We start from the raw sequence: 56,111 nt of genomic DNA, 5'->3' as shown, positions 1-56,111 counted from the left end.
CTTGTCTTCCAAGAGCTCCTGGCCCATGAACAGCATGGGAATGCCAGGTGCGGTGAGGCTCATTCCAGTTGCCACGCGGGCGCGGCTGCGGCCGAACCACGAGCGCGGATTCCCTGGATCGCCGAGCCGGGCGATGCGCTCGTCGCGGCCGCGATAGACGATGTCGTGGTTTTCCGGGCCCTGCACGAACTGCCAAGGCTCGTGGAAGCCTTCCGGCCAGAGACTGCGCGCCAGGCGGGTCATGTCGAGCGGGCGCTCGTCGGGTGCGCTCGCGTTGCCGATCACATGGCGAATCGCAGCGCGGAGGCCGTCGGTCAGTGACGCGTCGAACCCAGCGCCGTCGGGCGGCGGCTTCACCACGTACGGATTGACGTTCCAGTATTCGGCCTTGTCGAAGACGTGGGGGAGATGATGCCGCAGCGTCGAGGTGAGGTCCTGACAAAAACGCCAGCCGTGCGGCGCGCCGTCGTGATCGATGACACTCACCTGATCGTAGCGCAAGCCATCGATGCGGTACTCGTCCAGAAAGAACTTCGCGTTTTGAATGAGGAAGTCGCATACCTCTGGCTTCCCGAAATCGAATACCAGTCCACCAGCGTGGCCCTTGTCGGTGAAGTAGAGCGAGTTGCGCGGTCCCTCGTCGGTGGGTTGCCGGTCGAAGAAGTACAGACTCTCATCGCCGAAGTCCCCACCGGCATGGTTGTAAACGACGTCGAGGATGACCGCCAGCCCGTGGAGGTGACACAGGTCCACGAGAGCCTTGAGCTGATTCATTTCACCGTGCAAGTCCTCGATCCTATAGATTGCCAGCCCTTTTGCCTCTAGCAGTCGATTGACCGCAGCGACGTACGGAGGCAAGTCGATGTCCTCGACGGCGAAGTCCATCTCAGGAGAGAAGTAGTCGGTGCCGTTGTACCCGAGGCTGAACGTCGTCTGGAACTCTTGGATCGGCAGGAGCTGAATCGCCGTCACGCCCAGCTCGGCCAGATAGGGCACTTTGCACGCGACATCGAGGAACGTGCCCCCCTTCCTCGGCAGGTTGGGTGTAAAGAACGTGCCGACGTGGAGCTGATAGATGACGAAATCCTGAAACCTCGGTGTGACGAAGCGGCTCTCGTGCCAGGGAAAGTCGGGGCGGCGGATGACGCACTCACTGGGAAACGGCGTCTGGAGCTCGCGTGCGTACGGGTCTCGCTTCGGGCCCTCGCTGCCGTCGCCAACGACGTAGAACATGTAACGGTGACGATCTCGCGCGCCGGCGATGAATCCCCGCCAATGTCCGTGCTCGTCAGCGGTCAGCAGACTCGCGTCGTTCCGCTGGCGATCGTTGAAGTCCCCAAGCACATGAACGGTACGTGCGTGGGGCGCCCAGACACGAAACGTCGCCCCGTCGGCAATGAGGTTCGCCCCCATTGGAGTATTGTGACGAATGTGCGCGAGGGAAGCAGGCATGGCGCTCCTTGACGGCGGCAGCGGTTGCAATGCTGATACATCGAGACGCACGCCGTTTCTGTAGAGTAGCACTCGGCGCGTTCGGCGAACGCGCCCTGCCTGGCGGTGGTGCCGGCACGACCTTCGCCATGGCCAAGTCGTGAACGTGAAGGAGAGACATGAGCGCAACCAGTGACCCATCACGACAGAAAGTCCCGGCGGTGGCGTCGGCTGGTTGGTTCGCCAGTACGGGCCCGGCGCCGGCAGTATTCGATCCGTCGAGCTGGTAACAGCCGACGGCCGTCTGCTGCAGGTGAACGAGGACAGCCATCCGGATCTGCTGTGGGGGCTGCGAGGAGGCGGCGGTAACTTCGGTATCGTCACCGCGCTCGAGTGTACGTTGTACCCGGTGAAAGAGATCTTTGGCGGTCAGGTTGCCTATCCGATGGCACAAGGGCGAGAGGTGTTGAATGCGTACGTCCAATGGGCGAAGACCGTGCCCGATGCGATGATGAAGGCGTTGAAGCCGAGCCTGACTGGCGAAATGCAGATCAATGCCCTTGGTCCGGGAAGCACGGGCCCTGCTCAGACGCGGGCTGCCTACTCCCAGGCGACCTACCTAAAGCTCGTCGCGCTGAAGGATACGTACGATCCCGACAATATCTTCCGCTTCAACCACAACATTCCTCCGTCTTCGCACGGGGAGCCGAGCAGGCCTGAATGAAGTCTTGGGCACCAAGACTCAGCTGATACAGGCCACGAGCCAGCCTTTTACGCGTTGAAGGTGACCGTGTGCGTGTGCCCGGCGTCCGTGGTGGAGGACTTTGAGACGCGTTCCCCGTCGGCCGCCCGCATCACCTCCGCTGCGGTCAGCTCCACGGTGTGGGGATGGTCAGCGTCTCCTCGGATGTCGAGTGGGAACGCGTCTCCCTCAGCAAGCCGCGCAGCCTCCAGGACGGCCCGATGGCCATGGTTCGCCGAGACGGTTCCAGTGATGTCCCCACCGCCCCCAGGCGGGCTGGGAGCCGTTGGGCCATCGTCGCCATCGCAGGCGCTGACGGTAATGGTGACGCCGCTGAGCAAGGCGAGAACGGTTTTCGCGTTGAACTCGCGGCGATCGAGCAGCGAATCGACGAGCTCCTTGGGATCCTTCATCGCTTTTCATCCTGAAGCCGTGTTTGCTGGTTACGCATTGCAAGACAGCTGCCGCACGGCAAGCGCGAACAGATCTCGAGGGTTTCGTCCCAAACGATGAACGCTGTTTCGACAAGCGAAAGGCACCTTACGGAACGTGAAAGCGAGAGCAGTTCGTCCAAGTACGTAGCGCGCCCGAATAAGTATAGCCATTGACGCTATATGTAGATCGGCTATATTGGAGACATGGCAGAGCACACCGAACAACCTGAGTCCTTGCTTCCGCTGCCACCGGCGACCTTCCAGATCCTCGTGACGCTGGCGGATCAGCCGAAGCATGGCTACGCGATCATGCAGGATGCCGCGGCCCACACAGGCGGTGAGCTGAAGCTTGGGGCGGGCACGCTCTATCGCTCGCTCCAGCGGATGCAGGAGCAGGGATTGATCGTCGAAGTCAGCCAGCGGCAGCGCCCGGCGCGGGAGCTGGACGATGAGCGGCGGCGCTATTACCGGATCACGCCGTTTGGCGAGGCCGTGGCTCGCGCCGAGGCGCGGCGCCTGGCGCGGCTGCTCAAGCTGGCGCGGGCGAGCGGCCTGGCCACCGGGAGGGCGTGATGCGCTTCTACCGAATTCTGTTGCGCCTCTATCCGGCATCGTTTCGCGCCGAGTACGGCGAGCAGCTGTGCGTGGTCCTCGAGGAGCGACTGCGCGTTGCAGGCGGTGTGTGGGCGCGGGTCTGGTGTTGGATCGACACATTGCTGGAGCTTCCGGCAGGCGCAGCCCAGGTGCATTGGGACATCCTGGGGCAGGACGTGCGCTATACGGCGCGCACACTGGCGCGCAGCCCAGGCTTCACGCTCACGGCAATCCTGGTCACAGCACTAGGGATCGGCGCGACGACTGCCACGTTCTCCATCACCGACCACGTCTTGCTCCGCCCGCTTCCGTTTGCCAATTCGGATCAACTGGTGCGGTTGTGGGAGAGCCCACCAGGCTACACGCAGATGGAGCTGTCTCCTCCGAACTACCGCGACTGGAAGCAGATGAGCAGCTCCTTCGAATCCATGGGGGCATACACGGGGAGAGCGGCCAATCTGATTGGTCATCGGGAGCCGCAGCGCGTGGAGCTTACGCTTGTCACGTCGGAAGTGTTCGGCATCCTGGGAGCCCGGCCGATTACGGGGCGACGTTTCACGCCAGAAGACGACCGAGACGGAGCTCCCGGAACCGTCGTCTTGAGCTACGACTTCTGGCAGAGCTATTTCGGAGGCGGTCGTGTGCTCGGCAAGAAGATTCTCTTGGATGGCTCGCCGCATACCGTCATTGGCGTGATGCCCCAGAGCTTTCACTTTCCCAACCGCGACGCTCTGCTCTGGAGGCCGATGCAACTCGGTCCGGCGGACATGGAAGATAGGAACAACAACGAGCTCTATGCAGTGGCCCGGCTGAAGGCGGACGTCTCGCTGAATCAGGCGCGGAGCGACATGAGCCGCATCGCCGCTCGACTCGAGCGTGCGTATCCGGTGGAGAACGCGCAGACTGGGGCCACCGTGAATCTGGTGCGAGATGAGATTTCGAGCCAATCGCGGCTTTTGCTCGTGGTTCTGCTAGGGGCTTCCCTGTGCCTGCTCCTGATTGCCTGCACGAACGTTGCGAACCTGTTCCTTGCGAGGGCACTGGCGCGGCGGCGAGAGTTGGCGGTCCGGACGGCGTTGGGCGCTGGAAGGGAACGGCTCACCCGGCAACTGCTCACGGAGAGCCTGTGCATTGCCGTCCTCGGCGGGTTGCTGGGCGCTCTCGTTGCGCTTCTTGGGCTGTCGTTGTTGACTCGCCTGGTGCCGAGCAATCTGCCCATCGCTCAGACGCCCTCCCTGGACCTCCGCGTGATGGGCTTTGCGGCGATGCTGACGGCCCTCACAGGTATTGGCTTCGGCATTATGCCTGCGTTCAAGGTGTGCCGGGACACCGGCGCCGAAGGCCTGCGTGAAGGCGCGCGCGCAGGAGGCGGCTTCAAAGAACGGCTGCGTTCGATGCTGGTGATTGCCGAGGTCAGCGCGTCCGTAGTTCTGCTCGTCTGTGCAGGGCTGTTGCTGCGGGCGCTGTGGCAGGTGCAGGCCGTGGATCCCGGGTTCCATCGCGAGAACGTGCTTACCATGCGCACGGCGCTGCCGCTTCCAAAGTATGCGACGGTAACTGCGCGTCATCAGTTCTACTCGAACGTGCTGACTGAGGTGCGGGCCTTGCCAGGAGTCAGCCATGCGGCCTACATCAGTTATCTCCCGATGGTGATGCGCGGGGGAATCTGGCCGGTCTCGCTCGACGGCATGCCCACCGATCGAGCGGGAACGACCACGGCGAGCTTGCGCTACGTCACTCCCGGATTCTTGTCTGCGTTAGGGATTCCCGTAAAGATGGGCCGCGATGTGAGCGAGTCGGACACCCAGCAGTCGCCCTACGTTGCCGTCGTCAGCGAGTCGTTCGCGCAGCGCTTCTGGCCCGGTCAGGATCCCATGGCGCGGCGCTTCGAGTTTGCGCTTGCTGAAAGGGCCGTCGTTGGAGTCGTCGGCAACATTCGCGTTCGCGGTCTCGAGCGGAACAGTGAGCCGCAAGTCTATCTACCGTATCAGCAGGTTCCCGACGGCGCGATTCTCGGTTATACCCCGAAGGATCTCCTCATTCGCACGGCTGGCAGCCCCGAGAGGCTGATGCCCGAGGTTCACCGGATCGTGCGCAGCGCGGACCCTGAACAGCCGATCTCCGACGTACGCCTGCTGGCCGAGATCGTGGATCAGGAGACGGCGTCCCGCCAGTCGCAATCGCGCGTAATCGTCGCGTTTGCAGCAGCGGCCGTCTTGCTGGCCGGCATCGGGATTCACGGCTTGCTGGCGTATACCGTGTCGCAGCGCACACAGGAGATCGGTGTGCGAATCGCGCTGGGCGCCCAGCGGCATGACATCATGGGGCTCGTCATGTGGCACGGGGCAATGCTTGCCTGCGCAGGTGTCTTGCTCGGCGCTGGGCTGGCGTATGTGGCGGGACGCTCGATGGAGGCTCTTCTGGCCGGAATCAGACCGGCGGACGCAATCACCTTCAGCGCAGCAGTGGGCTTGTCGCTGCTGATGACACTCGCGGGAAGCCTGTTGCCAGCGCTGCGTGCCGTTCGTCTGGATCCGACAACAGCCATTCGCGCGGAATAGTGACTGGCCGCGGGCTGGCACAAGCTTGGCGCCGGACTCGCCCCGGTTACCTCTGAGACATGTCTTAAACGTACATCATCATGTACGTCTACGCAACGGGTCCGACGAGGTGGCGCGCTCCTTTCGATGGAAACGGCCGCAGGTCGCCGATCTATTCATGAAAATGCTGTAATAAGTCATGGCTAGTGAGCTGTCGGAGCTGACCGTTGACGACGCCGTTGGTTGGCGCAGGTGGCTGCGAAAACACCACGCGACTTCGGCGGGGCGATGGCTGGTGATCGCCAAGAAGGGCGTGACCGATCCCACGAGCCTCACCTACGATCAGGCACTCGATGAAGCGCTGTGCCATGGGTGGATCGATGGCCAGGGGCGGCGCAGGGACGAGACCACCTACTACCAGCGCTTCACCCCGCGCCGGGCACGGAGTCCCTGGTCAAAGCGCAATGTTGGTCTTGTCCAACGCCTGGAGCGCGAAGGCCGGATGCACCCGGCCGGCCTGACCGAAGTTGAGCGCGCGAAGGCGGACGGACGCTGGGACGCCGCGTACGCTGGTCAGGCCGGCATCGAGGTGCCGGCTGATCTGGCTGCCGCAATGGTCGCAGAGCCCAGGGCTCAGGCGATGTTTGACATCCTCACGAAGCAGAACAGGTTCGCAATCTTGTACCGAATCGCAACCGCCAAGCGCCCCGACACTCGAGTCCGTCGCATCGAGCAGTTCGTCGCCATGCTCGCCGGCGGCAAGACGATCTACCCGCAGAAGCGCAAGCTCGCCGATTGACTCGCTCGAGCGAAGTCTGTGGTGGCGGAGGAGTGCGACGGCGGTTCTGCAGCGTCGGCCGGTCCGCCATGCCCTGAATCCCAGCGTATTGAGAGTACGTCTCTGGTGCGAGACGCGTGTAAGATCGTGCGGACGGCCGGCGGGAGCCGTCAGACTGGAGCACGACTGTGATTCGACCGGCGATTGCCTACGCCGCCCGGGCCGTTCACCTGGCAGCCCTCCTGATCATCGTCTTGGTGCTCGGCTCGACCGTCGCCGCGCAGCTCGCGTCGCGACCTGTGAGCGAGTGGGAGAAGGTGCTCGACGCCCCAGAGCGCCTGACGGGCCTGAGGGCCGACGCGGTGGTGGACGCGCTGAAGCTGGAGCCGGAGGATGTCGTGGCCGACCTCGGCGCAGGCACCGGGCCGTTCGTGGTGCCGTTGGGGAAGGCCGTGTCCGCGGGAACGGTCTACGCCGTCGAGATCGACGAGGAGTTCTTCCCGCGCATCCGGCAGCGGGCCGACGCCGCGGGGCTGGCGAACGTGCGCACCGTGGTTGGCGGGTTCACCGATCCGCGGCTGCCCGCGCGGGACGTGGACGTGGCGTTCATGCACGACGTGCTGCACCACATCGAGGACCGGGCGGCGTACGTCCGCGCGCTCGCGACCTACCTGAAGCCGGCCGCGCGGATCGCCATCATCGACTACGATCCCGCCCGGAGCCCACATCGCGACGAGCCGGCCATGCTAGTGTCCCTGAAGCAGGCGCAGGCGCTGCTGCGGGAGGTCGGCTTCACGTCCGTCGAGGAGGTCGCGCTGTTCGACGACAAGTGGTTCGCGATCTTCCGCCGCAGCGGCCACTAGGATACGCGCCCCCGTCCCTGATACCGCGCGACCTTTGCGCACCTGGCAGCCGTTTCATATTGAAAACCTCATCATCGGCGGCGAATAGGAGACGGAATGAGAATGAAGCCGATCACGCCACATCTCTGGTTCGACAAGGAAGCGAAGGAAGCGGCGGAGTTCTACTGCTCGATCTTCCCGAACTCCAAAGTCACCAATGTCACGACACTCCGTGATACGCCCTCCGGGGACTGCGATGTTGTGTCGTTCGAGCTGGCAGGCCAGCCCTTCATGGCGATCAGCGCCGGTCCGCTGTTCACGTTCAACGAGGCGATTTCCTTCAGGGTGTCTTGCGACACCCAGGAGGAGATCGATCGTTATTGGGAGAAGCTGTCGGCAGAGCCGGCGGCCGAGCAGTGCGGCTGGCTCAAAGACAAGTACGGGTTGTCGTGGCAGATCGTCCCGGCGACGTTGGACGAGATGATGCGTGCCGGCTCCAGCGAGCAGATCGCACGCGTGACACAGGCGTTCTTGCAGATGAAGAAATTCGACCTCGACGCGCTCCGGCGGGCCTACGATGGTTGACGGATGACGAGGCTTCGGGGGCGGAGTGACGGCTACGGTGGCACCCTCGGCGTCGCTGCCCGGGTGCTACAGCGGTAGATAGCGGACCTGTCCTTCCCACTCGCCTTCGAGGCTGCACTCTACGATCAAGAGCAGGTCCTCAATCGCGCGACCGACAGCGACACTAGGCTCCACTTCGAAGACCCCAGGCATCGGCTGCGCGGACCGGACGCGATCGTAGGCATGCTTGGTAATGGTCGCCACGTCGTGTGTCACCAGCACGCGCCCTTCGTTGGCGGCCCATTCGAGCACGGCGGCATCATCCGCGCCAGAGAGTCCGGCATCCTGGACCCGACGGATGTCGAGATCTGGCTTTTGGCGCATCAAGCCGCGGACGATATCGTTGTTGAAGTTTTCGTCTGCCGCCAGTCGCAGCACGAGGGACTCGCGGGCTATCGGCGCCGGGCCAGGAGACGGTCGCGTATGCCAGACGCGTCGAAGCGCCGCTCGTTCCCCTCGCGGACCTGCGCGGCCTGTTGCTGGCGTACGGTGATGTACGCTCGGATCTCAGCCTGATGTCGCAGATAGTAGGCAATCACCGAGTAGGCATCGGCCAAGGTGACGGACGGATACTGCTGAACGATTTCCTCCGGGGTCGCACCTGCGTGGAAGGCGGCGACGAGCGTGTCCAACGTCACGCGCGTACCGCCGACACGGATAACCCCATGTGGGTCGGTATGGATGGGAACCGGCTGGATCGTCTCAGTCGCGCTCACGTCAAATACTCCAATGCTGATTATACGCGCGGCATCTCGCGAGAGCGAAAGGGAAGGCGGCGAGCTGTCCTGTCAGCTGAGCTGTGGTCCCTTCCGAAGCGAATGGTGGCTCACCGTTCTGAGGGCCGCCATTGGTGCGCACCGTTGACACCTGTCCTTGATACGCCACCCGTCATCGGGACGGCCATTGCTGAACCTCTCCTCGGGCGCACGCTCTGAGGGGCTCGGGCATTTGACGTGACGTCACGCCGAGTATCGACAGATACTATGGCAGCACGGCTCCCATGTCGCTCATGTTCGCCGCGAGACGGCGTTCTGAGCCGGCAGCGTGAGTCGCGCGCGCGTGCCGCCCATCGGCGATTCGTGGAGCGAAACCGATCCGCCATACAGCTCGGCGAGATCGCGCACGATCGCCAGACCGAGGCCGGAGCCCTGCGCTGCTTCGTCGGCGCGAACGCCGCGCCGCATGACCGCCTCTCGCAACGACGGCGCGATTCCAGGGCCGTCGTCATCAACCGCAATCACGATCTCCTCGCCTTCCCTCGCGCAGGTAAGCCTGACCTCGGTGCGAGCCCACTTGTAGGCATTGTCGAGTAGGTTGCCGAGCATCTCGTCGAGATCTTCTCGCTGTCCCCGAAAGGCGTGCGACGCACGCGCCTGGATCTCCATGCGGAGGCCTCGGTCGGCATGCAGACGCTGAAGCGCGCGGACCAGCCCTTCGGCAGATTCGGTGATCGACGCGCGCGCCGCAGCCGACACGGAGGAAGCGGCGGATCGCGCGTGCGCCAGGTGATAGTCGATCTGCCGCCCCATGCGATCAATCTGTTGATCGATCGCTGTGGCAAGCTGCTCATGTCCTGCCGCTCGCGCCTGCTGCGCCTCCTGCCCCAGCACCGCCAGCGGCGTCTTCAGGCCATGCGCGAGGTTGCCGGCCTTGGCGATGGCGCGCGCGACACGCCGCTCGCGCTCGTCGAGTAGCGCGTTCAGGTCGTCGACCAGGGGTTGCACCTCTGCCGGATAGCTGCCGCCGACGCGCGCGTCCACGCCTCTGTGTACCGCCGCGAGGCGGGTGCGCAGCTGCGTGATCGGCGACATGCCGCGCCGGACCTGCAGCAATCCGACGAGCATGCAGAGCACGCCGACCAGTGCCGTCGCAGGCGTGTGCCGGAATGTCGAGTGAAACACAACCGGCGCGGACGGGTGCTGAATGACGGAGGTGAGAAGGCCGTGCGCGATCATGAACAGGCCGATGGTCCAGAGGATGCCGCCCAGCAGGAGGCGCGCTTTGAGCGAGAGATGACTCATGCGATTCGGTAGCCCAGGCCGCGCACGGTTTCAATGAACGACGCGCCCAGCTTGCGGCGCAGGCGCGCGATGAACACCTCGACCGTGTTCGAGTCGCGATCGAAGCCCTGCGCGTAAATGTGCTCCGTGAGCTCCGCCTGAGACACGGCGCGTCCCCGATGGTGCATCAGGTACGAGAGCACGCGGAACTCGTGACTCGTGAGCTTCACCGGCGCGCCGTCTCGCGTGACGCGTGACACCCGCGGATCCAGCATGACGCGGCCCGCGCGAAGCTCCGGCGTGACGTGGCCGCTGGCGCGGCGCATCAGCGCGCGCAGGCGCGCGAGCACTTCCTCGATGCGAAACGGCTTCGACACGTAGTCGTCCGCGCCACCGTCGATCCCCCGTACCTTCTCGTGCCAGCTGCCGCGAGCCGTGAGCACCAGCACGGGTGTCGCGAGGCCTCGGTCGCGCCACGTCCGCAACAGCGTCAGGCCGTCCATCTTTGGCAGCCCCAGATCGAGAACCACCGCGTCGTACGGCTCCGTGTGCGCCAGAAAGTCCGCGCGCTCGCCATCGGCGGCGTGGTCGACGGCATACCCGGCCTCCGCGATGGACGCGGTGAGCTGCTTCGCGAGCGACGCCTCGTCCTCAACGACAAGAATTCGCATCCGACCTCAGCCCTTTATAGCGCAGTCGGAGCTGAACGGCAGCTGAACGGCGCGTTCAGGTGCCATTCAACCGCGCCTGGCTACGCTGTTTTCCAGCGGCAGCGTCGACCAATGGGAGAACAACCGCGACACAACGGAGGCGCACATGACTAACCGGTCGCTCTACCCCGACACCGGCCACGACACCGGTGCGGGGTCCGATCGCGAATCGACCAGCGGTCTACCACGCTGGGTGTGGGTGTCGGGGATCATCGTGGCCGTCGTGGTCCTGGCGGTTGTCGCCATCATGCTCATCGGCGGCGGCCACGGACCCAGGCTTCACGGATGATCCCGTACGGGCCGCGCAAGTAGGGAAGCAGCGTGCCAAACACGAGGGGCACCAGCCGTCCGGCGTCATGCATCCAGCCAAACCCAAGCACCGCGGTAGGACGACTCACCATGGGATTTGCGATACAAGTCAGCGACGTCGTCAAGACATATCCGCTGGCCGCCGGCAATCTCGTCGCCGTTGATCACCTCAGCCTCGACATCTCGCAGGGCGAGTTCGTCGCGATCGTCGGGCGGTCGGGCAGTGGTAAGACGACGTTGATGAATCTGCTCGCCGGTATCGATCGGCCCACGTCGGGAGTGGTTCATGCAGCGGGCGCCGATCTTGGTTCATTGTCGGAGTCCGGACTGGCCGCCTGGAGGGGCCGCAACGTCGGGCTGGTGTTCCAGTTCTTCCAGCTGCTGCCGACACTGACCGCGGCGGAGAACGTGATGCTGCCGATGGACTTCGCCGTGAAGATCCCCGTTGGTGAACGCCGCGATCGTGCGCTGCAGCTACTGGAACGCGTTGGCATCGGTGACCAGGCCGACAAACTGCCCGCCACGCTATCGGGCGGCCAGCAGCAACGCGCGGCGATCGCGCGGGCGCTGGCCAATGATCCACCGCTGCTACTGGCCGACGAGCCGACTGGCAACCTCGACTCCCACACGGCCGACGCCGTCTTGAAGCTGTTCGCCGATCTGCACACCGAAGGACGGACCATCGTGGTGGTCACTCATGAACGCGATATCAGGTCGCTCGTCGGAAGAGAGGTCACCCTGATGGACGGCCGAATCGTCGCCGACGAGCGGACGGGGGTGTTGGTGTGAGCAGCTTACTGATAGTCAAGTTGCGCAGGGACCTCCGGGCGACCTGGGGCCGGATCGCACTGATGGTCGTCGCGATCGCGGTCAGTCTGACGATGTTCAGCGCGGTGCTCTATGCCTGGAGCGTCATCGACAGGGAGACGGAACAGGCGTACCTGAGCACCGAGCCGGCATCGGCAACGATCCGATTCGGCCCCGCCATCGACGCCGAGGAGATGGCGGCGATCGCAGCGGAGGCACGTACGCAGCCGGGCGTCATCGAGGCGACCGGGCGCACCGTGTTCACCAGTGAGATCGAGGTGAACGGCCATGTGCGGGAGATCCCGCTGCAGGTGTTCGCCGCAGCGCCCGACGATCCGATGCGGATGGCGAACGTCGGGGTGCGGCAGGGCAGCTGGCCCCCTGCCCCTGGGGACGTCTTCATCAGACGCGACTCTTTCAGCCTGCTGGACGTGGCGGTTGGCGACACCATCACCGTCGAGACACCTGACGGCGAACCTGCGCAGCTCCGGGTAGCGGATACCGTGTACGACCCCAGCCTCGCGCCCGCGCCCCAGCAGCAGACAGGGCAGGGCTATCTGTCTACGGCGTCGCTGGCCGCGCTCGGGGAGCCGGACGTCTTTGACCAGTTGAAGATCCAGGTCGCCGACCCGGGGCAGGCGACGCCGAGCCGAGACCGCGATGCCATCGTGGCCGTTGCCGGCGACGTCGCCACGTGGCTACAGCAAGAACACGGGCTGGCGATCCGGGAGATCCAAGTTCCCGAGCCCTATGCGCACCCCCACCAAGGGCAGGCCGAGGCCCTCCTGAGCACGCTGCTCATCGGCGCGGGGTCTGCCCTGTTGCTCAGCACGATCCTGGTCGCCAACATGCTCAATGGCCTGTTCACCCAGCAGATACCGCAGATCGGCATCATGAAGGCGATCGGTGCGCGATCCGGCCGTATTGGGCGCCTGTACCTGGCGATGACGCTGACGGTGGCTGGGGCGGCCACCCTGCTCGCGCTAGTCCCAGGCATCCTGATCGGCCGCGTCTTTGTCCCCAATGTCTTCGCGTTTCTGGGCATCGAGGCTGCCAGCCTCGCGGCTGCCTGGTGGACGTACCTGGTGGTCCTCGCCGCCGGCCTCGTCCTCCCAGTGTTGATGGCCGCGGTACCGCTGGTCAAAACCAGCCGCACCACCGTACGGGCGGCGATCGACCATCGTGGCCTTGGCTCGAACCCGCGCGTGTCGACCGGCTTCCTCGCCCGGCTTGGTCGTCTTCCCCGCGTCGACCGTGGTCTGCTCCTGGCGCTGCGCAACACCATCCGGCGTCCTGCCCGGTTCCTGCTGTCCGTTGGGCTGCTGGCCAGCGCGGGCATGGTATTCGTCGCCGGAATGTCCGCACGCGAAGGTACCGCGGCAGTCGCCGAGGAAGCCACCGACAAGCTCAAATGGGATGTCGTGGTGCAGCTCACCGGCTCGATCTCGGTGGACGCGCTCGCCCCGATGCTCGAGCAGGTGCCAGACGTCAGGCGGATCGAAGGCTGGACCGGCGCAGCGGCCGGCGTCTACGGGCCAGGACAGTTCCCGCTCTCGCGCACCTATCCCGACCAGGGGCACGGCCGCGTCTCGGTGACCGCGGTTCCCGCGGACGCCACCATGTTCACACCTCCGAAGCTGCTGGAGGGCCGCTGGCTGAGGCCTGGTGAAACCGGGGCGATCGTGCTCAGCCAGGTCATCCTCGTTACCACCGACTTCGACGTCCGAGCCGGTGACACCGTTGAACTGTCCATCGCTGGCGAGTCCACCAACTGGCGCGTCGTAGGCATCGCGGAAGAAAGGGGCCACGTCGGCGGCGCGTACGTGACGGCCGAAGGCCTCGCCAAAGCCATGGAGCAGCCGCTTTGGTCGAACACGCTGCGCATCGCCACGGATGGCCACGACGAGCAGACCCGCGAAGCCGTCTCCAAGGCTGTTGGCAAGCGCCTTACCGGCGCGGGGATCGACGTGCGATCCGCGGAATCGGTAGGCCGGTCGGAAGCCTCTACCGGAGGGCACCTGGAACCCATCCTGGTAATTCTCCTGGCGACCGCCCTTCCGATGGGGATCATCGGCTGCATCGGTCTGGCCTCGACGATGGGCACCAACGTCCTCGAGCGGATCCGCGAGTTCGGCGTCATGCACGCCATCGGGGCACGCCCTAAGACCGTGCGCCGCATCGTCGTCGCCGAAGGCGTCTTCATCGCCCTCGCGAGTTGCCTGCTGGCGGTCATCCCAGCTCTGGGGCTCACCCTGGCCATGAACGCCGTGCTCGGCAACCTCTTCGTGAACGCGCCGCTACCCTTTCGGTTCTCCATCCTTGCTGCCGCCGTCTGGACTGTGCTGATCATCCTCGGCGCGATACTTGCCACCGACGCAGCAGCAACCCGCGCCTCCCGCATCACCGTCCGCGAAGCCCTCGCCTACCTCTGACATGACAACGACACCGAGGCGATCAGGTCGGCGCGACTTAGCGAACCCTTGATAACGACGCGCGATAGAGAGGAACCGGAACATGGCCGACTGGTCCTGCCGAGCACCGATGAAGCAACTGTTCAGGATGCTGCCCCTGGCGGTCGCGACGGCGATGGTCGCCACTGCGTGCAGCCGCGATAGCGGTGCCGCCGACCCCGCCCCCGCTGTCCCCGATGACCAGGCAGCCACCGACCGCGAGCCGGACGACACCCTCACTGTCTACGCGCGCGACCGGGAGATCGCCGAGCCTTTGTTCGACCAGTTCGAGCGGCAGACCAGGATAAAGGTCCGGGCCCGCTGGGGGAACCCGATCGACCTGGCCGACCAGATCCTCGAGGACGGCGCCAACTCGCCCGCCGACGTGTTCTATGGACCGCTTAGCGACGCCCTCGGGTCGCTGAGTGCCGCCGGGCGGCTCGCCACGCTCTCCGACCAGCAGCTCGATCGGATACCCGCGGCGTACCGGTCCCCTGACGGCACCTGGGTGGGGACCTCCGGCCGGGCGCACGTCGTGTTCTACAACACCGACAAGCTAAGGAAAGACGACGTCCCCGACTCAATCCTGGGGTTCACCGATCCCGCCTGGCGTGGTCGCATCGGTTGGGATCCCACCAGCCGCTCCCTGCAGGATGTCATCACTGCGCTGCGCCAGATCGAGGGCGAGGAGGAGGCGCGGGCGTGGCTCGAGGGCATCCAGGCAAACGCGCCCGCGGTGTTCCAAGGCGCCACGCCGATCGTCGCTGCCGTGGCCGCAGGCGAGATCATCGACGTCGGCTTCGGGAGTCACTCTTATCTCGACGACCAGCAGGCCGAGGACGACGCCATGAACGTCGCGGCCAAGTTCTACGGCGGTGATCCCGGAGGTCTCCTCAACGTGGCCGGCGTCGGCATCATCGAGGGCACCGACAAAGAGGCTGCGGCCAGCGCCTTCGTCGACTTCATGCTGTCGCAGATCGTCGGGCAGTACTACGCCGAGGACACTACCGAGATCCCGGTGCTCGAGGGCGTCGAGCCGCGCAAGGGCAGTCCGACGGCCGACGATCTGACCGTGCCGGGCCTCGACGTGCGGCAGTTCGAGGAACTGGATGGCGCTCGCCGGCTGCTCAGCGAGGTCGGGATCATCATGTGACGCGGCCGCGACGCTCTTCCCGCTGAACGGCACCTGAACGGCGCGTTCAGGTCGCATTCAACCGCGCCGGATTACGCTGTCCGCCAACGCCAGCGTCATGACAGGAGCACATCCATGATCCAGACCAGAATCACTCGCGCGCTGTTGGCCTGCGTGGCGGCCGTCATCACCGCCTGGGCCGCAGCCGGCGTTTCCGTGGCCGCCCAGGCCGCTACCCCAGGCCGGCCGGATCTGACCGGGCAGTGGCAGTTGAACAAGGACCTCAGTGACGACGCCCAAGAGAAACTCCAAAGCAGGGGAGGCGCTGGCGAGCATGCCGGTCGCGGCGGTGGCGGTCATGGACCAGGCCGCCATGGCGGCGGGCGTGCAGAGGAAGAGATGGGCCCAGAGATGAAGGAGGCGCACGACCTGATCCTGAACGCGCCAATCCACTTCGTCCTGACGCAAGACGGGCAGAAAGTCGTGCTGACGGAGCCCGACGGACACGTGCGGGCGTTGCCCACGAATAATCGCCCGGTGAAGGTTGATGGGCGAGACGTCCGGACGCGGTGGGAGAGCAACCGACTCGTGTCAGAGACCACCGTCGGGAATGCCAAAGTCATCGAGACGTACGAGCGATCGCCGAGCCCGCCTCAACTGCTTGTGACGGTGAAGATCGAGATGCCGCGACGGGACGTGAGCCTTCGCCGCGTGTACGACGCGGTCACGGAGCAACCATCCATCCCGAGGGAAAACGCGCAGAAGGAGACAGAGGCTGAAAGGGGAAGCATGTCCTGGGCGCTCCCCGCCGGCGGGGCGGTTCTCGGAGGTGGTGTGGGATTCGCTTTGGGTGGCCCGATCGGAGCGTTGATCGGCGTCAAAGCCGGCGCCGTCAAAGGATGGTTGATAGGGAAGCACTTCTGACGCCCCTCGGGCAGTTCGTCGATCGCATCCCTGACGCTGACGTGCTGCGAGATCAGAATGACGCCAGGGCTCGTGCGCTGTTGGATGAACGCTGTAAAGTGCCGTGGCATGGTGCGGCGATCGTGAGTCACGAGGATCCGCCCTTCGTCCGCGGCACGACGAAGGACCTCTTCGTCGGTGAGACCCGCCAGGTGGGCTTCACGTGCGGTCTGAAAATCGATGGCTGACTCTCGACGAAGCAGTCCCGATACGATGTCTTCGTTGAGATCCGCATCGGCCTGGAAGCGGACCTTCATCGACGTGACGTCTTGCGGTCCTGCTTCATCTGCGAGAGCCGTTCGAACAGCGGCGGATTCGCGTCACGGGCGTTGGACCTGATCTCAGCGGCCTGTCTGGCGAATGCGTGCTCAGAAGCATCAAGATACCGATCGATGTCCTCCTCATGCGCAAGATAGTATGTGATGGCGCCGTACACGTGCTCGAGCGTCAGGAGAGGAAAAGAGTGCTTGATGGACTCGGGCGACGCGCCGCGCTTGAAGGCCCAGACCACCGAGTCCAACGATACGCGGGTCCCGGCCACCCAATACCCGCCATCTCGTTCTTCAATGTATGGCTTCTCCACGCCGCTCATCACTCCTTTTCAGCCCAAAGCGACATCTGCGCCCAGCAGAGTCCATTGTGCCAGTGCTCGAAGGACGCGATGGCTCCGCCAAAGAAACAAAGACCCAGGCTGTCAGATTCCGATGGCGCTCTGCGGCTGGATTGAGGGGATTCGAACCCCGCAAAGAAAGGATACACCTCGAGATCCGGTTCAGAGCGACAGAGTCGGTCAGAGGTCCTTCGAGAATTCGAACTCGCTAAGCACTAGAGAGAGCTGGGCTTACAAGTCTTCTGAGAAGCGACGAGGTGAATGGGGTGAGTGAGGGGATTCGAACCCCCAACATCCGGAGCCACAGTCCGGCGCTCTGCCCTTGAGCTACACTCACCACGCTGGCGGCGGGGCGTCCGGCCGGGCGACGCGAGCCGCATGGCACGCGATATCGCTCACGCCCGAACGCGAAAGTTTACCATTCCAGTGGACTAGGCGGCAACCACCAACGGCCCGCACGGGAGGCTGAACCAACCTCTTTACCTCGAACCTCTCACCTCGAATCTCTTACCTGTCTTTGCTCAATCTTGGCCCACGTGTCCCGGAGCGTCACCGTCCGATTGAAGACGAGGCGGCCACGCACGGAGTCTGCATCCACAACGAAATATCCGAGACGCTCGAACTGGTAGCGGCTGCCGGCGGGGGCGTCGGCCAGCGACGGCTCGACCCAGCTGTCGGTGAGCGCCTCGAGCGACGTCGGGCTGACGTCCTCGACGAGCGGTCGGTCGCGTCCCGGCTGCTCGACGCTGAAGAGCCGATCGTAGCGCCGCACCTCGGCAGGCAGAGCGTGGCCAGCCGAGACCCAGTGGATGGTGCCCTTCACCCGTCGCTTCGCCTGCGGTCCGGATCCGCTCTTGGTCTCGGGGTCGTAGGTGCAGTGCAACGCCGTAATCTCACCATGCTCGTCCTTGACCACGTCGACGCATTTGATGATGTAGGCGTAGCGCAGGCGCACCTCGGCGCCGGGCGAGAGGCGATGATACTTGGGGGGCGGCACCTCGCGGAAGTCGTCACGATCGATGTAGAGCTCACGCGAGAAGGGCACCTTGCGTGTTCCAGCCGAGTCGTCTTCTGGATTGTTGATGGCGTCGAGCTCTTCGACCTCGCCCTCGGGATAGTTGAGGAGCACGACCTTGATGGGACGCAGCACGCCCATCACGCGCAGGGCGCGCGCATTCAAGTGTTCGCGGAGGCAGTGCTCCAGCAACGCGAGATCCACGACGCCCTCGCTCTTGTCGACACCAATGCGCCCGCAGAAATCGCGTATCGCCTCCGGCGTGTAGCCGCGACGCCGCAAACCGGCCAGCGTTGGCAGGCGCGGATCGTCCCACCCGGTGACGTGCCCTTCGGTCACGAGCTGGGCGAGCTTGCGCTTGCTCGTAATCGTGTACGAGAGATTGAGACGGGCGAACTCGATCTGCTGCGGCGGGTCCACGAAGTCCAGCTGCGCAATGACCCAATCGTACAGCGGCCGATGATCCTCGAACTCGAGGGTGCACAGCGAGTGCGTGATCTGCTCGAAGGCGTCAGACAGCGGGTGCGCGTAATCGTACGTCGGATAAATGCACCACGCATCCCCCGTTCGATGGTGCGTCGCGTGCCGGATCCGATACAGCGTCGGATCCCGCATGTTGATGTTCGGCGAGGCCATGTCGATCTTGGCACGCAGCACGTGCATACCATCAGGGAACTCACCCTGACGCATGCGGTCGAGCAGATCGAGGTTCTCTTCGACACTGCGGTTGCGATACGGACTCTCTCGCCCCGGGTCGGTGAGCGTGCCGCGATAGTCTCGAATCTCCTCCGCCGTCAGGCTGTCGACGTACGCCTTGCCCTGGCGCACGAGCGCCACCGCGCACTGATAGAGCCGCTCGAAGTAGTCGGACGCGTAGAATTCGCGATCGCCCCAGTCGAACCGCAGCCAGTGAATGTCTTCCCGGATGGCGTCGACGTACTCGACGTTCTCTTTGGCAGGGTTGGTGTCGTCGAACCGGAGGTTGCAGAGGCCGGCAAACTCCTCGGCGACACCGAAGTCCAGGCAGATGGCCTTGGCGTGCCCAATATGCAGATACCCGTTGGGCTCCGGCGGAAATCGGGTATGAACGCGCCCCTGGCGCCGCCCGCGTCGCACGTCGTCGGTAACGATCTGACGAACGAAATCCACCGGGGCGCCGGACGCTGCCCTTGGCTCCGGTGGGCCAGTGCGCTTCGTTTCCACGGGGGCTTCCGACTCGGGGGCGCTCATCACCCCAGTGTACTGGAAGCATCGGCCGGCCGGGAAGAGCCCAGCGCGTGGCGCGCGCCACGCTAATACTGGCGAACCAGCGAGGGGGCTCTGCCGTCGATTTATCCGCGCGAGCGGCGGGGACATCGACAGCAGAGACCCTTGGCTGGTTACGCGTGCGGCATCCGAAAGACCTGTCCTGGATGGATGAAGTCGGGATCCTTGATCTTGTCCTTGTTGGCCTCGTAAATCTTGGCCCACTTCCTCCCGTCACCCAATTGGCGCGTGGCGATTTTCCAGAGAGTGTCTCCCGCGACGACGGTGTAGGTCAGCGCCCTTCCGAGAGGACGAGCGTTGGATGTCACCGGCGAGGCGCCCAACTGTAGGTGAGAGACGTCAATGTGTGTCTTGGGGCTTTCTCCGCGACGTCCCATCGAGCTGGCGCTGCTACGCTTGAAGATGAGTGCCTCCTCGTACTCGTTATCAGCTGAGCGAAAAATGCTCATGCCCTCCCCTCCTTTGATACTCCTTCTTGGTGCCAGCTGTCGGGCGATGCTAGCGCTAGAGTGGACCGGTCGTCAAACTCAGCCATGCAGCGGGGAGGCGGGAGACAGATCTGTGCCCACGCTCTCTTGTCTGGAACAGTTTTGTTGCCATTACCTCGGCACTATGCGCTCCAGGTCGTCTCATTCCTGTGCTGCGACGTATTTGTGGGATTGTGGGACGAAAATTGATTCTCGATGTGCGCGAGACCGACTGCGCTGACCTTGGGCGCATGACCGAGCTTGGCTCTCATCGTTGGAGCGGCGGCAGGACAACCGCGTAAATTCTTGGTTTTGCCTCGTTGGCGGCCGGAATGCGCCTCTCGCGGGCGTAACATGGCGACAGTTTTGTTGTAGCGCGAAGGTCAATCTACCTTTGTGTCAATCGCCACACCCTCCAGCCGTGTGACCGGACAACAAGATTCCCCGGTTTTTCGGGTGTTACCGCCAATTCACTGCAATAACGTGGCAGAAGGGCATTCGGGCCCACGTCTTGCTCCTATGAGCCTCGTCCTAAGGCTCGAGTCAGGCGTAGAAGTCATTCTCGGGTCGCTTCCTGTCTTCGTCTATGAAGCCCTTACGGCGGAGGCTCGTTCAACTTTTCGCTGGTGACACGTCTATGAAGACTGCTTTACCCATGGTGCGACGTTTGTTCCACGTAGGTCTTGTTGCGGCTGTCGGAGTGCTGTGGCTCGGAGGATCCGCAGGCGCTCAGACCGAGACGGCGGAGCCCGCGGAGCCCGCGGGCAACGAGGGCAAGATTTCTCTGGGAGCTGGGATCGATATCGGTTCTGCGTACTTCTTCCGCGGCATTGTCCAGGAGACCGACGGGTTCATTGGGCAGCCATTTCTCGAGGGCGGCCTCACGCTGTACGAAGGCGACGGCGGCCTGACCAGCGCCTCGGTCACAGGGGGAGTCTGGAACAGCATGCACTCCGGGCCGACCGGTCTCGACGGGGACAATGGCGATCCGGAGCTGTGGTACGAAGCAGACTTCTACGCGTCACTTGCCCTGGGGCTCCAGGGCGATATGGAAACGTCGCTGACCTATACGGCGTACATGAGCCCAAACAGCGTCTTCGGCACCGTCAAGGAGGTTGCCGTTGGGTTCGCTCACGGGGGGCTCATGCTGAGCCCTTCCGCGACGATTGCGTTTGAAACCGACGGGCAAGCGGACGGCGGATCGAACGAGGGCGTCTACCTGGAGCTCGGTGCCGAGGCGCCCATTCCGCTCGGCGTCGATTCACCGGTCAGCCTGTCGGTGCCGGTGACCTTGGGTCTCAGCTTGAGCGATTACTACGAGCATCCGGTGACGGGAGAGGACAGCGGGTTTGGCTTCTTCGACTTCGGGGTGATCGCTTCGCTGCCGCTCAACGTGCCGGCCGCCTACGGATCGTGGAGCGTCACCGGCGGCGTCAAGTTCCTGGTCCTCGGCGACACGCTCGAGGCGTTCAATGGCGACGACGACTTTCAGCCGATTGTCATCGCCGGTGTTTCGCTGAGCTATTGAGGCAGCGCACTGGCGTTGAACTTCCTCACTACCTGCCATACCTTGTCGCCCGTCACCGGGTTGACCGCGAACAGCTTTGCCTCCTGAGATAACGGCCGCCTCGGCGAGGCGGCCCTACCGCGATGGTAGGGCCGCCTTGCCGAACGCGCCGGGATCGTCGCCGTTCGACAGGCTCACCGCGCCCTGACCCTTCGACGAGCTCAGGGTCACCCCGAGCGGAGTCGAGGGGTAAGCTTGTCGAAGGGCGAGGCGCCCGCAAGAATGGCGAGTGCGAGAGGAAAGGTGATGGGTGATTTTCAGACGCGATGCTGCGGGACGCCCGACAGCGCTCAGCGTCGTGCAAGACCGCGTCTGGGATCTGCCCTTCACGCGCCAGTAGGCGTAGAATGACCAATGTCCCTGACACAAGCCAAAGGAGTCGTCATGTCGTTGTCTCCGTCCTCTCGCCGGCAATTCCTCGCGACCACCGGCATCGCGCTCACCGGTCCCGCGCTCGTCGGCCGGATCGCGTTCGGCTCATCTGCGCCGCCTCGGCCCGCGGAGTCGAAAGGGCTCAAGATCGGCGTGGCCTCCTACTCGCTTCGAGAGTTCCCGCTGGATGCCGCGCTGGAGATGTGCCAGGACATGGACGTTAAGTACATCACGCTCAAGGATATGCATCTGCCGCGCACCGACCCACCCGAGGTGATTCGCGCCAACGGCAAGAAGATCGAAGCGGCCGGTCTGACCATCATGGGGGGCGGCGTGATCACCTGGAAGGCCAACGACGAGGCGGAGATCCGCAAGGATTTCGACTATGCCAAGGCTGGCGGCTTTCCGACGATCGTCTGCTCACCCGCGCCGGAGACGCTCGACATCGTCGAGAAGCTGGTGAAGGAGTACGACATCAAGATTGCGATTCACAATCACGGCCCGGAAGACGAGTGGTATCCGGCGCCTGCAGACGCGCTGGCCGCGCTGAAGGGCCGCGATGCGCGCATGGGCATCTGCATGGACATCGGCCATTCCGTGCGCGCTGGGGCGGACATCGTGGAGTCTGTCACCCTGGCCGGCCCTCGCCTGCTCGATCTGCACATCAAGGATCTCGCGGACAAGAGCGACAAAGACAGCCAGGTGGAGGTCGGTAAAGGAGCACTCGATATTCCCGGCCTGTTCCGCGCGCTGCTCAAGGCCAACTTCGAGGGACACCTGGCGCTGGAGTACGAGATCAACGCCGACGATCCGCTCGCTGGCATGAAGGAATCACTCGCGTACGAGCGGGGTGTGCACGCAGCGCTGTTGGGCGAAGCGACGAGCTGAAGGAGGGATCAAGGGATCAAGGGATCAAGGGATCAAGGGATCAAGGGAAGGGGGGCACTCCAGCGTCCGGGGCGCCAGCGGCCCGACGCTTCCCGATCGAATGGTTGCTAGGGCAACCCAGGAGGCGTCTGTAGAACCCTCCCTAGATCCCTAGATCCCTAGATCCCTAGATCCCTAGATCCCTAGATCCCTAGACCCCTAGACCCCTTCGTAGTTCACGGCGCAGGCGCCGGCAGCAGGCCGTCCACCAGGAACGTCTCACGCACGAAGCTGAACGCGGACTGTTCGAAGTAATCGCGCTTCACGATCTCGACCCATTCGCGTGTCGCGGTGCAGCGCCATGTTTCCATGCTGCGCGGCTTTGTCGCGCTGAACGCGGCGGGTGAGAAGATGCCCACATTGACACCGCCCTCTGCGTCGCGCGCTGACGGGTAGCGGAATAGCTCGACGTGGGCCGTGCGCATCGCCTGGCCCAGCGCTTGCGTCTCGCCGTAGGCGCTGGGCGAAGCGATAGGGGTGCGGTGCGCATCGAAGGGGGGCGCCACAAGATCGATCCCTCGCTCCGAGCTCACACGCACGGTGAAGGCCGTGAGCTCAGTCGTAACGACACCGAGATCCGCCTGCGTGCCGTCGAGAAAAACGAGTCGGTAGTACGCCACTTCAGCGAATGCTGCCCGCCGCCCTTCCGATCCGTACCAGATTCCCCGTTCGTATCGGCTGGCGAAGCGAGAGCCGTGAGCAAGCGGCGGATAACGGAACGGCGTGGACAGCAGATAGTGGAGGTGGCCGTCGGTCAGGTTCGGCGGCTTGGCAGCTTCGATCAGCTCTTCGAGGAGCGCCTGCTCATCGAGTGTGTCGACGAGCTTGCGCGTCGAGACCTGGTGCTGCGCTTCGACGACGCGCCACGCAACGAGTCGGAGCAGGCGGAACCTAGAGGCGCCCTCGCATCGCGTCCAGATACTGGAGGACATGCATCAGCCCCTCGATGTGGCGGATGCGCGTTGCAGGCACCCCGCCGACGTGAGAGTTCGCCGCGTGCAGCCACGCGCGTGCTTGAGCGTCGTCGCCGCCCATGATCGCATCGAGGCTACGGTACATCCGCAGGAACAACAGCGCGACCTCTCCCTCCTTGCTGGTGGGATCGATGCCCCGACCGCGTTGCAGCCTGGAAACGGAGGCTTCGCTGGTGCCGAGGATCATCGCGAGAGGGCGGTTGCGCAGGCCAAGCCGTGCCGCGGCGGAGAGCACGGCCTTCGCGAGCACGGCGGCCGGCTCGGGTTTAGACCTGGCTGTCGATTGCGGCGTGAGCGCCATCACGTGAAAGTTTACAGAGAATGTCGTTCATCTGCAAGAGGCATGGGCGCTGTCGATTCAGCGGGGCGCCAGGCGCGCCTCAGCGGTTGCGACGATGGCGAACGCGTGGATCGAGGGCAAACCGGCCGGCGCCGGCTGCGATGAGCAGGAGAGCGACCATTCCGAAGAGGAACGCCTTCTCCTTCACCGAGAACGGGTCATCGGCATGTGCGAAGAGGACCGCCACGCTCATCGTGCTGAAGACGAACAGGGCGGCCGGGCGGGTCAGCAGCCCAACCGCGATCAGGCAACCGCCGACGAGCTCGGAGAGGCCGGCTCCCCAGGAAAAGACCATCGGGAGGGGAAATCCGTAACCGTCAACCCTCTCGATGAAGCCTGCCGACGGTGGAATCTTGTTGATGCCATGGGCGAATGCCAGGGCCAGGCCAGTAAAGGCGCGCAAGACGAGTAGTCCCAAATCCCCTACCACGCTTGCTGTCCCGGCTCCCCCGAATAGCAGTCCGTTCATCGATTCGTCTCCGTGTAGTGGCCGTGCCGCCACGGCGCTCTGCCGCTCCCGAGCCTGTGATATTTACGGCGACACCCTCCACAACGCTACATTTGGGCCCGCGTTGCCACCAACGCCGCCTGGACGCGCTCGCCGGAGCGCGGGGTCGTCTGGAGGGTCGTGCGCGCTGGAGGTTGCTCCGGGAACGTCTCGCGAAAGACACGGTTCATACCGTCCATGTCCGCGATGTCGGCCAGATACACCTCAACATGTGCGACGTCGCGCCATCGCAGGCTGGCGTTGGTGAGCGTGCTTTCCAGCTTTCGCAGAACGCCTCGAAACTGCTGTTCGAAGTCCGGGCCGGCCTCGGGTGCAGACTCCGTGCGCGTGTAGAGTGTGCCTCGCACGCGCATGCCGCGCGTCGGGTCGTCGGCGTCATCGGCGGCTGCAATGATCTGACGCTCGTCTGTCCGCCGAGCCGCCACGACGGTGATCTCCGTCTTGATCTCACCAGGCAGCCGTGGCAGCAACACCAAACCTCGCGGTGGCGCCGGCATCGAGGCAAACGATGGCGCATAGGCGCCGGCCAGCGTTCCCACCTCGTCTGGCGTCGTGACGTAGACGTTGCTGTCGACCAGGTGCGAGAAACCGAGCCCCGCGGTCTCCAAAGTGGTTCCGATATTGACGAGGGTCTGGGTTGTCTGCTCGGTCAAGGCTTCCGGTAGCCGCCGGTCTTCGGGAAATTGTCCGCCCATTCCGGACAAGTAGAGCGTGTCTCCGGCCCAGACTGCGGGGGAGTAAGGTCCCAGTGGCGCGGGAAGTGAGCCCTTCGGCACAGAGACTACCGAGATCCGCGAAGAATCACGGTAGGCGACACAACTGATCTCGATGCTCGCATCTGCAGGCAATCCATCTGCCTCGACGGTGGTTCGTGCTGGCACTCGCTCTGAGAAGAACTTGCCGTAGACTGCGTTCATCCCGGTATAGTCGTCCATGTCGTTCAGGTAGACGTGGCACTTGACCAGGTTTGTGAAGTCCATTCCGGCCGCCTTCAGGACGTGCCCCACGTTTTCCATTGCCTGGCGGGTCTGGTCGCCAATTCCGTTCGCTTGCTGTCCGGTCACCGGGTCCTGGCCGACTTGACCAGCGAGGTAAAGTGTGTCGCCGGTGAGAACGCCGAACGAGTACGGCCGATCCGCGGGGAAATGATCCGGCCGGACGACCCGGCGGCTGACGGCGGGCTGCTCGGCCGGCTGCTCGATGGGCGGGTCTTCGGCGGCACACCCGAAATGCAGCACTGATGAAGGGAGCACCGCAATCAATAGCAGTCTCATGATTGGAATCTTCATGCTGATCAAATCCTCGTGCGCCGCAGTGCGCTGGCGCCGACATGGTGGTCCCGCCTGGATCTCCAGAGGCCTCGTAGTGGCGTGCGTGATTGTGCTCGGCGGGCTGACGCCTGGCTGTGCCGACCGGAGAGAAGAATACCCGAGTCGTCCGGTGATCTTGATCTGCCCGTGGACGGCGGGAGGTGGCACCGACAGGGTGGCGCGGCAGTTGGCGGTTGGGCTCGAAGGAGAGCTGGGTGTCCCGGTGAACGTGGTCAATGCCACGGGCGCAGCCGGCGTGACCGGGCATACACGAGGGGCGCTGGCGCGTCCAGACGGCTACACGATCACGTTGATGACGGTGGAGCTCAGCATGCTTCACTGGCGCGGCCTGACGCCGATCAGCTACGCCGATTACCGCCCCGCGGCCTTGATGAACCGCGATCCGGCAGCGCTCTTCGTTCGCAAGGATGCTCCGTGGCAGACGCTCAAAGAGCTCAACGCGCATGTTCGAGCGCATCCGCGGCAGCTTCGCGCGTCGGGCACTGCGATGGGAGGCATCTGGCATGTCGCGCTGGCCGGCTGGCTGACCGAGATTGGCGCTCGATCAGACGCTGTTCGATGGATATCCATGGAAGGGGCGTCGCCATCTCTCCAGGAATTGATGGCGGGAGGCCTCGACATCGTGAGCTGCAGCCTCCCGGAGGCCAGATCCCTGCTCGACGCGGGCGAGATCCGTGCCCTCGGCGTGATGGCCGACGAGCGGCTCGCCGAATTTCCCAACATCCCCACGTTGAAGGAGCAGGGTGTCGAGCTCGTCCTCGAAGGTTGGCGTGGCATCGGGATGCCGGCCGAGACGCCGGACGAAGTCAGTCGCGTGTTGGCGGCGGCGTTGGAGCGGGTGGTGAAGGGCGACGAGTTTCGTCGGTTCATGGCGCGAGCTGGCTTCAATTGGGCATTCGAAGGCCCCGCGGAGTTCAGCCGCAGCTTGGCGCGGATGGATCGGTCCTTTGGCACGTTGCTGACGGGCGACGCGTTCAAGAACATGGGCGAGGGCACGATCGGCCCCATGGTGTTTCCTGCGATTCTCCTTGGCCTCGGCTTCATCTCGCTGGTGATGCTCGTGACCACTGGAGGGATGAGCAGGACCGAGTCTTCGGACAGCTTCTCGTGGCGCGGCGCTTGGCGGGTCGCGGAAGTCCTGGGGGGAATTCTTCTCTATCTTCTCGTCGCGGAGGCGTTGGGCTTCTTAGTGACGGGGTTTGCCATCATGGCGTTCTTGATGTGGCGTCTCGGTGTCCGATGGCCGGTTGCGCTGCTGGTAAGTCTGATTCTGGTCGCCTTGGTCTATCAAGTATTTGCCGTTTATCTTCGTGTGCCGCTGCCGCAGGGCATCTTCGGCTGGTGATCACAAATGGAAGGAGCATTCATCCAGGCCGTCCAACAGGTGTTCTTCAGCCCCTATGTGTGGTTCGTCGTCATTGCGGCGGCCATCTATGGGGTCTTCATGGGCGCCGTTCCAGGCCTGACTGCGACCATGGCAGTGGCGCTGCTCATTCCGGTCGTCTACTTCATGGATCCGGTGCCGGCGCTTGCGGCTTTGGTGACGCTCACCGCCTGCGCGATCTTTGCCGGCGACATCCCGAACGCGCTGCTGAGGATTCCTGGCACTCCAGCAAGCGCCGCGTACACCGAGGATGCCTACAGGCTCACGCTGCTTGGCAAGGGCGATCGGGTGCTTGCTGTCTGTCTGATCTCCAGCGTGGCAGGCGGTCTGTTCGGGGCGGTCATCCTCATCTTGTTTGCGCCGTCACTGGCGCAGCTTGCGGCTCGCACCTTCAGCGTGGCCGAGTATTTCTGGCTGTATCTGCTGGGTCTGAGCTGCGCGGTCATTGTCTCGCGAGGATCCATGCTGCGCGGCCTGTTCGCCCTCATCATTGGGCTGCTGCTCAGCCTCGTGGGACTGAGCGCCGTGCACGCCGAAGCTCGCCTGACGCTCGGGCGTCCGGAGCTCTATCAGGGCATCAATTTCATCCCCGCAATGATTGGGCTGTTCGGGGTCTCGGAGATCCTGCGCAACATGTTCGCGCCACGGTTGGGTGAACAAACGGCGGATGCATCCGAGTTGCGAGAGCCGGCGGAGCGCAGGCGCTGGTTCGCACGCCCCACCGATCTCCTGGGGATCAGCGCGATGCGGGAGGCGTCGGCGTCGCTCTGGACGCGCAAGTTGCACGCCCTGCGGTCCAGCACGATTGGTGCTGTTATCGGCATGCTGCCTGGCGCCGGGGCCGACATTGGCTCCTGGGTATCGGTGGCCGCCTCGAAGCGCTTTTCGAGCAAGCCGAACGAATATGGGCGAGGCTCGATGGAGGGTGTTAGCGACGGCGCCGCTGCGAAGAACGCGGCGCTAGCAGGGGCATGGGTGCCGGCGCTCGTATTTGCCATTCCGGGAGACTCCGTAACCGCGATCGTCATCGGCGTGCTCCTGATGAAGGATGTGACGCCGGGCCCTGATATCTTCACGGCGCAGGCCGACATCGTTTACAGCATCTACTTGCTGTTCATCTTGGCGAACCTGGTCTTGATCGTCGCTGGCACAGCGGCCATCAGGGCTGGCGGCTTGATCCGGCGAACGCCCAAGCGGGTCTTGCTTCCGATTATTCTTCTCTTCTGTATCACCGGCGCCTACGCCATCAACGGAAGCTACTTCGACGTGCTCGTGATGGGCATCATGGGCTTCGTCGGGTTCTTGCTGGATCGCCGGGACATCTCCGCGGGTCCGGTGGTCCTCGGAATCATCCTGGGAAGCCCACTGGAGGAGCGCTTCATCCAGGCGCTGACGGCGGCCGACGGAAGCTTTCTCGCATTCTTTTCCCGGCCGGTCGCCGCTTTGCTAGGAGTCACCGCGCTCGTCTTGTGGCTGACGCCAGCAATTGCGTGGGCGATGAAACGAACGCGGAGCGGCCAAGAAGATCGCTCGCTGACGTCCTGAAGCCTTACAATTCTCGGGAGGGCCGCCTCGCCGAGGCGGCCGTGATGGTGCGCTCACGCCTTCGCGCTCCGCGCTACGGCGGACGAGTCGGCGAGCGCCCCTACCATGCAGAGCGTGCCCCTACCATGAAGCTGCCACTCTATCAGGTTGATGCGTTTACCAATCGGCTCTTCGGGGGTAACCCGGCCGCCGTCGTCCCGCTCGACGATTGGCTTCCGGACGAGCTGCTCGCGGCAATTGCTGCGGAGAACAATCTGGCCGAGACCGCGTTTGTGATTCCTCGTCCGGACGTGATTCCCTTGCGGTGGTTCACCCCCACCGTGGAGGTCGACCTGTGCGGCCATGCGACGCTCGCCACGGCGCACGTTCTCTTTCACCACCGCTTTCCGGCGCTGGAGCGCCTCACGTTCAGCACTCGCAGTGGCAACCTGATCGTCACGCGCGACGGCGATCTCCTCAGCATGGACTTCCCGGCGAGACCTGGCACGCCCATCGAGGTCACCGACGAATTGACGTCGGCACTCGGCGTTCGGCCACGTGAGGCGCACCTTGCCAGCGATCTGCTCGTCGTTCTCCATTCCGAAGCGGAAGTCCGGGCGCTACGGCCTGATATGCGGGCCGTCGAGGCGCTCGATGCATTTGCCGTCATCGTCTCGGCGCCTGGAGATGCCACCGATTTCGTCTCGCGGTTCTTCGCGCCGCGCGCCGGCATTCCGGAGGATCCGGTGACCGGCTCTGCGCACTGCACGCTCGTACCCTACTGGGCGTCGCGCCTCGCCAAGTCCAGCTTGACGGCCAGACAGGTCTCTGCTCGCGGCGGTGAGCTCGAGTGCGAGCTTCGTGGCGACCGTGTCGTCATCGGGGGGCGGGCGGTCGAGTACCTCCACGGAGAAATCAGCGTCGGGGACTAGTCATCATGACCACGATCATAGAGTCGATCCGTGGCGAGTACCTTCGCTACAAGGCGCTCGCCGAGGCTGCAATGAGCCAACTCACCGAGGCGGAGCTGTCGGCCGAAGGTCCCAACGGCTCCAACTCGATTGCCGTGATTTGCTGGCACGTGTCGGGGAACCTGCGCTCGCGCTTCACGGACTTCCTGACCGGCGACGGCGAGAAGCCGTGGCGTCGCCGCGAAGAAGAGTTTCAGGCTCGGAGCGTCAGCCGCGATGAGCTGATCTCGAAGTGGGAACAAGGATGGGAGGTACTCCTGCAAACGCTGGGGGCGCTGCGAGACGACCAGCTCGGCGAGACGGTGACGATTCGAGGCCAGCCGCTGACGGTGCACGAAGCGCTGCAGCGGTCGCTCGCGCACGCGAGCTATCATGCTGGCCAGATCGTCTATCTCGCGAAGTCCATCCGTGGGGAAGCTTGGAAGTTCCTGAGTATCCCGCCGGGCGGCTCGACGGCATACAACCAGGATGCAACGAAGGACCGTCCCGCAAGTCACGCGGCCGCGCTGAGCAAAGCGCCCGCCCGCCCGAGCGAAGGCGGGAGCAGCTAATCCTAACCCCGTTGCTTACCCGAGGTGTTGCATGAAGGCGGCCTTCGACGCGGTGGACCGCCGCCTTGCCACGTCCATGCAACGCGTGGGCATTCGCGCGCTGCGGGTGTCCCTGGCCGTGATCTTCGTGTGGTTTGGCATTCTCAAGCCATTTGGTTTGTCGCCGGCGGCTCCGCTCGTCGAGGCCACGGTTGCCTGGCTGCCGCTGCTATTGCCGCATACGTGGGTGGCGATGATCGGCTGGTGGGAGGTCGTCATCGGAGTGACATTCTTGTTCCGACGCACGATCCGAGTGGCCATCGCGTTGCTGGCGGCGCAGATGGCCGGCACCTTCTTACCGCTGATCATGTTGCCCGACGTGACGTTTCAACCCGGTGGCATCCCGTTCGCGCCCACGATGGAGGGGCAATACATCATCAAGAATCTCTTGATTATTTCTGCAGCGCTTGTTGTTGGCGGTACTGTCCGGGAGCGGCCCAAAACGTCGCTTGCGTCAACGTAGGAACGAAACAACGCTACTAGGTTTCGCGCCGATCGTGGTTGGGAGGCTGAAGAGCCAATGCCCGAGCTCTCGCGATTTCTCGGCATCGTCATCGGCATGTTCTACAAGGAACATGGCGTCGCCCACTTCCACGCTGTGTACGGAGAACACGAGATCTCGGTAGAAGTAGAGACGAACACTGTGCACGGTAGCTTCCCACCAAGAGCTCTTCGGCACGTACTTGAGTGGGCGGGCCTTCACAAGCAAGAATTATTGGACAATTGGGAGCTCGCCCGTCAGGGGCAGCCCCTCAAACAAATCGCTCCCTTGGAGTGACGTCATGAACTACCACGTTCTCGAAGCACGGTATGTCGGCGGGTACAGCATCTGGCTCAGGTTTCGAGATGGGACGAGCGGTGAGATCGATCTGGCCGCGGCGCTGCACGGCTCAGTGTTCGAGCCACTCCGTGATCCAGCGTTCTTCAAGTCGTTCATCATTCATCCGGAGTTCCGCACCCTAGTTTGGCCAAACGGCGCCGACTTCGCTCCGGAGTTCCTGCATGACAACGTCAGAGTCACCGCTTGAGGAGCGAGGTTAGGGCTCCGGCTTCTTGCGCCGAAGCAGCCGGTCCAATACAGACTTCGTGCGCCGCTCCAGCTCGTTGCGGATGGCGCGCTTGGCAGCCGCTCCTTCATCGATCATCACGCGCGGCGCAGCGACCGTTCCGGTAATCGTCGCCGGCAGGACCACCCGGTTGCCTTCTCGTGTGTATCGCACCAGGTCTCGGCCCGCCTGGGCTGACAGCTCTTCCGACAGCATGAGGTTCGCCCGAACATCGAGCGTGCCGCCGGCAGTCGCGAGGCTGCCGTTACCGGCCATGTCGACATCGCGAGATTCAAAGGCCAGGTCGTCCGTCTGAATCAGACCTTGATCAATCGCGAGCGTGGCGGAGATGCGCTCGAACGCCTCGCCGCTTCCTTCTGGAGGCGCACCCTTGGGATGACCAAAGAACAACACCACCGGACGCACGAGGTTGAGACCGGGCATGCGGCCCTTCGCGATCGCGACGTCGGCAGTGCCTCGTGCGGCCTGCAGCGCCGAGGCCGGGTCGAGTCCGCGGCCGCTCACCTTCATGCGGCCGTTCAGCGTGCCCGTGATGGCGCTCGGTTGGCCGGCGAAGGCAGAGAGCTTCTGAACATCGACATCGCTGAAAGTACCGGCGACGCGCAGCTCCGGCGGCGAGCCGAGATCGATGGCGACCTCGCCCTTGACGCCGCCGTCGAAGAGCCGCAGTGCCAGTGGCGATAGCGTGACGCGTTCCGGGGTGACCGCGATCATCATCTTCAGGTCGGTGAACGTCATCCCCGCGAAGCGACCGTTCCCTGCGTGCACCTTGGCGCGGAGGTCGATTGCCATGGGACCGCCGCTCGTCGGGCGACTGCCGCCATCCGCCGGCCGACCGGAGAACGCCGCCGCCAGCTCCAGGAGCCCATCGAGATCCAGCGGATCGGCGACGATGTCGAGGCGAGCCACTCGGCGCGCAAGGCTTTCCACACTGCCTGTCGCTTCGAGCTCGGATCCCTCGGCGCGGGCGGACAGGTGAGCGATGTCGAGGCGATCGCCCGAGAGGGACGATTCGACCGAGACGATGGCCCGACGCTTGCCGACCATGAGCTCCACGTTGCGCAGTCCTATCGTTCGCACGCTGGCGATGGTGAACGCTGGTGAGGAGGAGCCCTCGGCTTGCGGTGACGCTTGGGCGTCACCGAGTGCGTCCAATGTGGCGAGCACCTGGATCAAGTCGACACGGCTATCTTCGACAATGACCTCTGCATCCTCTACGCGACGTGACAGAAGCGGCCAGAGGCCGGTCGAGAGCAGCGCCCGCCGCAGGGTGACCTGGGTTGGCTCGCCGACCCGAACGTCTTCGAGCGTCAACCCCGCACGCGGCCACAGCTGGACGCTCACCGCACTGGCCTTGACCGGCATGCCGAGCGCAGCGCTTGCTTGCGCCTCGATGGCTGAGCGCACGCTGTCCGGGTTGAGCAGCAGGCGCACGGCAATGAACAGCCCGACGCCGGCCAGGACGAGAAGCACGATCGCGATGAGAGCAATCTTCTTCATCGGACAACGCCTACGATGTTACGCTCATCCTTCATAGCATGGGTAGCGACCGGAGTTACGAGGAGACGACAGTTTTGCAAAGTGCTTACGGCCTCGAGATTCCTCGCAATCTAGACGAGGTGTGTGACCCACGCCGCCTCGCGCTCATTGTTTATGACATGCAGGTGGGCATCCTGCGGCAGCTCGAGCATGGTGCCGAAGTCACCGCCAAGGTTGCCGAGGTGCTGCAGGCAGCTCGACAAGCTGGCGTTCGCGTCTTCTTCATGCGGCACCTGTCGTTGCCGAAGGAGCTGATGGGCATCTTCCAGTTTCGCATGGCCATGGCCTGGCAGCGAGTCAGTGACCCGAATGACGTGCGCCCGTGGTTCCTGCGCGACACACCAGGCTTCCAGCTCACGCCCGAGCTGTGCCCCCTTCCGTCGGAAGCGATCTTCGACAAGATCACGATGTCGGCCTTCGAGGGCACGCCACTCGATATTGCCCTGCGCGACTGCGGTGTGAACGCCTTCATCATCGTCGGGGTGGCCACCGAGATCGGCATCGAGCCAACGGTCCGACATGGCGCGGATCTAGGTTATATCCCTATCGTGGTGACCGATGCCTGCGGCGCCGGACATCAAGACGCCGGGGACCGCGCATTGGCAAGCCTGCGCTATATCGGTGACGCCATCCTGACCGACGTTGCGGGCATCGGCGAGGCGCTGCGCCGACATAGCCTAAGCCCAGGGCTCCGTTGAATGACCGACCGCCGTAGCGCAGGCCTTTAGGCCTGCCCATTGCGGCGTAGGCAGGCCTAAAGGCCTGCGCTACCAGGGAATTTCTTCAAAGGCCTGCGCTATGCTTACGGACGACGGCGAGCCAGTGGCCTTGGCTCGGGGCGGCAAGCGCAAGCCGACCGTCCTTGGCGGCTTCTCTGGTCTGTACCGGGAGGCTGCCGACGCCAATCCAGTTGACGTCGTAGCTGCCATCCGGCATGGCGACCTCCACGCGGCCACCCTTGGGAAAATAGAGGACGAGCGCGTCGCCCGCATCGGCGAGGTAGACATCGCTTCCCGACCCGTTGGTGAGGACCTCCTCCCGCGGCTGCAAGGTCCAGGGTGGCACGATCGACTCCAACTGCCGCGCCGCGCGGATAGCGGTCCGGGCGGTCGTGCTCAGGCCGAGCCCAGAGTCCGGCCGGTGGAAGCGTGCAGCCGCAAAGCCGGCAAGGATGTGCCGAAAGAATCGCTCGAGCCCATCCTGATCGCTGTGGCCGAACTTGTTGCCATCGGCGCCATAGGTCTTCACCGTGTTGATCGGCCTGGGTGCTGCAGCGAGATAGCCGCGTGCCCAGAGCGCGTTCTGCCAGTGCTCCGCGCCGGAGTTATGGTTGTTCTGTGAGAGATCGACGAAGTCGTACAGCTCCGGGTGATCGAGCGTGCGGCGGTGTTGGTCGGCTTGGATGTCCCAGGGATCCCACATCTCCGTGACGTAAACGGCTCGCCCGCGCTCGCGCGCCCGCTGCTTGATGTGTTCCGCCCAGTAGCGGCTCCATGCCTCCTCACCGCTCGTTTCGTTGTCGATGCAATAGAGGATATGACCAAAGCGCAGCGTGTAGGACAGCATGCGATCGACGAATCGCTGCTGGTGCTTCAGGAGCACGGCATTGTTGCGCTGCGGCGGTGTGGTGAAGAAGAAGGGCTGGAGGTTCTTTCCCGGATGCTCGGGGTACTCTTCGGCAAGCCCCGAGTCTTCCGCGGTGAAGCTGACGTTGTTCTTCGGATTGTATGGATGGCTCGTCCAAGGCTCGAGGCTGTAATCGAATCGGTCCCACACCTCTATCTGGACGATGATGTCCCGTTCGTTGGTCCAGCGGAGGAACTGCTCGAAGCGCTTCCAGTACTCCGGGTTCCACACCTCGAGGTCGTATTTGCCGTTGTCCAGCTGCTCGAAAGGATACAGCTCGAAGCCACGGTCCTTTCGATCCGACATCGTGTTGCGGACGTAGTTGCCCCCGGCCGACCGCAATAGATCCAGCTGCCGGCGTAGCTGCTCGCCCGGCCAGTGAAACACGTTGTCGTCGTCGCTGCCGCCGAGGAGGAGGATTGGCTGGCCCTTGTACTGCCAGTACGAGCGGTTCTCGGGCCACGGCGCTATCACGTCGCCGTCGTTGGCGCGCGGTGACGCTGGAAACATGACGAGAAGCGCCAGTGCCGCTGCGCCAACAGCCGGAAAAGGGGACAGGCCCCTTTTCCGGCGGCCTCGATCCCGAAAAAGGGGCCTGTCCCCTTGTTGCACGCTACACGTTCTCCGGCACCTCGAAACCCTTGCGGTACTCACGCGTCAGAAGCGTGTTCGCCTCCTGGTCGTCCACGCAGCGCTCGGTCTCCCCATCGAACTTCAGCCCGCGGCCGACGCGGTACGAGACATTCGCCAAGTGCGGTAGTGCGGACGAGAGGTGCCCCTCCAGGACGTCGCACGTGAGCAGCTTGGGATCGTCGGCACGGATCGCATCGACGAAGTTCTGATAGTGCGGGTACTCGATACTCGTGAGGACGTTCGGATCGCTGCCGCCACCATCGCCATTGGTCTTGTCGGCTGACTGGCTCGAGCCCGGACCCTTCTCGTCTTTGCGTCCCCGATACGACTGCCAGTCCCGCCCATTGCCGTCGATCCACAGCCAGCCTTCGCTCCCGTAGAAGAGGTTGCCGATCTTCTGCGTCCCCTCGTCGTTGGTGTATTCCCCGCGCGTGCCGAACTCGAGGATCGTGCCGTCGGCGTACTCGAAGAGCACGGTCTGCGTATCGGGCGTGTTCTGGGAGGATTCCGGCCCGAAATACCCGCCCATCGAGCAGATCTTCATCGGGTGCTCTTGCTTACCGAGGCCCCAGCGCGCGACGTCGAACTGGTGCGGGCCTTGATTGCCGGTGTCGCCATTGCCGTAGTCCCAGTGCCAGTGCCAGTTGTAGTGGAAGTGGTTCCGGTTGAACGGCGTCTCCGGCGCCGGGCCGAGCCACAGGTCGTAGTCCACTTCGGAAAGGTAGGCGGCGTCCCACGTCGGCTCGGGATCATCGCTCTCGACGTTCAGCGTGTAGCGCTCGCCGGGCTGCAACGGGCCATCCGGGAACTTGCCGATCGACGGCCGTGTCTTGAAGCAGAGACCACGCGCCATGTACACCTTGCCGATCCCACCATTGTGTATGAGCTCGATGGCTTCGCGCACCGCCGGCCGGCTACGGTTCATCGTCCCGACCTGCACGATCTTCTTGTACTTCTCGGTGGCCTCCACCATCTTGCGTCCTTCCCACACCGTGTGTGAGGACGGCTTTTCCACGTACACGTGCTTGCCCGCCTGGAGCGCCCAGATCGTGGCCAGCGCATGCCAGTGGTTCGGCGTCGCGATGATCACGCCGTCGATGTCCTTGTCGTCCAGCACCTTGCGAAGGTCTTGGACGAAGTTCGGCTTGAATGTCGGGACGTCGGCCAGACGCTCGTCGTTGATCCGTTCGTCCGCGAGGTTGGCGTCGATATCGCACAGCGTCTTGATCTCGACGTTCTTCAGGCTCGCGAAGCCGCGCTTCAGCGCGTTGCCCTGTCCTCGGATGCCGATGCTCGCCATTACGACCCGGTCGTTGGCACCTGGTACCCGGCTGTTCATCAGCGGGGCCGCGTCGAGCTTGCCTCGACCCAGCGCTTCACTCGCCGTCACGACGCCTGCCGCAGCCAAGCCCAGCCGCGATCCGAAGTCGCGCCGGGACATCTTCTTTTGCTCTTTGTTGTCAGTGGTCACGGTGCCCTCCGTCAGATCGTTGTCCTCCGCCATCTCTCCCCGTTTCGCCAGCCGTCCGCCGTGGCGGGCACGCCCAGAAGGGCTCGGAGTCCACAGGCGCGTCGGCTGCGCGGGGTTACGCGGTCAAGTCTACTCGACTTCTACTCCTCGCGCATGGCGACGGTGGGGTCGACACCTAGCGCCCGGCGGGCGGGCAGATAGCTGGCTGCGAGAGCCGCGCTTCCGAGCAGCAGAGATGCGGCGAGGAACGTCCATGCCTCGGTCGGCGCCGTGTCATAGAGAAGGCCCCCGAGGAACCGCGTTGCACCCCAGGCTCCGACGGCGCCGAGCGCGATGCCGCAGGCGGCCAGCGCAGCGCCGCGTCCCAGAACCAAGTTGCGAATGTTCCTCGGCGTTGCACCGAGCGCCACGCGAATGCCGATCTCGCGCGTTCGCCGGGCGACGGCAAACGCCATGACCGCATAGATGCCAACGGCGGCAAGCATCAACGCGGCGGCCGCAAAGACTCCCAAGAGCAGTGTGTTGAAGCGCGGGCCCGCCATGGCCGCGGCGCGATTCTGCCCGATCGACTGCACTTCCGGAACGGGCAGTGTTCCATCCACATCCCAAATCGTCTCACGCACCGACGCGGCGATGGCTCCCGGCCGTCCAGCCGTCCTGACGACCAACGTCATTCCGGGAACGGGAACCTGATCATAGGGAAGGAACATCACCGGGGGCGGATCGGCGTCGAGCTGAACATCCCTGATGTCCCCGACCACGCCCACGACGAGCCGGGGAGACCCCGAGACGCCTCCCCAGAAGAGACGCTTGCCGACCGCATCCGCCTTCGGCCACATGCTCTGCGCCAGCGTCTCGGAAATCACGACGACCGGCATGCCGCCCGCTCGGTCGTCTGCCGTGAAGACGCGTCCTCGGCGCAGCGGTATCCCCATGGCGTCGAAGAACCCCGGCGTGACGCTGCGCCACCCAGCCTGCATGAAGCCGCTCGGCGGCACGCTGGCGGCGCGCTCCTCGGGCGTAACATCGTTGCTGAAGCCCCACTGGCGCAGAGGGTTGGTCGTGGTCGCGCCGGCGGCGCGCACACCGGGAAGACGCTCGAGGCGGCTCGTGATCTCTCGAAGGAACGTCGCGTGCTGCTCGCCGTCCTGAAGGGTCAGCGGGACGGCCAGGACATGCTCCGCGTCGAAGCCGAGGTCGACGGAGCGCAGGCGAAGGAAGCTGCTGAGCAACAGTCCGGCGGAGATGAGAAGCATCAGGGCGAGTGCCACTTGAGCGACCGTCAACGTCTCTCGCAGTCGACCGCCACCCGAGGAGCCACGGCTCGCTCGTCGCAGCGTACGCTGCACGTCCGCGCGCCAGATCTTCGCCACTGGAGCGAGCCCGAACAGCAGGCTCGTCAAGAGCCCAGCGCCGAACGCGAACGCCAGCACCTTCATGTCAATCGTCGCTTCGGCGAGTCGCGGGATACCGGGGTCGACGACCGCGAACATCTCGAGAGCGCCAAGTGCGACGGCCAATCCGAGCGCCGCACCCAGCAGGCCGATGAGTGTGCTCTCGGCGAGGAGCTGGCGAGTCAGGCGTCGGTGGCCAGCGCCCAAGGCCGCACGAACGGCAAACTCGACGTCTCGCGTGGTGGCACGCGCCAGCAACAGGTTGGCGACGTTGGCGCAGGCCATGAGTAAGAGCAGGCTGACCGCACCGAACAGGATAGCGATGCTCTGGCGGAATTGTGGACCGATCATCCACTCCGAGAACGGCGCCAGTCGCACGCCCCAGCCGCGATTGGAGACTGGGTGCTCTGTCCCAAGCTGGCGCGCAACGAGGTCGAGATCGGCGCGGGCCTGCTCGATCGTCGCGCCGGTCCTCAGCCGACCAATCATGGCCAACTCTCGATCGTCGCGCGCGCAAGGGGTGTCAGTGCAAGGAGCAGGGCCTAGCGGCACCCACACGTCGACCTCGGGAGTCGAGAACCCCGGAGGCATGACGCCCACGATCTCATGGGCCTCGCCGTCGAGGGGGAGCGTGCGGCCGACGACATTCTCGTCTGCGGCGAACCGACGAGCCCGGAAGGCATGGCTGACGACCACTACGCGACGACCGCCTTGTCGATCCTCGGCAGGCAGAAACGTACGACCGCTGATAGCGTCAACACCCAGCACGCGAAAGAACGAAGACGTGACAGCCGCGCTGTCGAGTCGCTCGGGTACACGGGGCCCGGTCAAGGTGAGGTTGTTTCTCACCTCGCTGAGCGCGGCCATCTCCGCAAATGTCGGACTCCGCGCGCGGAAGTCGAGATAGTTGGCCTCCGCGGCCGAAAAGTCTCCGACGTTGGGACTGGTCTCCCATATGCGCACGAGGCGGTCCGGTTCAGGAAACGGCAGCGGCCGCAGCAAGGAGGCGTTGGCGACACTGAAGATAGCCGTCGTCGCACCAATGCCGAGCGCCAGCGTCACAATGGCGGCTGCGGCCACCCCAGGGCGCCGCCGGAGTTGGCGCAAACTATGGCGGAAATCGGGAAATAAGTCGTTCATGTTGTGTTAGAAAAGGAGGGGAAAAAGGTGCCCGTCATCTTCTTCCACGTGAATGGTAAGGAAAAGGATGACAGGCATCTTCTTCGATTTTTATTGTGCCACGTCGCCTTGGAGAAACCTACGGTGATTCCATACACGCAGATCGACACCATCTTTCTCGACTCCGGCAATACATTGATTTCGATCGACTTCGATTGGGTCGCGTCAGAGCTCGCATCCCGCCGGCTTGTCTGCCTGCCGGACGCGCTGCGACGCGCTGAAGCCGCGGCGCGGCCCCAATTCTCGCAACGGCTATTCGTCGATGGCATCAGCGAGGGTGTCGACCTCTTTGGGGCCTATCTGTTCGCGATGTTTAGCAAGCTCGACGCCACGACAGCCTTGCCTGCTTCCGACCTCGAGTCGCTGGTCGCAGAGCTCGGGACAGTACTCCGCCCCGACGGCCGCGCCAGCGACCTGTGGCGGTCGGTCATGCCCCGTGTACCGGACGCGTTGGCAAAGCTCCGCGATCTGGGGGTGACGCTCGCGGTCGTGAGCAACTCCGACGGCACGGCTGAACGAAGCTTGGAGGCCGCCGGGCTCAGGTCGTATCTCTCGGTGGTGATCGACTCGACAATCGCCGGCTATGAAAAACCGGACCCGCGTATCTTTCATCGAGCGATCGAGGCATGCGGCGCGCAGCCGGATCGCACCCTGCACGTCGGCGACCTCTATCATGCCGATGTTGCGGGTGCGCGTGGTGCTGGCCTGCACGCTCTGCTGCTCGACCCGTTCCATGATTGGCCGTCCCTCGACTGCGAGCGGGCGCCCGATCTGTGGGCCGTGGCGGATCTCGTCGCTCGGTCGCGCGAACATCCCGCGGTCTGATCGCGATGTCATTGCCGCCGCCACGGCGCGTTCGGCGAACGCGCCCTACCATCATGGTTCGGCGAACGCGCCCTACCACGGCGGTGGTAGGGCCGCCTCGCCGAGGCGGCCGTTATCTCACCGAGGCGTCCGCGATACTTCGCTGCGCCTTGCCGCGAGGGGTCGTCACGCCCCTCGTCGGCTTGTCAAGAGCACCGAACCCGCGGAGCACCTATGCAGATTGGACGCCCAGAGGATCGCCTGCAGGCCAGCCTCGGCGAGGTGACGCGCCTGCTGGAGACGCATCGGGTTCTCGACACGCTGATCCACCGGCAGGAGGGATCGCGTCGCGACCTGTTGGAGAACCTCCAGCATCGGCAGAACCTGGCGGAGCTCCACGGTCGACTCCGCACGCTGCATCCGGCGGATCTCGCCTTCATTCTGGAGACCCTCCCGCGCGACGATCGGCACCTGGTCTGGAGCCAAACGCCGACCGAGCTGAAGGGACAAGTGCTGGTCGAGGTGTCCGAAGGCGTGCGAAGGTCGCTCGTGGAGGAGTTGCCTCATGCTACGCTCGTGGCCGCGCTTCGCGTGCTCGATGCCGACGACTTGGCGTATCTGAAGGACGCGGTCCCGGACGAGGTCTGGCATGAGGCGTCACGATCCCTCGACGCGGGGGACCAGAGCTTTCTGCGGGCGACGGTCGCCTATCCAGAGGACAGCATCGGTCACCTGATGAGCGGCGAGGTCGCGGACGTGCGGGAGTCGGGAACGCTGCAGGAAGCGATGGGCGACTTGCGGCAGCGCGGCCCGTTGCCCGACCACACCGACCGCCTCTACGTCGTCGACGTGCGCAACGTCCTGCGCGGCGCCGTGTCACTGGCGGATTTTCTCCGTCACGATCCGCAGGCGCCGATTGCAGGCGTGATGACGACGGATATCGTGACGTTCAAGCCGGACGAGCCGATCGACTCTGCCGTAAAGGCGTTCGAGCGATACGATTTGATCTCCGCTCCGGTCATCGACGACCGCGGGAAGCTGGTGGGGCGGCTCAGCGTGGACGTGGTGATGGATTGGGTGCGTGCTGAATCCGATCGACGCACGCTCAAGCGCGCGGGGCTGAGCGGCGACGAGGATCTGTTCGCATCGGTCATGGACTCGGCGCGCAACCGCTGGCCGTGGCTGATGGTCAACTTGCTCACGGCTTTCGTGGCTTCCCGCGTGATTGGCCTGTTCGAGCACACCATCGAGCAGCTCGTCGCGCTGGCGACGCTCATGCCCATCGTCGCGAGCGTGGGCGGGAACACGGGCAACCAGACCGTCGCCTTGGTCGTGCGCGGTCTGGCGCTCGATCAGATCCAGTTGGGCAATGCCCGATATCTCGTTCGCAAGGAGGTGCTGGTCTCGCTGCTGAACGGCGTGTTGTGGGGCCTCCTGGTGGGCTTCTTCGCGCTCGCCATCTATCGGAGCGCGTCGCTCGGTCTCGTCATGGCGTCCGCCGTGTTCCTCAATCTCTTGGTCGCCGCGCTGGTCGGCATCGCCGTGCCCTTGGCCTTGCAACGTACTGGTCGCGATCCCGTGCAGGGCGCCAGTGTCCTTCTGACCTTCATCACGGACAGCATGGGCTTCCTGCTCTTTCTGGGCCTGGCGCAGATGTTCCTGCTGTGAGCGACCTGGCTGCCTACACCGTGTGCGCAGCAGCGGGCCTGGTCGCGGGCACGCTCAACGTCTTCGCGGGCGGCGGCTCGTTCCTGACGCTGCCAATCCTTCTGTTCTTGGGCCTGCCCGCTGGTGTGGCCAACGGCACGAACCGTGTGGGGGTCCTCGCGCAAAGCGTGAGCGCCGTCTTGAGCTTCCACGCGTATCGCGTGATGGACTGGCGGTGGGCTCTTGCTGCCAGCATGCCCATCCTCGCTGGTGCCGCGGTGGGCACGTGCGCCGCCCTGGTCGTGCCAGACCTCGCCTTCCGGCGCATCCTCGCCTCGTCTATGCTCGCGCTGACGGTCTGGACGCTCTGGCGCGATGCGCTGGGCGCGGCCGTCCGGAGCGAGCCGCGTCCTCCCGGGCACTGGGCGAGCGTGGTCGGCTTCTTCGGCGCGGGCATCTATGGCGGATTCCTCCAGGCCGGCGTCGGATTCCTCCTCCTCGCGCTCACGACCACCGCAGGCCTGGATCTCGTGCGCGGGAACGCCGTCAAAGTGCTCGCAATCCTGCTCCAAACGCTCCTGTCGCTCGGCATCTTCGCCGGCACCGGCAATGTCCACTGGCCGCTCGGCCTCGCGCTCGCTGCCGGCTACACGGCAGGCGGTGTCCTGGGCGCGCGCATGACCGTGCTCAAGGGGCATCGTTGGCTCCAGCGCGCCGTGACGGTGACGATTGTCTTCTTTGCGATCCTCCTGTGGTTGACCGACTGAGAGTGATTGATCCGCGAGAGATCGCGACGATGGTGGCGTATCTCGCGAGCCCGCTGTCATCGGCTACCAACGGCGCCGCGCTTCGCGCTGAGGGAGGACTGCTTCGCTCAATTGCGTAGGACCATGAGCGAACAGTCTTCACCGGGTTCGTGCGGGACAAGCCCGCCTTGCCGCTGGGTAGCGGAGGGCGGCAACTGCGTTGACAGCATACTGGAACAGGGTATAGTAATTGCCTATCAGGAGGTCGTTCATGACCAGACCCGAGCTCCGCAGGCTCACCGCGAAGATGGTCGTTCTCGGCATGTTGTTGATGGCCGTCGTCCTGTTGGCGACACCGGCGCACGCAGCGGTCGCGGCGGCCGGCCCGGAAGCCTGCTGGAATCCCTGCACCTTGCTGCAGATTATCTTCCCTAAACTGATGTGCGTTCAGGCTTGCTTCTAGACATCTCCAACGCTACTACGGTGAAGCCGAAGAGTTGATCGGAGCACACGGGCTCTTGTAGGGTTGTGCGGGAGCTGCACTCTGGACGTCCATCTCATCGATGGCACATACGAGCTATTCCGGCACTACTACGCCCTGCCGTCCGCGCGGGATCAAGACGGGCGGGAGATCGCTGCCGTGCGCGGGGTTGTCACATCGGTGCTGAACATGGTCAGCGGTGGCGCCACCCACGTCGGTGCGGCGACCGATCATGTCATCGAATCGTTTCGCAACGAGCTCTGGCCGGGTTATAAGACGGGCGAAGGCGTAGAGCCGGAGCTGCTCGCCCAGTTTCCGCTCCTCGAAGAAACGCTCTCAGCCGCAGGCATCATCGTCTGGCCGATGGTGGAGCTCGAGGCGGACGATGCGCTTGCGGCGGCGGCCGTGGCGGCCGCGAGGGATACGCGGGTCGAGCGCGTGATCATCTGCACGCCGGACAAGGACCTCGCCCAATGCGTGCGTGGCACTCGGATCGTGCAGCTGAATCGCCGGACCGGCGTTCTCTGCGACGAGGCAGGCGTGGTCCAGAAGTTTGGTGTCTCACCGGAGTCGATTCCGGACTACCTGGCGCTGGTCGGCGACGCGTCCGATGGTTATCCTGGTCTACGCGGCTGGGGCCCGAAGTCTTCCGCAGCGGTGCTCGCCAAGTTTGGCCATCTCGAAGCGATCCCGCCCGATTGGCGCGAGTGGCGCGTGAACGTCGCCAACGCCGGCGGCCTGGCCCTCACGCTCTCCCGCGAGCGCGATCACGCCCTCCTGTTTCGAACCCTCGCCACCCTCAAAACCAACGTGAAGCTCTTTGACGACGTGGAGCAGCTGCGATGGGACGGTCACACGCCTGCATTCGAGACCATCGCGGCACGATTCGACGCGGCGGTTACCGAGGCAACGCGCGGCAGCGCGCGCCGGACCGCAGAGCGGGGCAAAGCTCGGGGCCAGATTCGATGATGTCCGCGCTCGCTGGACGTTGGTACTCGTAGCGCAGGCCTTCAGGCCTGCCCATCGCGGTGTAGGCAGGCCTAAAGGCCTGCGCTACGGCTGACTATCAAGAGAGCTGCAGTCTTAGATCTGCCCAATTGCTACATCGCAGCCGTCGCCAACCATTGAGGTCATTCGCTGCGCAGTGCGTCCAGCGGATTGACCGATGCGGCTTTTCGGGCGGGGACGATGCTCGCGCCGAGAGAGACGAGGGCGAGAAGCGCGGCGGCCGCGATGACCGTTGGCGCATCCATCGCGTCGACGCCGAACAACTGGCTCTGGACGAGGCGGCCCAGCGCGAACGACGCCGGCAGCGCGATCGCGAGGCCGGCAGCGGCCAGCACGGTTGCTTCGCGGAGGATCATCCCGCCGGCAGACCAGCGTGACGCGCCAAGCGCGACGCGTATCCCAATCTCCTTGGTGCGGCGCGCGGCTGAGAAGGAGAGGACCCCGTAGAGACCGATCGTCGCCAGCAACGTCGCCACGAAGGCGAAGGCCCCGGCGAGCGTGGCCAAGAGGCGCTCGTTGATGAGCATCCGATTGAATTGATCGTCGAGCGTGCGCAGCGCGAGAACCGTCAACGTCGGGTCGATGCGGTTCACGAGCGTGCGAATCGACTGGACCACGGTCTCAGGGGAGCTGCGCGTTCGGACGTAGAAGGTTGCCCGGTCCGTGGTGCGCTCCCACAATGGCACGAAGACCTCGGCTTCCGCTTCGCGCTGGTTGAGGTTGTAGTACGTGCTGATCACGCCGACGATCTCGATATCCGCGACCGTGGTGGGCAGGTTGCCGAGGCCCAATCGTACTCCGATGGGGTCGACATCGGGTATGAACCGTCTCACGAACTCCTCATTGACGATCGCCGACCGCAGCGCCCATTCCGTCTCGGCATCGTCTTGCGCATCGGTCTCGTTGAAATGGCGTCCTCCGATCACCGGCACGCCCAACGCGTCGAAGAATTCTGGAGTAACGGCGTTCCTGGTAATGTCGTCCGCGACGATGCGCTCGTTGGCTTCGATGGTCAAGCCTCCATTCCACGAGCCGTCTCTCACGATCGCATCGCGCGCGGCCCCAACGCGCTCGACATCCGGCAACGCGCGGAGCTCCGCCAGCAATCGCCAAAGAAGCGGCTTCACCTGCGTCTCGCGATATCCATCCTGCACAGGCTTTACGCTGAACATCAGCAGGTTGGTTGTCGGGAAACCTGGCCCTCGGGCCTGGAGACTGCCAAGTGTTCGGGCAAAGAGGCCTGCGCCAATCAACAGGATGAGCGCGAGCGCAAACTGCGCAGCGACGAGCACCTTGCGCGCGCTGAGACCAGCCGTGACGGCAGACGACTGCTCTTTGAGCGCGCTCACGGCCGGCACGGACGCCGCGTAGAGCGCTGGCAGACCGCCAAAGAGCGGCAGTGCCCGCAGGAGCGCCTGATCCGCTAGGGAAAAGATTGCGGTATTGGCACCGATGCCCAGGGCAAGCGACAGAATGATCGTTGCTGCGGAGACAGGCGAGCTTCTGATCTGACGCAGCGCGTACTGGATATCTCTCGTCAGATGATCGAGCCACATCCAGCGGCTCGACTCATAGAAGCGTTCGCGGCTGCTGGTGGCATTTCCAAAGGCACGGTGCGCGGCCGCCATCGCCGCCTTTCGGTCCATGCCCTGCGCCATCAGCCGGTCAGCCTCGATTTGGAGATGAGCCTGGACCTCGTCGCCGAAATCGTGGTCGCTGCGATTCTGTTTGCGGAACACAACTTAGCCCCCAGCCGCTACCACCCCGCCCCGAGCCCACCGCCGCGGACCTCGGGTTGACATCCGACCCAACAATGCAAGATCTTGGGTCGCATGTCAACCCAAGTCGCGACCCAAGTCACGACGATGGTGTCGCGCTCGCCCTCAACGGTACGCCGCAGCCTGGATGCCGTAGAGCTCCGAGTACTGCCCGCCCCGCGCGATGAGCTCCTCGTGTGTGCCCACCTCCACGACCCGTGCGCCGTCCAAGACGACGATGACATCGGCCATGCGCACCGTGGAGAACCGGTGCGAGACGAGAATCGTGATCCGGCCGGCATCTCTCTCGCCGTGCGCCGCACTGGCGTAGTGTTCGAACAGTGCATGCTCGGTCTCCGCATCGAGCGCGGCCGTGGGCTCATCGAGCACGAGGAGCAGGGGGCGGTCGCGCATGAAGCCGCGTGCGAGCGCCAGCTTTTGCCACTGACCAAATGACACCTCGACGCCGCCTGGCCATGTCGGACCGAGCTGCGTGTCGAGCCCAGACTTCAGACGTGAGACGACGTCGGTGGCGCCCGCCCGCCCGACCGCCCTGACGATCGCCGGCTCGTCCTCGAGGCGCGGCACATCGCCCACGCCTACCGTCTGACGCGCGCGGAGCTCGAAGCGGAAGAAGTCTTGGAACGCGCCGGCCAGTCGCGCCCGCCAGTGATCGGCGTTGATTCGAGCCAACGGCGTATCGTCCACGAGAATCGCGCCCGATCTGGGCTCGTACATCTTTGCAAGCAGCTTGACCAGTGTGGTCTTGCCGGCGCCGTTCTCGCCAACGACGGCCACCACCGCACCCGCAGGCAGCGACAGCGATACATCGTTGAGGACCAGGCGTGATGTGCCTGGATACGCAAACGACACGTGATCGAAGCGAATGCCGTTGCGGAGAGCGGCGGGCACCGGCAGATCGGCCGACGCTGTCAGCGATGCGGCGTAGTCTTCGAGCCACGCAAGGCGTCTCGAGCCGTCCATCCAGAAGCCCCGCAGGAAGCCAATCTCGCCAACCGTCGCACCGATGTATGCCGACAGGCGCGATCCCGCTGCGAGCACCAGCAGCACGTCGCCGGCCGGCGCGCCGAGACCAGACGATACGAAGACGACAGCGCCGACGTAGGCGGCGCCGAAGAGCGCCCAGGCCAGCGTGTGCCACATGGCGGAGCCCCACCGCACTGCCGACACCGGCGCGTACGCCCGCTCCCATGCCGCCCGGCGCTGCGCCACCAGTCGATTGCCGATGCCCGTGACGCGCACCTCCTTCCCTGGTGGTGCCGTCGTCGCCGTCGTGAACAGGTGCCGAGCCAGCCGGTTGGCCTGCGCAGCACGCTCTTGAGCCTCGCGTTCGACGACGGGACGCCACGTCGACGTCAGCACTGTGGGCAGCGCGAAGAGCGCGAGCAGCACGAGCGCAACATGAATCGAGGCGAGCAGAGCCACGGTCACACCAAGCCGCAGGATCCAGCCACACGTCGAGAACAGCGACATGTACATGTGATCGAGCACGAATACCTGATCGCGCAGCATCGCGAGCCGATCGAGGTAATCGGGACGCTCGTGGTGCGCGATGGTCGCAATCGAGGCCTGGAGCCGCGCGACGTGCGACTCGAGCGCAATCGTCACCTTGTCGCGGAAGCGGCGCTGCACCCGGGTGCTGACCGTGCGGAGAAACCAGGTGGCCGTGGCCGACAACGCGAGGCCGATGGCCGCCGCGAGCACGAGCCCCGGTCTGCTCTCGAGCACGCCCTCGCCGAGCAGCATCAGCCAGAGCGCGATCAGGGCGTCGGGCAGCGCCGCGAGCTGCGACAACACGAAGGCCGCCAGCATCAGCCGCGGCTCGTGGCGGTAGCCCAGCTTGCACAGCCGCCACATCGACGACAGCGCTGGTGGCAACTGGTCGAGCGTCGTCGGCTCGGTGTCGACAGTGCGCTCAGCCGAGGACGTCATACGTGGTTTCCTCCTCGTCTTCCGTCGCGCTGAAGCGCTGCGCCTGCAGGTTGAACATCGTGCGATAGCGACCACCCTTGGCCATCAGCTCGTCGTGTGTCCCGAGCTCGATGACCCGGCCATGCTCGAGCACGCAGATGCGGTCGGCCTGGCGCACCGTGGAAAAGCGATGCGAGATGAGGATCGTCGTGCAGCGGCGCGTGGCCGATAGGATCCGGTTGAAGATCTCGGCCTCACCGCGCACGTCGAGCTGCGCGGTGGGCTCGTCCAGCAAGACGAGCCCTACACCGAGCTCGACGGCCGAGAGAGCGCGCGCCAGCGCGACGCGTTGCCACTGGCCGCCCGAGAGATCGGTTCCACCTTCATAGCCGCGGGCCAGGACGGTATCGAGGCTGGCCATATCGGCTGCGCCCGCGGAGACGAGCGCGCGGCGTACGACGTCGTCGGGGGCGCCTGCGGGAGCAACGTTGTCGCGGAGCGACAGCTCGAAGCGGGTGAAGTCCTGGAACACGGCGGTCACACGCTCGCGCCAAGACTCCACCGAGAGATCGCGGAGATCGACGCCGTCGACCTCGATGGCGCCCGACTGCGGGTCGTACAAGCGGCACAGGAGCTTAGCGAGCGTCGTCTTGCCGGCGCCGTTCTGTCCGACGATCGCGAGAGACGATCCGGCGGGAATGCTGAGATCGAAGTGGTCGAGCACCGGTGAGGCACCGCGCGGATAGGCAAACGTGACGTCGCGGAAGCGGATCTCGCGCGCCGGCATCTTGCTGGCTGCACGGCTGCCGCGACGAAGCGCGCCGGCGGCGGCCATCGCCGGCTCGAGCCGCAGCACGGCGGCCACCGGTGCGGCAGCGCCGTCGAGCGCCCAGTTGAGGCCGCCGAACGCAATCATCGAGGCGCCGACCGCGCTCTGGGCGAACACGACGAGCTGCGCCAGGCTCAGGGTCCCGTTGTCGGCGGCGTTGGCGAACGACCAGAACAGCGCAACGTTTGCACCAGCGACGAGCAGCAAGCTCCACAGCACCGGCTTCTCACGCAGCCGTGTGGCTTCGTATTGCAGCGCATGCAGGCGTGCGCGACGGGTGACGAAGCGATCGATGGTCCACGCGGCAAGGCCAAAGAGACGCAGCTCCTTGGCTGGAGCCGGATCGACCGCCAGTCGGTAGGTGTACTCGGCGTCGCGCTGCGCGGCGCGGACGACGTCGGTATTGCGGTCGTGCCAGACCGCGCTCTCGCGGAGCAGCCAGTGCGTGGCGAGCCATGCGCTGCCCAGGACGAGTGGCGCCCACCACGCATAGCCGAAGAGCACCATGACGCAAGCAAGGCCGCCAATCAACTCGACCAATCCGCTTGCAATGAACTCCATCGAGATGCTGAGCGGCGGACCGGTGATACCGAGATCGAAATCGCGGGCGACCGTCAGGTCGCTGGTGAGCTTCGGGTCTTCGAGGTGTCCCATCCCGGGAGGGCGGACGCATGCCTCGGTCAGGCGGTCGTAGAGCCAGGCAGCGGTTCGATCGCCGAGGTTTGCGCTCAGTGCCTGGTGGAGAGGTGTAAGCACCTGGAGGAGGACAAACAGAGTGCCGACAAAGGTAAGCGGGCCCGCGAGGCTATGTCCCTGCTGCACCGCGCCCACCAGTACGCCCATGGCAATGGCGAACAGGGCAGGCAGCGCGCCACGAAGGAAGAGCACGAGCCACCAGGCCACCGCGAGGGGAGTATCGGCCCTCGGCAGCACGCTGAAGAACTTCCATTCGTTGCGTTCCCTGAGACGGCGCAACACGATCGGTCCCTCCAGTCACGAGCGCGCCCTGGAGCGCGCGACCCGCCGAGTGCATGCTACTACCTGCCGAGACGCGGTGCCTTGTAAGAAATTGACCAGCCTGACCGTACTCGACGCGTTCGATCCGCGAGCGCCGAGCGTTTACGGATACGGACGAATCGGCAGGCGAACGGAGAGTTGTTGTGGAAGTTATGAGCGCAGGGCTTGGCGTTGCACGAGAGGCGGCAGTCGTCGGGACGCTTGCGGTGCGGAAACCGCGCGGCGAGCACCTGTTCTTCAGCAGTATGGCCGCCGCGGCCGCGCTGACCGTCTTCGCCGGCTTCGCGCCTACGTACTATCTCAAGGGGACGTTCGACGCGCCGGCGCTCACGCCGCTGTTGCATCTGCACGGCGCTCTCTTTACCTCCTGGATCCTCCTCTTCATCCTGCAGACGTCACTCGTCGCGGCGAAGCGGACAGACATCCATCGGCGGCTCGGTGTGATCGGCGGGCTGCTGGCGGTCGCGATGGTCGTGGCGGGCGGGGCGGCGGCGCTCTGGTCCGTCAGGCGCGGATTCACACCGCCGGGTGGCCCGCCTCCGCTGGTGTTCTTCGCGATCCCGGTTGGCGACCTGGTAGTCTTCCCGACGCTGGTCGGGTGCGCCCTTCTGTACAGACGCCGGCCCGACACACACAAGCGGCTGATGCTGCTCGCGACGATCGGCCTGCTGACCGCGGCCATTGCCCGCCTGCCCGTGGTCGCGGGAACAGGCCCGCTGGTCTTCTTCGGTCTCACGGATCTCTTCGTGGTCGTCTGCCTGCTCCACGACCGCCTGATGCGTGGACGCATCCATCCCGCCTTTCTCTGGGGCGGGCTGTTTCTCATCGTCTCGCAGCCGCTGCGTCTGGCAATCGCGGGCACGGGCGCCTGGCTCGCGTTTGCCGCGTGGGTTGCTGGTTGAGGCAAATGGCGCGTTCGCGCCTTCGCGCTCCGCGCTACGGCGGACGGGTCGGCGAACGCGCCCTACCAAGGAAGGTAGGGACGCCTCGCCGAGGCGTCCTTCGCTTCGCCGAGGCGCCCTACACAAACTGCTGATCGTCCGCCGATGGGCCGTAGATCGCCGGAACGGGTCGATCATTGAGCCGCAGATACACGGTCAGTTGCCCCCGATGATGGGCGAGATGGTTTAGTGTGTCCCGAAGGACGACGTGCCTTGGCAGTTCCATGACGACCTTTCCACTGACGAGGTGAATGGCAAATGGTGGATCACTTCAGAATGCTCGCTCGATACAATCGCGTGGCGAACGAGCGGTTGTACGACGCCTGTGCGGCTTTGAGTGATGGGGAGTACCGCAGGGAGCGGCCCGGCTCGTTCGGCAGCATCCATCGTCTTCTCAATCACCTGTTGCTTGGTGACCGCATTTGGATGGATCGATTCCACGGCCAGGGCGCGGAGACGCCACCGTTGGGCGCCATTCTCTTTGACGAGCTGGTCGATTTACGTTCCGCTCGCGTCCGGGAAGATGATCGAATCATCCGCTTCTTCGACGCTCTCGATGAAGGCTTCCTGGCCCGCTCTCTGGACTATGTGAACTATCTTGGGCGCCACTACGTGGACGAGGTTCCGGTTGCGGTGGCACACTTCTTCAACCACCAGGCCCATCACCGCGGCCAAGTGCACGTGATGCTCAGTCAGGCGTCGATTGCGCCACCAAATCTCGACCTCCATCGAATCATCAACCCCTGATCGCCGGTCAGCTCGTCAAGCCGTAGCCCCGTCGCCCCACACTGGCAGCCGATGCATCGTGGTTGATCACTAGCGCTGTTAGTGTTAGTATGCGTGCCGATACGATATGTCGACGCACGCGCTCCAGAACTTCGAGCTGCATGTGCTCGTGGCCATGCTCCGCGAGAGAGGCGAGACCTACAGCGTGCCGCTCGTGCTCGAGCTCGAGAAGCGCATCGGTCGGCCGGTCTCCCAAGCGGCGGTCTTCATCGCCCTGAAGCGGCTCGAGCAGAAGGGACTCGTGACGTCGCGCCTCGACGAGCCGGCGAGTGGCCGGGTCCGCCGCTACTTCAAGGTCACGAAACAGGGCCTCGCCGCAGTGGAAGCCCAACGCGTCGAGCACGTCCGCCTCTGGCGGGGCCTCGAGCGCGTGCTGAGAGTACACAAGGCCTGACAATGCGCTGGCTCCTTCGCTTCCTTGTGAGCGACGCCGACCGACGCGAGATCGAGAGCGACCTGGCGGAGCTTTACGAAGTTCGGCGGCGTCGGGAGGGAACTCGCGCCGCCACCCGCTGGTTGCGTCGACAGCGCGTGCTCTATCCCTGGCACCTTCTCGTCGACCGCGTGCGCGCCGCCCTTCCTGGAGCCACCACGATGCAGCATCTCTGGCGGGACTTCCGCTATAGCCTCCGCAGCCTGGCGCGGGTGCCGGTGCTGTCGGCCACGATTGTGCTCACCGTTGGCGTTGGGCTGGGCGCGACTACGGCGATGATCAGCCTCGTTCGGGCAATTCTCGTCAATCCGCTGCCGTACGCCAATCCGGGTTCGCTCGTCTGGATCTATACGGACAACTCACCATATCGCTTTTCTCTGTCGGTCGTGGACTACAGGGCGCTCGAGGCGGACCATTCGACTTTCAGCGCGATCGCAGCGTATCAGACCGGGGACGTTACGGTCACCGAAGGCGCGCTCGCCGAGCGCGTTTCCGCGAAGGCGGTGACAGGGTCGTATTTCCCACTCGTCGGCCAGAACGCGCACGTCGGCCGTCTCTTCGACGTTGCCGATGACGAGCGCGGCGATCGGTCCGTCGTCTTGACCCATGCCTATTGGGCGCGACGTTTCGGAGGCGACGCGTCCGTGCTGGGGCGGACGCTGACGGTTGACGGTGCGGGCTACACGATCCTCGGCGTCCTGGAGAGAACAGCGGGTCCGCTCGAGCACGACGTTGTCCTGTTCACCGTCGCCGACTGGGCGACGCCCACGCGAAAGGGTCCATTCTTCACGACCGTGCTGGCGCGTCTGCGGCCTGGCGTGTCGCGCGCGGCGGCGCTCGACGCGCTACACGCCACCAATCGCCGGCTCTTTCCGATCTGGCGATCGTCGTACCAGGACGAGAAGGCGACCTGGGGCATGCTGGATCTCAAGGAGCGCGTGGTTGGCGAGATCGGTTCGATATTGTTCGTCGTGCTCGCCGCGGTCGGGTGCTTGTTGCTCATCGCCTGCGCGAACGCCGTCAATCTACTGATTGCGCGCGGGTTGCAGCGGAGCCGCGAGCTGGCGATTCGCGGAGCGCTTGGGGCGTCGCGCGCGCGCATTCTGCAGCACGTGCTGGTCGAGGCCGCGGCGCTCATTGTCGGTGCCGCGCTGGTGGGGCTGGCGGTTGCTGCTGTCTCTCTGCAGCTCGTGACCGCGCGCGGCACGGCGTACATCCCGCGCATCGACGAGGTCCGGCTCTCTGGTGCCGCTCTCGTTTGGCTGGCTGGCCTGTCGCTGGCGACGAGCATCGTCATGGGGCTCGTCCCGGCATGGCACAGCTCACGGCTACGGGTGGACGAGGCGCTGAGGGCGAGCGGGCGATCGACGACCGATGGACGTGCGGCGCGCCGCGTACGGCGAGCGCTAGTGGCGGCGGAGTTCGCGCTCGCGACTCCACTCCTCGTGGCCGGCGCCCTCGTGCTTGCGAGCCTCGACCAACTGATCCGTGTCCCTGTCGGGATCGACACGGCGCGCATTCTCACCGCGGCAGTGTCGCTTCCCAGTGGACGCTACCCGCAAGACGTGGATCGAGAGACGTTTTGGAAGCGTGCGCTGCAGCGCGTGGCGGCGCTTCCGGGTGTCGAGGCCGCCGCGCTCGCCGACAGCCGGCCGCCCGACGACATCGGTATCCGGAACAACTTCGATCTCGAAGATCGCCCTACGCCACCCGGTCAAAACCAGCCAATCTCTCCCTGGGTGGCGGCGTCCCCCGAGCTCTTCGGAACCGTCGGCCTTCGTCTCGAACAAGGCCGGCTCCTCGACGATCGCTCCCTTCAAGAGGATGTCGTCGTCGTCGACCGCGCGTGGGCCGACCGATTCTTTCCGGGCGAGGAGGTCTTGGGCCGCCGCTTCCGTAGCGGTGGGTGCACGAGCTGTCCGTGGACCACCGTTGTCGGTGTGGTGGGTAACGTGAAATGGACCGGCCTCGACGCCCCGGAGGACGGCACGGTCTATTTCCCGTTCGTGGATCTCTCGAATGCCTTCCTCGTGCTCCGGACAACCGGCGACCCCGGGACCTTGTCGCAGTCCCTACGCCGGGTGATGAAGGAGCTGGACCCGGGCCTCGCGCTCTCGAGCGTGGCCACGGGCGACGAGCTGGTCGCTGAGGCGCTCGCGAGGCCCCGCTATCTCAGCGTGCTCATCGGCATGTTTGCGCTCACGGCGCTCGTGTTGTCCGTCATCGGCATCTACGGGGTCATGGCCTACTTCGTCCAGCAGCACACACGCGACATCGGGATCCGGCTCGCGCTCGGGGGCGATCCCGCCCGCGTCCGCCGCATGATCGTCCTGCACGGGCTGCGGTTGGTCGTGGTAGGCGTGACGGTTGGCATTGGAGCCGCGCTCGTCGCCAGTCGCTTGATGGCGACCGTCCTCTTTGACGTGAGCGCCACAGATCCACTGACGATCGTTGGCGTGGCAGCGACGCTCGTGGCCGTCGCGCTCATAGCGTGCCTCGTGCCGGCGCACCGTGCGGCCGGCGTCGATCCGGCGGAGGTTCTGAGGGAGGGTTAGTCGACTGCTCGAGCGGCTTCCTGCCATCAGAGCAGCTACCATCGATCCGTGCATCGTTCTCCGGCACGAGTAGTTGTTCCCCTGCACACTGATGCCGTACCATCGTTGTTGGTTAGCCTTCTTCCGAAGGTCATGAATGAACGTTGCCTCGGACCCAGTCATCTCTGCGCTGGACAACATCGTCCGCAACGGCTCCGCGACGGAACAGGTCATGGACGCCCTCCGGCGTGTGCTCCAGCAGCTCGAGTCGTTGTCTGAGCAGATGGCGTGGGGCGTGGCTACGAAGTGGCGATGCGGGCGAGCGTGGGCAGGGTCAGGTTGCCGCCGCTCATCACGCACACGACGCGCTGTCCGCGCAGCGCGTCGCGCTGCTTCCAGGCCGCCATGAGCGCGGCGGCGCCGGCGCCCTCGGCCAGATTGTGTGTCGTCCGCAGCGCGAGGCGTACGCCGTCCGCCAGCTCCTCCTCGGTCAGCGTCACCACATCTGCGAGGCCCTTGGCAAGAATGCCGAACGTGAGGTCGAACGTGACGCGCGTGGCCATGCCTTCGGCAAACGTATTGGCGTGCGTGCTGGTGACCCGCTCGCCCGTCCGCCACGACCGGGCGAACGCGTCGGCACCGGCCGCCTGCACACCGATGATGCGCGCACGGCTGCCGAGGACGTCGCGAACCGTCACGAGCCCTGACGCGCCGCTTCCACCGCCAATAGGCACGTAGATGACGTCGACATCCGGCAGCTCTTCGAAGATCTCCAGGGCATAGATTGCGACGCCGGCGATGAGCAGCGGCTCGTTGGCCGAGTGCACGTAGCGCATGGTTCCGGTGGCAGCGCGCCGCTCCAGCTCCTCGCGCGCTTCGTCGAAGTCGCGACCGTATGCGACCACCTCGGCGCCGAGGGCACGCATCGCCGCGTTTTTTTCGGGATTGTTTCCGCGCGGCACCAGGATGGTGCAGGGCACGCCGTATTGCCGGCAGGCGAGCGCCATCGACTGCCCATGATTGCCCGTGCTCGCCGTGATGACGGGCATGCCTGGATCCGTCTCCACCAACGTCGACACGAGATTCAGCCCGCCCCGCACCTTGAATGCGCCGGTCGGGAGATGGTTTTCGTGCTTGATACGTATGTCGCAGCCCAGCTCCTCGACGAGGGTGGGGTGCGACAGCAGCGGCGTGCGGGGCAGCCGTCCGTTGAGTCTCGCACGAGCTCGAAACACGTCGGCGAGCGTCGGAGGGTGCAGCGTCGGCCTCATGCCTGCCTCGCGTCAATCAGTCGGGCGCGTCGAGCAATCAGGCGCGAGCAGCCGTCCCGCTCTGCGCCGCCGCTGAATCGCCGTTCCGACGCTGACGCCGTCGTGTGACTCTGGTCGCGCGCCGCTGGCTTGCCTGGCTCTCATGCCTGATCGCTTCGAGTAATTCCGGTTTCTCTGCTGCGATATGCAGCAGAACCAAAGCCGGCCCTTCGGGTACACGCCGGTCCGCTTCCCACGCTTGTACAAGCTTCGTACTTACGTTGAGATATCGCGCGAAGACCGCCTGCGAGGCATGGAGGGCAGTGCGAACGCGCTTCACCGCGCGGCCGTTCAGCGGTGCCGGTGGAAGCGGCAGCGTCGCCGTTCGCAGGTTTCGCTTGCCCTCGGCATGCTCAAGCGCCTCTTTCATCGATCCGAGAAGCTCCCCAAAGGTCTCTTTCTTCATGGAACTCACCTCACGCCTGGTCTCTGATCTGCGTGGCAATCTGTCGCAACTGACGCTTCTGTTCCGCCGTTAGCTTCGCGGATTCGTTCTTCCCGTACACGAAAATCAAATAGATGCGGTCTTTATGTTTGAGCCACAAGTAATGAACGCGCGCGCCGCCACGCTTACCCTTCGCCCGCCCTGGATCACGCATCCGAACCTTGCGCAGCCCGCCGGTCCCCGGTTCCACATCGCCCGCTTCCGGATTGGCAAGCAGCTCGTGCTGCAACATCTGTAGGGAATCCTCGAGGTGGAGCGCAGTTACGCGCTTCGTGAACACCGTCGTCTCGACGAACGTCAGAAGGCCCGGAGTCGTTGCCATGCCCTACA

The 56,111-nt window shown here is 64.6% G+C and carries 55 protein-coding genes, 1 tRNA gene and 1 pseudogene (1 of these 57 running past the window's edge); 32 read left to right on the top strand and 25 right to left on the bottom strand.

All coding sequences use genetic code 11. The features are described from left to right. A protein-coding gene (locus GEV06_11385; protein ID MPZ18500.1) for a 1,4-alpha-glucan branching protein crosses the window boundary here: on the bottom strand, nt 1-1,452 show its 5' portion. Its footprint begins 459 nt before the window's first position; only the first 1,452 of its 1,911 coding nucleotides appear in the window; the start codon lies at nt 1,450-1,452; the stop codon falls past the left edge of the window. Nucleotides 1,453-1,666: 214 nt separating this feature from the next. Here GEV06_11385 and GEV06_11380 point away from each other — a divergent pair, with 214 nt between their 5' ends. Then, nucleotides 1,667-2,155 (top strand): hypothetical protein, encoded by a 489-nt coding sequence (locus GEV06_11380; protein ID MPZ18499.1) that lies wholly within the window; start codon nt 1,667-1,669, stop codon nt 2,153-2,155. Between the two features lie 47 nt (nt 2,156-2,202). On the opposite strand, the gene GEV06_11375 is transcribed toward GEV06_11380, so the two are convergent. Beyond that, a complete protein-coding gene (locus GEV06_11375; GenBank protein MPZ18498.1) occupies nt 2,203-2,586 on the bottom strand; it encodes a hypothetical protein in 384 nt (127 codons plus the stop codon). 225 nt (nt 2,587-2,811) lie between these two features. On the opposite strand from GEV06_11375, the gene GEV06_11370 reads away from it, so the two are divergent. From GEV06_11370 to GEV06_11350, 5 genes are all read left to right on the top strand, one after another. After that, entirely contained in the window at nt 2,812-3,180 is a 369-nt protein-coding gene (locus GEV06_11370; GenBank protein ID MPZ18497.1) for a PadR family transcriptional regulator, read from the top strand. Then, nucleotides 3,180-5,762, top strand: a complete 2,583-nt coding sequence (locus tag GEV06_11365) for an FtsX-like permease family protein (GenBank protein ID MPZ18496.1) — start codon at nt 3,180-3,182, stop codon at nt 5,760-5,762. Before GEV06_11370 ends, GEV06_11365 begins: the two co-directional genes overlap by 1 nt. Nucleotides 5,763-5,940: 178 nt before the next feature. Beyond that, nucleotides 5,941-6,540: a hypothetical protein gene (locus GEV06_11360; GenBank protein ID MPZ18495.1), complete on the top strand. Its 600-nt coding sequence runs from the start codon at nt 5,941-5,943 to the stop codon at nt 6,538-6,540. Nucleotides 6,541-6,707: 167 nt separating this feature from the next. Further along, nucleotides 6,708-7,382, top strand: a complete 675-nt coding sequence (locus GEV06_11355) for a methyltransferase domain-containing protein (protein MPZ18494.1) — start codon at nt 6,708-6,710, stop codon at nt 7,380-7,382. A gap of 102 nt (nt 7,383-7,484) precedes the next feature. Further along, nucleotides 7,485-7,946, top strand: a complete 462-nt coding sequence (locus tag GEV06_11350) for a VOC family protein (GenBank protein ID MPZ18493.1) — start codon at nt 7,485-7,487, stop codon at nt 7,944-7,946. A gap of 66 nt (nt 7,947-8,012) precedes the next feature. Here the strand turns inward: GEV06_11350 and GEV06_11345 are convergent, their stop codons facing one another. The 4 genes from GEV06_11345 to GEV06_11330 form a co-directional block, all read right to left on the bottom strand. Beyond that, entirely contained in the window at nt 8,013-8,363 is a 351-nt protein-coding gene (locus tag GEV06_11345) for a hypothetical protein (GenBank protein ID MPZ18492.1), read from the bottom strand. A 14-nt stretch (nt 8,364-8,377) separates the two neighbouring features. Next, nucleotides 8,378-8,701 (bottom strand): DUF433 domain-containing protein, encoded by a 324-nt coding sequence (locus tag GEV06_11340; GenBank protein MPZ18491.1) that lies wholly within the window; start codon nt 8,699-8,701, stop codon nt 8,378-8,380. Nucleotides 8,702-8,992: 291 nt separating this feature from the next. Next, entirely contained in the window at nt 8,993-10,006 is a 1,014-nt protein-coding gene (locus GEV06_11335; protein MPZ18490.1) for a GHKL domain-containing protein, read from the bottom strand. Continuing rightward, nucleotides 10,003-10,656 carry a response regulator gene (locus GEV06_11330; GenBank protein ID MPZ18489.1) on the bottom strand — a complete coding sequence of 218 codons (654 nt, stop codon included), beginning with the start codon at nt 10,654-10,656 and terminating at the stop codon, nt 10,003-10,005. The genes GEV06_11335 and GEV06_11330 overlap by 4 nt, the downstream gene beginning before the upstream one ends. A 145-nt stretch (nt 10,657-10,801) precedes the next feature. Here GEV06_11330 and GEV06_11325 point away from each other — a divergent pair, with 145 nt between their 5' ends. The 6 genes from GEV06_11325 (at nt 10,802) to GEV06_11300 (ending at nt 16,544) form a co-directional block, all read left to right on the top strand. Further along, the gene (locus tag GEV06_11325; protein ID MPZ18488.1) at nt 10,802-10,984 is read left to right on the top strand and encodes a hypothetical protein; all 183 of its coding nucleotides are present in this window, start codon (nt 10,802-10,804) and stop codon (nt 10,982-10,984) included. A gap of 110 nt (nt 10,985-11,094) precedes the next feature. After that, complete coding sequence (locus tag GEV06_11320) at nt 11,095-11,793, top strand: ATP-binding cassette domain-containing protein (GenBank protein ID MPZ18487.1); 699 nt, start codon at nt 11,095-11,097, stop codon at nt 11,791-11,793. Nucleotides 11,794-11,855: 62 nt separating this feature from the next. Continuing rightward, nucleotides 11,856-14,243 (top strand): FtsX-like permease family protein, encoded by a 2,388-nt coding sequence (locus tag GEV06_11315; protein ID MPZ18486.1) that lies wholly within the window; start codon nt 11,856-11,858, stop codon nt 14,241-14,243. Between the two features lie 82 nt (nt 14,244-14,325). After that, nucleotides 14,326-15,414 carry an extracellular solute-binding protein gene (locus GEV06_11310; GenBank protein MPZ18485.1) on the top strand — a complete coding sequence of 363 codons (1,089 nt, stop codon included), beginning with the start codon at nt 14,326-14,328 and terminating at the stop codon, nt 15,412-15,414. A 114-nt stretch (nt 15,415-15,528) separates the two neighbouring features. Further along, nucleotides 15,529-16,317 (top strand): hypothetical protein, encoded by a 789-nt coding sequence (locus GEV06_11305; protein ID MPZ18484.1) that lies wholly within the window; start codon nt 15,529-15,531, stop codon nt 16,315-16,317. Then, nucleotides 16,293-16,544 carry a hypothetical protein gene (locus tag GEV06_11300; protein ID MPZ18483.1) on the top strand — a complete coding sequence of 84 codons (252 nt, stop codon included), beginning with the start codon at nt 16,293-16,295 and terminating at the stop codon, nt 16,542-16,544. The genes GEV06_11305 and GEV06_11300 overlap by 25 nt, the downstream gene beginning before the upstream one ends. Before the next feature lie 65 nt (nt 16,545-16,609). On the opposite strand, the gene GEV06_11295 is transcribed toward GEV06_11300, so the two are convergent. From GEV06_11295 to GEV06_11280, 4 genes are all read right to left on the bottom strand, one after another. Beyond that, the gene (locus tag GEV06_11295) at nt 16,610-16,948 is read right to left on the bottom strand and encodes a DUF433 domain-containing protein (GenBank protein ID MPZ18482.1); all 339 of its coding nucleotides are present in this window, start codon (nt 16,946-16,948) and stop codon (nt 16,610-16,612) included. Between the two features lie 280 nt (nt 16,949-17,228). Next, nucleotides 17,229-17,303 (bottom strand) — tRNA-His (locus GEV06_11290). Nucleotides 17,304-17,459: 156 nt separating this feature from the next. Beyond that, a complete protein-coding gene (locus GEV06_11285; protein MPZ18481.1) occupies nt 17,460-19,211 on the bottom strand; it encodes a glutamine--tRNA ligase/YqeY domain fusion protein in 1,752 nt (583 codons plus the stop codon). 149 nt (nt 19,212-19,360) lie between these two features. Next, the gene (locus GEV06_11280) at nt 19,361-19,696 is read right to left on the bottom strand and encodes a LysM peptidoglycan-binding domain-containing protein (GenBank protein ID MPZ18480.1); all 336 of its coding nucleotides are present in this window, start codon (nt 19,694-19,696) and stop codon (nt 19,361-19,363) included. 673 nt (nt 19,697-20,369) lie between these two features. Here GEV06_11280 and GEV06_11275 point away from each other — a divergent pair. Next, nucleotides 20,370-21,242 carry a hypothetical protein gene (locus tag GEV06_11275; protein MPZ18479.1) on the top strand — a complete coding sequence of 291 codons (873 nt, stop codon included), beginning with the start codon at nt 20,370-20,372 and terminating at the stop codon, nt 21,240-21,242. 393 nt (nt 21,243-21,635) lie between these two features. After that, nucleotides 21,636-22,541 carry a TIM barrel protein gene (locus tag GEV06_11270; GenBank protein MPZ18478.1) on the top strand — a complete coding sequence of 302 codons (906 nt, stop codon included), beginning with the start codon at nt 21,636-21,638 and terminating at the stop codon, nt 22,539-22,541. A 215-nt stretch (nt 22,542-22,756) separates the two neighbouring features. Here the strand turns inward: GEV06_11270 and GEV06_11265 are convergent, their stop codons facing one another. From GEV06_11265 to GEV06_11250, 4 genes are all read right to left on the bottom strand, one after another. Then, the gene (locus tag GEV06_11265; protein MPZ18477.1) at nt 22,757-23,512 is read right to left on the bottom strand and encodes an RES domain-containing protein; all 756 of its coding nucleotides are present in this window, start codon (nt 23,510-23,512) and stop codon (nt 22,757-22,759) included. After that, the gene (locus tag GEV06_11260) at nt 23,472-23,855 is read right to left on the bottom strand and encodes a DUF2384 domain-containing protein (protein MPZ18476.1); all 384 of its coding nucleotides are present in this window, start codon (nt 23,853-23,855) and stop codon (nt 23,472-23,474) included. The genes GEV06_11265 and GEV06_11260 overlap by 41 nt, the downstream gene beginning before the upstream one ends. A 79-nt stretch (nt 23,856-23,934) precedes the next feature. After that, nucleotides 23,935-24,363 carry a DoxX family membrane protein gene (locus tag GEV06_11255; protein ID MPZ18475.1) on the bottom strand — a complete coding sequence of 143 codons (429 nt, stop codon included), beginning with the start codon at nt 24,361-24,363 and terminating at the stop codon, nt 23,935-23,937. Nucleotides 24,364-24,449: 86 nt separating this feature from the next. Further along, nucleotides 24,450-25,691: a hypothetical protein gene (locus tag GEV06_11250; GenBank protein ID MPZ18474.1), complete on the bottom strand. Its 1,242-nt coding sequence runs from the start codon at nt 25,689-25,691 to the stop codon at nt 24,450-24,452. Here GEV06_11250 and GEV06_11245 point away from each other — a divergent pair. The 7 genes from GEV06_11245 (at nt 25,603) to GEV06_11215 (ending at nt 31,230) form a co-directional block, all read left to right on the top strand. Then, a complete protein-coding gene (locus tag GEV06_11245) occupies nt 25,603-27,078 on the top strand; it encodes a hypothetical protein (GenBank protein MPZ18473.1) in 1,476 nt (491 codons plus the stop codon). The two genes, GEV06_11250 and GEV06_11245, sit on opposite strands and share 89 nt — an antisense overlap. 6 nt (nt 27,079-27,084) lie before the next feature. Further along, nucleotides 27,085-28,662, top strand: a complete 1,578-nt coding sequence (locus tag GEV06_11240) for a C4-dicarboxylate ABC transporter permease (protein MPZ18472.1) — start codon at nt 27,085-27,087, stop codon at nt 28,660-28,662. Nucleotides 28,663-28,787: 125 nt separating this feature from the next. Further along, a complete protein-coding gene (locus tag GEV06_11235) occupies nt 28,788-29,573 on the top strand; it encodes a PhzF family phenazine biosynthesis isomerase (GenBank protein MPZ18471.1) in 786 nt (261 codons plus the stop codon). Between the two features lie 5 nt (nt 29,574-29,578). Next, nucleotides 29,579-30,163 (top strand): DUF1572 domain-containing protein, encoded by a 585-nt coding sequence (locus tag GEV06_11230; GenBank protein MPZ18470.1) that lies wholly within the window; start codon nt 29,579-29,581, stop codon nt 30,161-30,163. 31 nt (nt 30,164-30,194) lie between these two features. Continuing rightward, the gene (locus GEV06_11225) at nt 30,195-30,665 is read left to right on the top strand and encodes a hypothetical protein (GenBank protein MPZ18469.1); all 471 of its coding nucleotides are present in this window, start codon (nt 30,195-30,197) and stop codon (nt 30,663-30,665) included. A gap of 57 nt (nt 30,666-30,722) precedes the next feature. Then, complete coding sequence (locus tag GEV06_11220) at nt 30,723-30,980, top strand: DUF4160 domain-containing protein (protein ID MPZ18468.1); 258 nt, start codon at nt 30,723-30,725, stop codon at nt 30,978-30,980. A gap of 4 nt (nt 30,981-30,984) precedes the next feature. Next, the gene (locus GEV06_11215; GenBank protein ID MPZ18467.1) at nt 30,985-31,230 is read left to right on the top strand and encodes a DUF2442 domain-containing protein; all 246 of its coding nucleotides are present in this window, start codon (nt 30,985-30,987) and stop codon (nt 31,228-31,230) included. A 9-nt stretch (nt 31,231-31,239) separates the two neighbouring features. Here GEV06_11215 and GEV06_11210 read toward each other — a convergent pair whose 3' ends face one another. Then, complete coding sequence (locus GEV06_11210) at nt 31,240-32,769, bottom strand: AsmA family protein (GenBank protein MPZ18466.1); 1,530 nt, start codon at nt 32,767-32,769, stop codon at nt 31,240-31,242. Between the two features lie 74 nt (nt 32,770-32,843). On the opposite strand from GEV06_11210, the gene GEV06_11205 reads away from it, so the two are divergent. Beyond that, a complete protein-coding gene (locus GEV06_11205) occupies nt 32,844-33,506 on the top strand; it encodes an isochorismatase family protein (GenBank protein ID MPZ18465.1) in 663 nt (220 codons plus the stop codon). Nucleotides 33,507-33,591: 85 nt separating this feature from the next. Here GEV06_11205 and GEV06_11200 read toward each other — a convergent pair whose 3' ends face one another. The 3 genes from GEV06_11200 to GEV06_11190 form a co-directional block, all read right to left on the bottom strand. Beyond that, a complete protein-coding gene (locus tag GEV06_11200; GenBank protein MPZ18464.1) occupies nt 33,592-34,944 on the bottom strand; it encodes a hypothetical protein in 1,353 nt (450 codons plus the stop codon). A gap of 103 nt (nt 34,945-35,047) precedes the next feature. Further along, nucleotides 35,048-36,508 (bottom strand): gfo/Idh/MocA family oxidoreductase, encoded by a 1,461-nt coding sequence (locus GEV06_11195; GenBank protein MPZ18463.1) that lies wholly within the window; start codon nt 36,506-36,508, stop codon nt 35,048-35,050. Between the two features lie 170 nt (nt 36,509-36,678). Continuing rightward, on the bottom strand, nt 36,679-39,072 hold the full coding sequence (locus tag GEV06_11190) for an FtsX-like permease family protein (GenBank protein MPZ18462.1): 2,394 nt from the start codon (nt 39,070-39,072) through the stop codon (nt 36,679-36,681). Between the two features lie 123 nt (nt 39,073-39,195). Between GEV06_11190 and GEV06_11185 the strand changes: the two genes are divergently transcribed. From GEV06_11185 to GEV06_11160, 6 genes and pseudogenes are all read left to right on the top strand, one after another. Next, entirely contained in the window at nt 39,196-39,936 is a 741-nt protein-coding gene (locus GEV06_11185) for an HAD-IA family hydrolase (GenBank protein MPZ18461.1), read from the top strand. A gap of 213 nt (nt 39,937-40,149) precedes the next feature. Next, a complete protein-coding gene (mgtE, locus tag GEV06_11180) occupies nt 40,150-41,583 on the top strand; it encodes a magnesium transporter (GenBank protein MPZ18460.1) in 1,434 nt (477 codons plus the stop codon). Next, on the top strand, nt 41,580-42,329 hold the full coding sequence (locus GEV06_11175; protein MPZ18459.1) for a TSUP family transporter: 750 nt from the start codon (nt 41,580-41,582) through the stop codon (nt 42,327-42,329). Before mgtE ends, GEV06_11175 begins: the two co-directional genes overlap by 4 nt. After that, nucleotides 42,329-42,448, top strand: a pseudogene (locus GEV06_11170) (oxidoreductase). The gene GEV06_11175 and the pseudogene GEV06_11170 overlap by 1 nt, the downstream one beginning before the upstream one ends. Before the next feature lie 131 nt (nt 42,449-42,579). Then, nucleotides 42,580-42,771: a hypothetical protein gene (locus GEV06_11165; protein MPZ18458.1), complete on the top strand. Its 192-nt coding sequence runs from the start codon at nt 42,580-42,582 to the stop codon at nt 42,769-42,771. Between the two features lie 81 nt (nt 42,772-42,852). Continuing rightward, a complete protein-coding gene (locus GEV06_11160; protein MPZ18457.1) occupies nt 42,853-43,758 on the top strand; it encodes a flap endonuclease in 906 nt (301 codons plus the stop codon). A gap of 161 nt (nt 43,759-43,919) precedes the next feature. On the opposite strand, the gene GEV06_11155 is transcribed toward GEV06_11160, so the two are convergent. The 3 genes from GEV06_11155 to GEV06_11145 all read right to left on the bottom strand — a co-directional run bounded on the left by GEV06_11155 (nt 43,920) and on the right by GEV06_11145 (nt 49,293). Next, nucleotides 43,920-45,536, bottom strand: a complete 1,617-nt coding sequence (locus GEV06_11155) for an FtsX-like permease family protein (protein MPZ18456.1) — start codon at nt 45,534-45,536, stop codon at nt 43,920-43,922. Between the two features lie 144 nt (nt 45,537-45,680). Next, nucleotides 45,681-47,507, bottom strand: a complete 1,827-nt coding sequence (locus GEV06_11150; GenBank protein ID MPZ18455.1) for an ATP-binding cassette domain-containing protein — start codon at nt 47,505-47,507, stop codon at nt 45,681-45,683. Beyond that, complete coding sequence (locus tag GEV06_11145) at nt 47,491-49,293, bottom strand: ATP-binding cassette domain-containing protein (protein ID MPZ18454.1); 1,803 nt, start codon at nt 49,291-49,293, stop codon at nt 47,491-47,493. Before GEV06_11145 ends, GEV06_11150 begins: the two co-directional genes overlap by 17 nt. Before the next feature lie 191 nt (nt 49,294-49,484). Here GEV06_11145 and GEV06_11140 point away from each other — a divergent pair, with 191 nt between their 5' ends. After that, nucleotides 49,485-50,234, top strand: coding sequence for a hypothetical protein (locus GEV06_11140; protein ID MPZ18453.1), 750 nt, complete (start codon nt 49,485-49,487; stop codon nt 50,232-50,234). A 118-nt stretch (nt 50,235-50,352) separates the two neighbouring features. Here the strand turns inward: GEV06_11140 and GEV06_11135 are convergent, their stop codons facing one another. Next, nucleotides 50,353-50,499, bottom strand: a complete 147-nt coding sequence (locus GEV06_11135; GenBank protein MPZ18452.1) for a hypothetical protein — start codon at nt 50,497-50,499, stop codon at nt 50,353-50,355. Between the two features lie 32 nt (nt 50,500-50,531). On the opposite strand from GEV06_11135, the gene GEV06_11130 reads away from it, so the two are divergent. The 3 genes from GEV06_11130 to GEV06_11120 all read left to right on the top strand — a co-directional run bounded on the left by GEV06_11130 (nt 50,532) and on the right by GEV06_11120 (nt 54,047). Further along, entirely contained in the window at nt 50,532-51,020 is a 489-nt protein-coding gene (locus GEV06_11130; GenBank protein MPZ18451.1) for a damage-inducible protein DinB, read from the top strand. A 106-nt stretch (nt 51,021-51,126) separates the two neighbouring features. Further along, a complete protein-coding gene (locus GEV06_11125; GenBank protein ID MPZ18450.1) occupies nt 51,127-51,453 on the top strand; it encodes a PadR family transcriptional regulator in 327 nt (108 codons plus the stop codon). Nucleotides 51,454-51,455: 2 nt separating this feature from the next. Beyond that, complete coding sequence (locus GEV06_11120; GenBank protein ID MPZ18449.1) at nt 51,456-54,047, top strand: FtsX-like permease family protein; 2,592 nt, start codon at nt 51,456-51,458, stop codon at nt 54,045-54,047. 278 nt (nt 54,048-54,325) lie between these two features. Here the strand turns inward: GEV06_11120 and GEV06_11115 are convergent, their stop codons facing one another. From GEV06_11115 to GEV06_11105, 3 genes are read right to left on the bottom strand one after another with little or no spacing between them, the layout of a single operon-like run. Further along, nucleotides 54,326-55,297: a threonine dehydratase gene (locus tag GEV06_11115; protein ID MPZ18448.1), complete on the bottom strand. Its 972-nt coding sequence runs from the start codon at nt 55,295-55,297 to the stop codon at nt 54,326-54,328. A 37-nt stretch (nt 55,298-55,334) separates the two neighbouring features. Then, nucleotides 55,335-55,742 carry a hypothetical protein gene (locus GEV06_11110; GenBank protein MPZ18447.1) on the bottom strand — a complete coding sequence of 136 codons (408 nt, stop codon included), beginning with the start codon at nt 55,740-55,742 and terminating at the stop codon, nt 55,335-55,337. Between the two features lie 10 nt (nt 55,743-55,752). Next, complete coding sequence (locus tag GEV06_11105; protein ID MPZ18446.1) at nt 55,753-56,103, bottom strand: hypothetical protein; 351 nt, start codon at nt 56,101-56,103, stop codon at nt 55,753-55,755. Nucleotides 56,104-56,111: the final 8 nt, after the last annotated feature.

This window comes from Luteitalea sp., assembly GCA_009377605.1.
GTDB lineage: Bacteria > Acidobacteriota > Vicinamibacteria > Vicinamibacterales > Vicinamibacteraceae > WHTT01.
Note: the sequence above shows the minus strand (reverse complement) of the source record. Positions and strands in the feature narration are given on the sequence as shown.

What these genes read in the sequence shown, in the direction of transcription:
- GEV06_11115 (MPZ18448.1), bottom strand. Translation starts at nt 55,297, where the DNA reads ATGAGGCCGACGCTGCACCCTCCGACGCTCGCCGACGTGTTTCGAGCT.
- GEV06_11235 (MPZ18471.1), top strand. Translation starts at nt 28,788, where the DNA reads ATGAAGCTGCCACTCTATCAGGTTGATGCGTTTACCAATCGGCTCTTC.
- GEV06_11210 (MPZ18466.1), bottom strand. Translation starts at nt 32,769, where the DNA reads ATGAAGAAGATTGCTCTCATCGCGATCGTGCTTCTCGTCCTGGCCGGC.
- GEV06_11195 (MPZ18463.1), bottom strand. Translation starts at nt 36,508, where the DNA reads ATGTCCCGGCGCGACTTCGGATCGCGGCTGGGCTTGGCTGCGGCAGGC.
- GEV06_11245 (MPZ18473.1), top strand. Translation starts at nt 25,603, where the DNA reads ATGGGCGGGTCTTCGGCGGCACACCCGAAATGCAGCACTGATGAAGGG.
- GEV06_11220 (MPZ18468.1), top strand. Translation starts at nt 30,723, where the DNA reads ATGCCCGAGCTCTCGCGATTTCTCGGCATCGTCATCGGCATGTTCTAC.
- GEV06_11370 (MPZ18497.1), top strand. Translation starts at nt 2,812, where the DNA reads ATGGCAGAGCACACCGAACAACCTGAGTCCTTGCTTCCGCTGCCACCG.
- GEV06_11225 (MPZ18469.1), top strand. Translation starts at nt 30,195, where the DNA reads ATGAAGGCGGCCTTCGACGCGGTGGACCGCCGCCTTGCCACGTCCATG.
- GEV06_11350 (MPZ18493.1), top strand. Translation starts at nt 7,485, where the DNA reads ATGAAGCCGATCACGCCACATCTCTGGTTCGACAAGGAAGCGAAGGAA.
- GEV06_11280 (MPZ18480.1), bottom strand. Translation starts at nt 19,696, where the DNA reads ATGAGCATTTTTCGCTCAGCTGATAACGAGTACGAGGAGGCACTCATC.
- GEV06_11120 (MPZ18449.1), top strand. Translation starts at nt 51,456, where the DNA reads ATGCGCTGGCTCCTTCGCTTCCTTGTGAGCGACGCCGACCGACGCGAG.
- GEV06_11150 (MPZ18455.1), bottom strand. Translation starts at nt 47,507, where the DNA reads ATGACGTCCTCGGCTGAGCGCACTGTCGACACCGAGCCGACGACGCTC.
- GEV06_11315 (MPZ18486.1), top strand. Translation starts at nt 11,856, where the DNA reads ATGGTCGTCGCGATCGCGGTCAGTCTGACGATGTTCAGCGCGGTGCTC.
- GEV06_11215 (MPZ18467.1), top strand. Translation starts at nt 30,985, where the DNA reads ATGAACTACCACGTTCTCGAAGCACGGTATGTCGGCGGGTACAGCATC.
- GEV06_11320 (MPZ18487.1), top strand. Translation starts at nt 11,095, where the DNA reads ATGGGATTTGCGATACAAGTCAGCGACGTCGTCAAGACATATCCGCTG.
- GEV06_11135 (MPZ18452.1), bottom strand. Translation starts at nt 50,499, where the DNA reads ATGGAACTGCCAAGGCACGTCGTCCTTCGGGACACACTAAACCATCTC.
- GEV06_11240 (MPZ18472.1), top strand. Translation starts at nt 27,085, where the DNA reads ATGGAAGGAGCATTCATCCAGGCCGTCCAACAGGTGTTCTTCAGCCCC.
- GEV06_11250 (MPZ18474.1), bottom strand. Translation starts at nt 25,691, where the DNA reads ATGAAGATTCCAATCATGAGACTGCTATTGATTGCGGTGCTCCCTTCA.
- GEV06_11105 (MPZ18446.1), bottom strand. Translation starts at nt 56,103, where the DNA reads ATGGCAACGACTCCGGGCCTTCTGACGTTCGTCGAGACGACGGTGTTC.
- mgtE (MPZ18460.1), top strand. Translation starts at nt 40,150, where the DNA reads ATGCAGATTGGACGCCCAGAGGATCGCCTGCAGGCCAGCCTCGGCGAG.
- GEV06_11360 (MPZ18495.1), top strand. Translation starts at nt 5,941, where the DNA reads ATGGCTAGTGAGCTGTCGGAGCTGACCGTTGACGACGCCGTTGGTTGG.
- GEV06_11375 (MPZ18498.1), bottom strand. Translation starts at nt 2,586, where the DNA reads ATGAAGGATCCCAAGGAGCTCGTCGATTCGCTGCTCGATCGCCGCGAG.
- GEV06_11130 (MPZ18451.1), top strand. Translation starts at nt 50,532, where the DNA reads ATGGTGGATCACTTCAGAATGCTCGCTCGATACAATCGCGTGGCGAAC.
- GEV06_11230 (MPZ18470.1), top strand. Translation starts at nt 29,579, where the DNA reads ATGACCACGATCATAGAGTCGATCCGTGGCGAGTACCTTCGCTACAAG.
- GEV06_11260 (MPZ18476.1), bottom strand. Translation starts at nt 23,855, where the DNA reads ATGGCGCTCACGCCGCAATCGACAGCCAGGTCTAAACCCGAGCCGGCC.
- GEV06_11295 (MPZ18482.1), bottom strand. Translation starts at nt 16,948, where the DNA reads ATGAGCGGCGTGGAGAAGCCATACATTGAAGAACGAGATGGCGGGTAT.
- GEV06_11305 (MPZ18484.1), top strand. Translation starts at nt 15,529, where the DNA reads ATGATCCAGACCAGAATCACTCGCGCGCTGTTGGCCTGCGTGGCGGCC.
- GEV06_11310 (MPZ18485.1), top strand. Translation starts at nt 14,326, where the DNA reads ATGGCCGACTGGTCCTGCCGAGCACCGATGAAGCAACTGTTCAGGATG.
- GEV06_11275 (MPZ18479.1), top strand. Translation starts at nt 20,370, where the DNA reads ATGGTGCGACGTTTGTTCCACGTAGGTCTTGTTGCGGCTGTCGGAGTG.
- GEV06_11300 (MPZ18483.1), top strand. Translation starts at nt 16,293, where the DNA reads ATGGTTGATAGGGAAGCACTTCTGACGCCCCTCGGGCAGTTCGTCGAT.
- GEV06_11365 (MPZ18496.1), top strand. Translation starts at nt 3,180, where the DNA reads ATGCGCTTCTACCGAATTCTGTTGCGCCTCTATCCGGCATCGTTTCGC.
- GEV06_11110 (MPZ18447.1), bottom strand. Translation starts at nt 55,742, where the DNA reads ATGAAGAAAGAGACCTTTGGGGAGCTTCTCGGATCGATGAAAGAGGCG.
- GEV06_11270 (MPZ18478.1), top strand. Translation starts at nt 21,636, where the DNA reads ATGTCCCTGACACAAGCCAAAGGAGTCGTCATGTCGTTGTCTCCGTCC.
- GEV06_11285 (MPZ18481.1), bottom strand. Translation starts at nt 19,211, where the DNA reads ATGAGCGCCCCCGAGTCGGAAGCCCCCGTGGAAACGAAGCGCACTGGC.
- GEV06_11165 (MPZ18458.1), top strand. Translation starts at nt 42,580, where the DNA reads ATGACCAGACCCGAGCTCCGCAGGCTCACCGCGAAGATGGTCGTTCTC.
- GEV06_11190 (MPZ18462.1), bottom strand. Translation starts at nt 39,072, where the DNA reads ATGAACGACTTATTTCCCGATTTCCGCCATAGTTTGCGCCAACTCCGG.
- GEV06_11330 (MPZ18489.1), bottom strand. Translation starts at nt 10,656, where the DNA reads ATGCGAATTCTTGTCGTTGAGGACGAGGCGTCGCTCGCGAAGCAGCTC.
- GEV06_11335 (MPZ18490.1), bottom strand. Translation starts at nt 10,006, where the DNA reads ATGAGTCATCTCTCGCTCAAAGCGCGCCTCCTGCTGGGCGGCATCCTC.
- GEV06_11140 (MPZ18453.1), top strand. Translation starts at nt 49,485, where the DNA reads ATGAGCGCAGGGCTTGGCGTTGCACGAGAGGCGGCAGTCGTCGGGACG.
- GEV06_11255 (MPZ18475.1), bottom strand. Translation starts at nt 24,363, where the DNA reads ATGAACGGACTGCTATTCGGGGGAGCCGGGACAGCAAGCGTGGTAGGG.
- GEV06_11125 (MPZ18450.1), top strand. Translation starts at nt 51,127, where the DNA reads ATGTCGACGCACGCGCTCCAGAACTTCGAGCTGCATGTGCTCGTGGCC.
- GEV06_11325 (MPZ18488.1), top strand. Translation starts at nt 10,802, where the DNA reads ATGACTAACCGGTCGCTCTACCCCGACACCGGCCACGACACCGGTGCG.
- GEV06_11265 (MPZ18477.1), bottom strand. Translation starts at nt 23,512, where the DNA reads ATGTCCTCCAGTATCTGGACGCGATGCGAGGGCGCCTCTAGGTTCCGC.
- GEV06_11200 (MPZ18464.1), bottom strand. Translation starts at nt 34,944, where the DNA reads ATGTTTCCAGCGTCACCGCGCGCCAACGACGGCGACGTGATAGCGCCG.